Origin of the sequence: Alishewanella tabrizica, from assembly GCF_014652375.1 — a bacterium.
GTDB classification, from domain to species: Bacteria; Pseudomonadota; Gammaproteobacteria; order Enterobacterales; family Alteromonadaceae; genus Alishewanella; species Alishewanella tabrizica.
This window is the reverse complement of record NZ_BMYR01000003.1, coordinates 288,357-336,467: the sequence shown is the minus strand read 5'-3', so window position 1 is coordinate 336,467 and position 48,111 is coordinate 288,357. Positions and strand designations below refer to the sequence as shown.

Annotated in this window: 40 protein-coding genes (1 of these 40 cut by a window edge); 13 read left to right on the top strand and 27 right to left on the bottom strand. The window is 47.2% G+C overall.

The window, feature by feature from the left end; translation table 11 throughout:
• Positions 1-381 precede the first annotated feature (381 nt).
• Positions 382-1,890: a Na+/H+ antiporter NhaC family protein gene (locus IE070_RS05505; RefSeq protein WP_229796937.1), complete on the top strand. Its 1,509-nt coding sequence runs from the start codon at positions 382-384 to the stop codon at positions 1,888-1,890.
• An 80-nt stretch (positions 1,891-1,970) separates the two neighbouring features.
• On the opposite strand, the gene IE070_RS05500 is transcribed toward IE070_RS05505, so the two are convergent.
• Positions 1,971-2,615: a MarC family protein gene (locus IE070_RS05500; RefSeq protein ID WP_189481251.1), complete on the bottom strand. Its 645-nt coding sequence runs from the start codon at positions 2,613-2,615 to the stop codon at positions 1,971-1,973.
• Between the two features lie 205 nt (positions 2,616-2,820).
• Here IE070_RS05500 and IE070_RS05495 point away from each other — a divergent pair, with 205 nt between their 5' ends.
• Positions 2,821-3,906: a DUF3083 family protein gene (locus IE070_RS05495; RefSeq protein WP_189481249.1), complete on the top strand. Its 1,086-nt coding sequence runs from the start codon at positions 2,821-2,823 to the stop codon at positions 3,904-3,906.
• A 100-nt stretch (positions 3,907-4,006) separates the two neighbouring features.
• Here the strand turns inward: IE070_RS05495 and IE070_RS05490 are convergent, their stop codons facing one another.
• The 7 genes from IE070_RS05490 to IE070_RS05460 all read right to left on the bottom strand — a co-directional run bounded on the left by IE070_RS05490 (position 4,007) and on the right by IE070_RS05460 (position 14,267).
• A complete protein-coding gene (locus IE070_RS05490; RefSeq protein ID WP_189481248.1) occupies positions 4,007-4,183 on the bottom strand; it encodes a hypothetical protein in 177 nt (58 codons plus the stop codon).
• A gap of 143 nt (positions 4,184-4,326) precedes the next feature.
• On the bottom strand, positions 4,327-4,935 hold the full coding sequence (gene lepB, locus IE070_RS05485; protein WP_229796936.1) for a signal peptidase I: 609 nt from the start codon (positions 4,933-4,935) through the stop codon (positions 4,327-4,329).
• Positions 4,936-5,697: 762 nt separating this feature from the next.
• A complete protein-coding gene (locus IE070_RS05480; RefSeq protein WP_189481246.1) occupies positions 5,698-5,835 on the bottom strand; it encodes a hypothetical protein in 138 nt (45 codons plus the stop codon).
• A 434-nt stretch (positions 5,836-6,269) separates the two neighbouring features.
• Positions 6,270-10,184, bottom strand: a complete 3,915-nt coding sequence (locus IE070_RS05475) for an efflux RND transporter permease subunit (protein WP_189481244.1) — start codon at positions 10,182-10,184, stop codon at positions 6,270-6,272.
• A 3-nt stretch (positions 10,185-10,187) separates the two neighbouring features.
• On the bottom strand, positions 10,188-12,125 hold the full coding sequence (locus IE070_RS05470; RefSeq protein ID WP_189481242.1) for an efflux RND transporter periplasmic adaptor subunit: 1,938 nt from the start codon (positions 12,123-12,125) through the stop codon (positions 10,188-10,190).
• 71 nt (positions 12,126-12,196) lie between these two features.
• On the bottom strand, positions 12,197-12,628 hold the full coding sequence (locus IE070_RS05465; protein ID WP_189481240.1) for a hypothetical protein: 432 nt from the start codon (positions 12,626-12,628) through the stop codon (positions 12,197-12,199).
• Positions 12,629-12,704: 76 nt separating this feature from the next.
• Entirely contained in the window at positions 12,705-14,267 is a 1,563-nt protein-coding gene (locus IE070_RS05460; RefSeq protein WP_189481238.1) for an amidase, read from the bottom strand.
• A gap of 332 nt (positions 14,268-14,599) precedes the next feature.
• Here IE070_RS05460 and IE070_RS05455 point away from each other — a divergent pair, with 332 nt between their 5' ends.
• The gene (locus IE070_RS05455; RefSeq protein WP_189481235.1) at positions 14,600-16,300 is read left to right on the top strand and encodes a TIGR03545 family protein; all 1,701 of its coding nucleotides are present in this window, start codon (positions 14,600-14,602) and stop codon (positions 16,298-16,300) included.
• A 46-nt stretch (positions 16,301-16,346) separates the two neighbouring features.
• Here the strand turns inward: IE070_RS05455 and IE070_RS05450 are convergent, their stop codons facing one another.
• The 10 genes from IE070_RS05450 to IE070_RS05405 all read right to left on the bottom strand — a co-directional run bounded on the left by IE070_RS05450 (position 16,347) and on the right by IE070_RS05405 (position 27,114).
• Positions 16,347-17,501 (bottom strand): MFS transporter, encoded by a 1,155-nt coding sequence (locus IE070_RS05450; protein ID WP_189481233.1) that lies wholly within the window; start codon positions 17,499-17,501, stop codon positions 16,347-16,349.
• A 51-nt stretch (positions 17,502-17,552) separates the two neighbouring features.
• Entirely contained in the window at positions 17,553-17,930 is a 378-nt protein-coding gene (rraB, locus tag IE070_RS05445) for a ribonuclease E inhibitor RraB (protein ID WP_189481231.1), read from the bottom strand.
• A 4-nt stretch (positions 17,931-17,934) separates the two neighbouring features.
• Positions 17,935-18,678: a 1-acylglycerol-3-phosphate O-acyltransferase gene (locus IE070_RS05440; RefSeq protein ID WP_189481229.1), complete on the bottom strand. Its 744-nt coding sequence runs from the start codon at positions 18,676-18,678 to the stop codon at positions 17,935-17,937.
• Positions 18,679-18,817: 139 nt separating this feature from the next.
• Positions 18,818-21,097, bottom strand: a complete 2,280-nt coding sequence (parC, locus tag IE070_RS05435; RefSeq protein ID WP_189481227.1) for a DNA topoisomerase IV subunit A — start codon at positions 21,095-21,097, stop codon at positions 18,818-18,820.
• Positions 21,094-22,497 (bottom strand): tetratricopeptide repeat protein, encoded by a 1,404-nt coding sequence (locus IE070_RS05430; RefSeq protein ID WP_189481226.1) that lies wholly within the window; start codon positions 22,495-22,497, stop codon positions 21,094-21,096. Before IE070_RS05430 ends, parC begins: the two co-directional genes overlap by 4 nt.
• Positions 22,498-22,532: 35 nt before the next feature.
• Positions 22,533-24,425 carry a DNA topoisomerase IV subunit B gene (parE, locus tag IE070_RS05425; RefSeq protein WP_189481225.1) on the bottom strand — a complete coding sequence of 631 codons (1,893 nt, stop codon included), beginning with the start codon at positions 24,423-24,425 and terminating at the stop codon, positions 22,533-22,535.
• Positions 24,426-24,528: 103 nt separating this feature from the next.
• Positions 24,529-25,092 carry a YqiA/YcfP family alpha/beta fold hydrolase gene (locus IE070_RS05420; protein WP_189481224.1) on the bottom strand — a complete coding sequence of 188 codons (564 nt, stop codon included), beginning with the start codon at positions 25,090-25,092 and terminating at the stop codon, positions 24,529-24,531.
• 189 nt (positions 25,093-25,281) lie between these two features.
• Positions 25,282-26,049 (bottom strand): metallophosphoesterase, encoded by a 768-nt coding sequence (locus tag IE070_RS05415; protein WP_189481223.1) that lies wholly within the window; start codon positions 26,047-26,049, stop codon positions 25,282-25,284.
• Entirely contained in the window at positions 26,046-26,480 is a 435-nt protein-coding gene (locus tag IE070_RS05410; protein WP_189481222.1) for a DUF1249 domain-containing protein, read from the bottom strand. The genes IE070_RS05415 and IE070_RS05410 overlap by 4 nt, the downstream gene beginning before the upstream one ends.
• Positions 26,470-27,114, bottom strand: a complete 645-nt coding sequence (locus IE070_RS05405) for an NUDIX domain-containing protein (RefSeq protein WP_189481221.1) — start codon at positions 27,112-27,114, stop codon at positions 26,470-26,472. The genes IE070_RS05410 and IE070_RS05405 overlap by 11 nt, the downstream gene beginning before the upstream one ends.
• A gap of 117 nt (positions 27,115-27,231) precedes the next feature.
• On the opposite strand from IE070_RS05405, the gene tolC reads away from it, so the two are divergent.
• The 3 genes from tolC (at position 27,232) to IE070_RS05390 (ending at position 30,167) form a co-directional block, all read left to right on the top strand.
• On the top strand, positions 27,232-28,527 hold the full coding sequence (gene tolC, locus IE070_RS05400; protein ID WP_189481220.1) for an outer membrane channel protein TolC: 1,296 nt from the start codon (positions 27,232-27,234) through the stop codon (positions 28,525-28,527).
• Positions 28,528-28,656: 129 nt separating this feature from the next.
• Positions 28,657-29,583 carry an LpxL/LpxP family Kdo(2)-lipid IV(A) lauroyl/palmitoleoyl acyltransferase gene (gene lpxL / locus IE070_RS05395; RefSeq protein WP_189481219.1) on the top strand — a complete coding sequence of 309 codons (927 nt, stop codon included), beginning with the start codon at positions 28,657-28,659 and terminating at the stop codon, positions 29,581-29,583.
• Positions 29,584-29,600: 17 nt separating this feature from the next.
• On the top strand, positions 29,601-30,167 hold the full coding sequence (locus IE070_RS05390; protein ID WP_189481218.1) for a TcpQ domain-containing protein: 567 nt from the start codon (positions 29,601-29,603) through the stop codon (positions 30,165-30,167).
• A 36-nt stretch (positions 30,168-30,203) separates the two neighbouring features.
• On the opposite strand, the gene glnE is transcribed toward IE070_RS05390, so the two are convergent.
• Both glnE and IE070_RS05380 read right to left on the bottom strand, forming a co-directional pair.
• Entirely contained in the window at positions 30,204-33,032 is a 2,829-nt protein-coding gene (gene glnE, locus IE070_RS05385) for a bifunctional [glutamate--ammonia ligase]-adenylyl-L-tyrosine phosphorylase/[glutamate--ammonia-ligase] adenylyltransferase (RefSeq protein WP_189481217.1), read from the bottom strand.
• 10 nt (positions 33,033-33,042) lie between these two features.
• Positions 33,043-33,948: a CYTH domain-containing protein gene (locus IE070_RS05380; protein WP_189481216.1), complete on the bottom strand. Its 906-nt coding sequence runs from the start codon at positions 33,946-33,948 to the stop codon at positions 33,043-33,045.
• Between the two features lie 121 nt (positions 33,949-34,069).
• On the opposite strand from IE070_RS05380, the gene IE070_RS05375 reads away from it, so the two are divergent.
• On the top strand, positions 34,070-34,669 hold the full coding sequence (locus IE070_RS05375) for a TIGR04211 family SH3 domain-containing protein (protein ID WP_189481215.1): 600 nt from the start codon (positions 34,070-34,072) through the stop codon (positions 34,667-34,669).
• A gap of 9 nt (positions 34,670-34,678) precedes the next feature.
• Here IE070_RS05375 and IE070_RS05370 read toward each other — a convergent pair whose 3' ends face one another.
• A complete protein-coding gene (locus IE070_RS05370; protein ID WP_189481214.1) occupies positions 34,679-35,188 on the bottom strand; it encodes an Lrp/AsnC ligand binding domain-containing protein in 510 nt (169 codons plus the stop codon).
• A 134-nt stretch (positions 35,189-35,322) separates the two neighbouring features.
• Here IE070_RS05370 and putA point away from each other — a divergent pair, with 134 nt between their 5' ends.
• A complete protein-coding gene (gene putA, locus IE070_RS05365; RefSeq protein ID WP_189481213.1) occupies positions 35,323-39,099 on the top strand; it encodes a bifunctional proline dehydrogenase/L-glutamate gamma-semialdehyde dehydrogenase PutA in 3,777 nt (1,258 codons plus the stop codon).
• 182 nt (positions 39,100-39,281) lie between these two features.
• Positions 39,282-40,403, top strand: a complete 1,122-nt coding sequence (locus IE070_RS05360; RefSeq protein ID WP_189481212.1) for a cyclic di-GMP phosphodiesterase — start codon at positions 39,282-39,284, stop codon at positions 40,401-40,403.
• A 1-nt stretch (position 40,404) separates the two neighbouring features.
• Here IE070_RS05360 and IE070_RS05355 read toward each other — a convergent pair whose 3' ends face one another.
• Positions 40,405-41,109, bottom strand: coding sequence for a general secretion pathway protein GspB (locus IE070_RS05355; protein ID WP_189481211.1), 705 nt, complete (start codon positions 41,107-41,109; stop codon positions 40,405-40,407).
• Positions 41,110-41,115: 6 nt separating this feature from the next.
• Positions 41,116-42,042, bottom strand: a complete 927-nt coding sequence (locus IE070_RS05350) for an ExeA family protein (protein ID WP_189481210.1) — start codon at positions 42,040-42,042, stop codon at positions 41,116-41,118.
• 76 nt (positions 42,043-42,118) lie between these two features.
• On the opposite strand from IE070_RS05350, the gene IE070_RS05345 reads away from it, so the two are divergent.
• Positions 42,119-43,348, top strand: a complete 1,230-nt coding sequence (locus IE070_RS05345; RefSeq protein ID WP_189481287.1) for a multifunctional CCA addition/repair protein — start codon at positions 42,119-42,121, stop codon at positions 43,346-43,348.
• Between the two features lie 4 nt (positions 43,349-43,352).
• On the opposite strand, the gene IE070_RS05340 is transcribed toward IE070_RS05345, so the two are convergent.
• From IE070_RS05340 to folB, 3 genes are read right to left on the bottom strand one after another with little or no spacing between them, the layout of a single operon-like run.
• Entirely contained in the window at positions 43,353-44,165 is an 813-nt protein-coding gene (locus IE070_RS05340) for an undecaprenyl-diphosphate phosphatase (RefSeq protein ID WP_189481209.1), read from the bottom strand.
• Positions 44,162-44,656, bottom strand: a complete 495-nt coding sequence (gene folK / locus IE070_RS05335; protein ID WP_189481208.1) for a 2-amino-4-hydroxy-6-hydroxymethyldihydropteridine diphosphokinase — start codon at positions 44,654-44,656, stop codon at positions 44,162-44,164. Before folK ends, IE070_RS05340 begins: the two co-directional genes overlap by 4 nt.
• Positions 44,656-45,021 carry a dihydroneopterin aldolase gene (folB, locus tag IE070_RS05330; protein WP_189481207.1) on the bottom strand — a complete coding sequence of 122 codons (366 nt, stop codon included), beginning with the start codon at positions 45,019-45,021 and terminating at the stop codon, positions 44,656-44,658. The genes folK and folB overlap by 1 nt, the downstream gene beginning before the upstream one ends.
• 132 nt (positions 45,022-45,153) lie before the next feature.
• On the opposite strand from folB, the gene plsY reads away from it, so the two are divergent.
• A complete protein-coding gene (plsY, locus tag IE070_RS05325) occupies positions 45,154-45,759 on the top strand; it encodes a glycerol-3-phosphate 1-O-acyltransferase PlsY (protein ID WP_189481206.1) in 606 nt (201 codons plus the stop codon).
• Positions 45,760-45,766: 7 nt separating this feature from the next.
• Here plsY and tsaD read toward each other — a convergent pair whose 3' ends face one another.
• On the bottom strand, positions 45,767-46,780 hold the full coding sequence (gene tsaD, locus IE070_RS05320; protein WP_189481205.1) for a tRNA (adenosine(37)-N6)-threonylcarbamoyltransferase complex transferase subunit TsaD: 1,014 nt from the start codon (positions 46,778-46,780) through the stop codon (positions 45,767-45,769).
• A 299-nt stretch (positions 46,781-47,079) separates the two neighbouring features.
• Here tsaD and rpsU point away from each other — a divergent pair, with 299 nt between their 5' ends.
• Positions 47,080-47,295, top strand: a complete 216-nt coding sequence (gene rpsU / locus IE070_RS05315) for a 30S ribosomal protein S21 (RefSeq protein ID WP_189430033.1) — start codon at positions 47,080-47,082, stop codon at positions 47,293-47,295.
• 168 nt (positions 47,296-47,463) lie between these two features.
• Positions 47,464-48,111, top strand: the 5' end (the start) of a protein-coding gene (gene dnaG, locus IE070_RS05310; RefSeq protein ID WP_189481204.1) for a DNA primase. The gene runs 1,110 nt beyond the window's last position; 648 of the gene's 1,758 nt are visible here — the first part of the coding sequence; it begins with the start codon at positions 47,464-47,466; its stop codon lies beyond the right edge, outside the window.

Here is a 48,111-nt window from a genome sequence, read left to right as displayed (position 1 = left end):
TGCAGTCATTCACCGCCAAATTTGATCACTTTGTGCTTGCAATGGAGGGGGAGTCCATAGACGTTTGTTAGCGCTAAGTCGCGCGTGTTTTACCTGATCCGAGAAAGTCACAGCCTTTACGTATCGACACCCCGTCATTAGTCGGCTAATTACGGGTTTTTTGTTAATAAATTCAATTGTGAAAACGCGTTTTTTTGCTATGATGCAACCGTTTGCCTGAGTAAAGAACAGGCAAGCACTACGCCCGTTTTTTAGTATACCGCTTAGGTAACATAAAAGGCTTTTCGCGTAGACATTCACACCGTTGAGTTGTCAAATCTGCTGCAACGGTTTTGTTAACTTTTTGCCGGTTTACCGGACTTTTATACGAGAATAAAAACCATGTCAGCAGATGAAACCCTAGGGAGTTTGGCCGAGCCTGTTGCTGCGGCGGCCGAAGCGGCCGCGCTTGCTGCCCCCTCAGCACTTAGTTTAATCCCACCTTTAGTCGTACTTGTTTTTGCTATCTGGCTTAAAAGACCGATCTTGGCGCTGGTACTCGGCGCTGTTGCGGGATTACTGTTATTAAGCCCGAGCGAATCGCTAGGTAACTTTTCTGAAATCGCCGTAAATGTTATGCAGGACGAAACCATTGGCTGGTTAATTCTAGTTTGTGGTGGTTTTGGTGCCTTAATAGGTCTGTTAATTCACACGGGCGGAGCTGTTGCGTTTGGACGCTTTGGCGCTGAAAAAGCCAAAGGGCCACGCTCCTCCATGTTTATGACCTTTATAATGGGTTGTATCATCTTTGTTGATGATTACCTAAACGCCTTATCGGTAGGCGAGGCTATGAAACGGGTCACGGATAAGTTTAAAGTGTCTCGGCAGAAATTAGCCTATATCGTTGATTCTACCGCAGCCCCTATATGCGTATTAGTGCCTATTTCAACTTGGGCGGTATTTTTTGGTGGTTTGTTAGAAGATAACGATATTGCTGACAAAGGCAAAGGCGTCGCCGTGTATATCGAAGCGATCCCCTATATGCTTTATCCGATTTTAGCCGTTATTGTGGTAATGCTGGTTACGTTGAAATTACTACCCGATATTGGCCCGATGAAAAAAGCCGAGTTAGCAACTCAGCAAGGGAATCCTATCGAGTGTGAGCTGGCCGATCAACCCAGCGATGGTAAACGGATGTTGCATCACGCCTCTGAAGAAATGCCCTATCATACCAGCGACGATTATGCTGTAAGCTCGATAGAAGAAGAGTTTGAAAGCAGTAATAAGCAAGGTAAAGTGCATAACTTTATGGTGCCCATGCTGTCTCTGATCGTTTTTACGGTGTTATTAGGTGATTCACTTAGTGAGCCAGATGTATTAAAAGGCGTTATTGCGGCCTTAGTTTTCTCCATAATCTACTATGGTGTGCAAAAACTCATGTCATTATCTGAGATGATGGACGTGATGATGAATGGCTTTAAAACCATGTTACCGGCCATTAGTACGGTTATAGCTGCCTTTATTTTTAAGGATGTCTGCGATAAGTTGGGTTTACCCTTATTTATCATAGAAAATTTAGCACCTTATATGACGGCGCAAATGCTACCCGCATTGGTGTTTTTAGCAATGGCATTGCTGGCGTTTGCAACAGGTTCTAGCTGGGGTATTTTTGCCGTCTCTATTCCTATTGTAATGCCATTAGCTACCGCAGTAGACGCCAATATCCCACTGGTGATTGGTGCATTGTTATCAGCGAGTTCCTTTGGTAGCCAAGCCTGTTTTTACAGTGACTCTACCGTATTAGCAGCACAAGGAACGGGCTGTGATTTAATGAGTCATGCCTTAACGCAATTCCCGTATGCGCTTATCGCTGCCGTGATTGCGTTCTTTGGGTTTGTATTTATCGCCTAAGGCGCCATTATGTCATCAAGCTAACGGGGTTTAAGCCCCGTTAGCTGATTTAAAGAATGCCTCAATATGAGAACGTCTCTTTATAAACTGCGGTAAATATCCAACACCCCGTTTATCACAAACTGCACCGCGATCACCGATAAAATTAAGCCAAATAAGCGGGTAATAATTTCTTTACCCGTTTCGCCTAAATAACGCACCAAGACATGCGCATAAATCATCGCCAAGTAACAGGTAAAGGTGGTGATACCAATAGCCAAAAATACCGTAATAAAATGCCACAACGATTGTGCTTCACTCGTTAAAATCATCACCGTGGCAATAGCGCCTGGTCCGGCAATAAAAGGGATCGCTAACGGGATAATCGACACATCTTTGGCAATTTTCCCATCAGGATGGGGCTCTTTACCGGTTGCCTCCTCACCGTCATCTAAGCCTTTTTGCATCATGCTCATGGCGATACCAAATAAAATGAGTCCCCCTGCAATGCGGAACGCTTCTAAGGTGATGCCAAACACCTTAAAGATAAAACTTCCCAATAAGCCAAACACTAAAAAAATACCGGCAGACACCAGCGTGGACCGTTTCGCCGCACGTTTTCGCTGCTGCGTGGTCGCGTTAGGCAATAAAGATACAAAAATAAACGCCGTCGTCAGTGGGTTTACCACCACAAATAATGCCGTAATCGCAATCAGCCAATAATCAATTAGCAAGGTAACAGACATCTTTACTCCCTTTATTCCATGTTAAGACAGGCTATTCTACCGCTATTTTCACCATAAATACGCAGTGATCATAAACACAATAGCATCGTATCAAGAGTGCGATGTTAAAACCTTGACCCAAGATAAAAATTGTCGTAACCCGTACACTTTACCCGTCATAAATTTGCTACAATTGCTGACAATTTAATCATTTAAGGAATCTACTATGCCCGTAAGTTCGCAACATAAAGTGTATTTGCCCGCAGTGGCACGCGACAATCAATATGTGTTGGCTGAGTTTGTCCTCAGTGATGAGCTCGTCGCCCGCTTTCCTGCTGCATCAGACGCGCCTTATCAAGCCCTGTATCAAGACTTGGCGCAAAAGCTGTTTGAATTAACCGATCAATTTGGCCTGCGCAATGTGCATTTTATTGCTAATGGTAAAACACCCGTAGTGCGCTTTCACCAGGAAGCCTATGTATTACAAACCGCTGAGCAGATTTTGTTTTTCTACAATCCTAGCTATCATGAAGCGCATCATAGCTTTTTTGATGCCACAGTTCGGGCACGTAAAATCTCCTTACTCTTTTTAGCCACCGAGCAGCCACTGCGCTCTAATGCTGCCAGCTTCCATCAACAGGTGACGGCTTTACTTACCGAATTTAAAAATCGTTTAGCCTTGGCCGACTTACAGATTAAAGTACGAGATCACCAGCACCTTACTTATGATCTTTTTGCCAAAGCCAAAGGCAATAAAGAAAGCTACGGCTTTAAACTACGCTCAATTGATGCGCGCTATAAAGCTCGTAATTGCGAATTACCCAAGCACAGTGCGTTAACGTATGTGATTGTGAATTTGCCGCTAAGCCGCCGCTTAAAAGAACAGGTCGCGATTGATCTACAAAGCAATGCCCCTTACTTACCACTGTATCAACATGTCTATGATCAGTTTGTTAGCGCTTGCCAGCAGGAAAAGCTTAAACATTTAGCCGTATTGGCTAATGGTTTATTACCTTTAGTGCGCAATAGCCAATTCGATAAAAGCAGCCATGGCAAAGAACTGCAAATGCTTGGTTTTAATCACAGCATTGAAAGTGGCCAACTTATTAGCGATCTGCAAGGCGAAAAGCTGGTAGAAATGATGCAGCTGGTGATCTTTGCCACACCCGCAGATCAAACCGATATGGGCTATGGCCGTTTTATGAATGAAGTAGAAAGCGCGCTGCGCCGCTTTGCGAAATCCGTGAATCTGCAACCAGAGCGCGATGATTTAACGGTGCGTTTCCATCAGCATATTAGTTATCATAATTAACGACTGTGATAGCAGACTAGGCCGACATGTTAGCATGCCGGCCTATGCTTACAGCATCTCCTGCCGCCGCCACAGCCAATTACTATGGCGTCTTAGGTGGTTACTTGCCAAAATAATCTTTAAGTAATAGCGCTAAAAAATAGAACAAGGTCATAGTAGTAACACAAGCCACTTTTTCTTTTGTTGTTTTATATTTTCTTGAAAAAAGTAAAAAAAACACGGCAAAAAATAGAGCTGCAACAATATTTAAAATAATACTATTTAAACTGAGTGTCATAAACTTTCTCCACTGCCGGATATAAGTCGTGCTGAGCAAGTAATAAAGGCCTTTGCAGTTAATCTTTAAGATTAAATGCAAGCGACCACAAAGCAATAACCGTTGACTGTTAGCACAGGAAACCGGCTTTATCGTTGCATGGTTTACTGTCCTGCACCTTTGTGTTCTGCCGGAGCGACGAACTCGACAGTTAGATACCTTACCGTCATATCATCGCGTATCGCATACAGAAAATTTTCATACAGCACACTTTTTGGCACTGGACCATATTGTCTGGAATCTCGGCTTTGGTTAGTGTTATCCCCTAACACAAAATACTCATCCGCAGCGAGTTGCAGCTTACGGTACTCTCTTTGACACTGCGCAGCGTTTTCAAATCGAAAACCCACCCAATTATTTACCTGCTGATAGGCAATATCATTAACGTATACCAAACCGTCGCAGATGGTGATCTGATCTCCCGGTACGCCATGAATTCTCTTTATCATACTCTTACCATCAATTTCCGCTCTTACCATCACACCAGGCTGAAATGAAAGCGCAAAGTTCCGGCCAATAACCAGATCTCCTTTTGTTAGCAAAGGCCAGGCAGAACCTGAACCTAATATATTGCCAAGGACATAACCGATAGCCCCGGTAACCATGAAGGTAACCAGCAGCAGAATCGCAGAGATATAATAGCCAATACCAGCCAAAATATTTTTGCGTATGACAAAAATAACGCCCTGTCCGATAAGTAAAAATATTCCCAAGTAGAAGCAGGTTTGCAGGCTCTCGTAACTATCCCCCAGTTGAAATAGCCGCAGCGTAATAAGATACGAAATCCAGATAACCAGATTTACTAAGAAAAAGCACAATGGCTTGTTGGCCCAGTGCGACCTGTGCTCGGAAAACTGGCTTCTATACGGCGACAAGTTTATCGTCCTTAGTTCAATAAACGTTCAACTGATAACGACTGCACTCTTTCTTCAGCAATCATCGCTAATAACTTTACAAAAAAACCATAGAAAATCGGCAAGCAAGCTATTACAAAACCACTACCTATTGCATCCAACGAAGCCAGATGGCTTGCTAAGGCTATCGACCCAATCAACGATAAAAAAGCCCGGCCATTACAGCAGAGCGCCCAAATACAGAAAAAACTTGTATTGCTTGACGATACTGAACTTCGTTGCACGTCTTATCATTAGTTAACAATATAGAAAAAGCCTGCCTAACCCGTTTCAATAAGGTAGAAGCAAACATCATACTTATTGCCATTAGCACAACCCACAGAATAGAGAGTGCGTCTACGAAAACACTCACGTCACCGGAAAGTAATGTCGCATGCAGTGTAATTACTATAATTGCAAGGATTCCTAACCAAAACATTTAGCCTCCACATTTGCTTCTTGTAAGTTGATACAAAATACCGAAGCTTCTCACAGTTAAAAAACTAAAAATATGTACATTTCACAGTCATGCGGTCTATTTCAACAGTAACTAAGCCCGCTTATATTGAAGTCTTTAACTAACTACTTGCAGTGATAGCCAAAAGGAGACACAGCAGCGATACCAAGCTCACAGTTCCAATTAGCCAAAGCCTGAAACACATAAAACAGAATACTCAATGCAATAAAAATAAGAGCTACAATACCTAGAAATTTTTTCATAATGCCTCATGCGAATACCAATAACGTGTAAAAAGATAGTATTAGAAACGCTAATTAACAGGTGTTCGACTACTATTGTGAGTCTCGATAGAGCCTTGGTATGTTTACAAGTAAACAAATTTAACAATGAGATGTAAACTACATACTCATTTTTGTGAACGCAATAGATTGTTATATTCTATTTAGCTATAAAAATATGCATATTTTGGAATTGATTTTTTTTGGGGGGTAATAAATTCAATCACTTAGCCTTAGCGTAAAAGACCAAGAAATAAAATAACTAAAAACTGTTTGCTGAAAAAACCAACAGACTCTTGCTAATATTGCAGCATCAGCTAAAAAGTAAACAGGCACAAAGGAACCCTAACGGATTAAACCGCTGTTAGTTGGCGGTTACAGCGGTGACGCTTGTTAACGTACTCCTTACACCTTATTCAGTGCTGCAAGCGCCACTCCTCCCGGGCAGCATAGAGCACCGGTACCATAAAGACGCTCAGTAGCACAAACAGCATGCCGCCGAGCGTTGGTATTGCCATCGGGATCATCAGATCAGCTCCGCGGCCAGTGGCGCTGAGTACCGGTAAAAGTGCTAGTATCGTGGTGGCGGAGGTCATTAAACAGGGGCGAATGCGTTTGGCCGCTGCCGCACACACTAACTCGCGCACTTCAGCACGGCTGCTTGCTGGCCGGGCAGCAAATTGCTGTTTCAGGTAAGTCGCCATCACAATGCCATCGTCGATAGCAATACCGAATAAGGCTAAAAACCCGACCCAGACCGCGATACTCAGGTTATAACTTTGCAGATTAAACAACTCACGCAGATTGGCACCAAACCACTGGCTATTTAGAAAGTCCGGTTGTGCGAACGCATCCAGCGCAATAAAGCCGCCAGCCCAGGCAATGGCAATGCTGCTGAAAATCATCAGCGCGGTACTCACCTGTTTAAACTGTAAATACAGCAACATAAACACCAAGGTCAGCGCCAGCGGCACCAACCAGCTTAGTGTCGCCGCAGCACGTTGCTGTTGCTGGTAACTGCCGGCAAACTGATAACTGACGCCGGCCGGCAATGTCAGCTCACTGGAACTCAACAGTTGCTGCAAATAAGCCTCTACCTGTGCGACCGCTTCGACATCGGCGATACCCCGCGCTGCGCCAAAGGTAATGTAAGCGGTTAAAAAGCTGTTTTCCGAGCGGATCATCTGTGGGCCACGCTCGTAGCGGATCTCTGCCAGTTCAATTAACGGCACACTATAGCCGGCGGGCGTCGCCACTAGTACTTGTGCTATCGCCTCCACGCTATCGCGCTGTTCACGTTGATAACGCACCCGAATAGGATAACGCTCGCGCCCCTCAACGGTGCGACCGGCATCCATCCCCGCTAGGGCTGTACTTAAGCTTTGCTGCACCTGTTGCATACTTAGGCCATGCCGGGCGATTTGCTGTCGATTGGGCGTGACAATTAAATACGGCTGGCCTACCACCCGTTCGGCATTTACGGTGAGTGGCGAAATGGCCGGGGCGTCGCGCAATGCTGCCTCAAACGCCAGTGCAACCAGCTCCAGCGTGGCTAAATCTGGCGCCTGCAGTTTAACACCCATCGCCGCGCGCATGCCGGTTTGCAGCATCAGTAAACGGGTTTCTATCGGCTGCAGCTTAGGTGCCGAGGTTACGCCGGGCAACTGCGCCGCCTGCACGATTTCCTGCCAGATATCATCCGGACTTTTGATATGCTCACGCCACTGCCGGTAGGGCCGGCCACGCGGGTCAATAATCAGTTCACCCTGACTGTCGCGCACAAAACTATCAGTTTGCCGGTCATATTTAAAATACAGCCGCTTGCCCAGGGCATCGGTTTTATATTCGCTATGATATTGGATCAGCGTTTCAATCATCGATAACGGCGCCGGATCCAGCGCACTGTCGGCCCGACCAATTTTACCCACCACCGTTTTTACTTCCGGGATAGCAGCAATCGCCTGATCCTGCTGTTGTAAGATACTCAGTGCTTCACTGATAGCCGCATGCGGCATCACCGTCGGCATCAGTAAAAAAGCCCCTTCATCCAAGGCGGGCATAAATTCGCGACTTAACCCCGGAAAACGCTGTGCTAGGTGACTGTCGGCGTTAACACCCGGGATCACCTTGGCCGCTCCTAACCAAACCGACAGACCTGTTAACACCACCAGCAGCGGCAGCAACAAAAACGTCAGTTTAAAACGCAGACAAAGCCGCAACAGCGGCAGGTACACCTGCCAGAATAGCCAGAATACCAAGAGCACCAGCAATAATAAGCTACTGACGAAAAGCAGGTTATGCCAGAAGCCAGCACCCGGTCCCAGCGGTAGCCAGAGCTGGGATAGCCAAAACAATACCGTCAATAACAGCACTAGCATCAGCACACCATGGCCACGGCGTAGCAGCGTAGCGGGTATGGTTTGCAGGCGCGCAGGTAGCAGGTTATGGCATTTTTGCGCCAGCAGTGCCCTAAGCCGCGCCGGCTCTGCCGCAAAAAGCAAGTACAACACCACCGGCAGCAAGGTGACCGCCAGTAACACTGCGGCTAACAAAACAAAGGTTTTGGTATAGGCCAGCGGGCCAAATAATTTACCCTCGGCGCCCGTCATGGCAAACACGGGCAAAAAGCTAATCACGGTCGTACTGATGGCGGTGAGTAACGCAGGCCCGAGCTCGCGCCCAGCTTGCTGGATCGCCAAAGCCGCATTAAAACGCTGCCCCTGTTCCGACGCACCTTGCTCCGTCTGCAGCGACCTCTCTTCTTGCTGCAGTGCTCCGTCTTCTTGCTGCAGCGCAGCTTGCCGCTGTTGCAGCAGATTCTCGGTAAAAATAATGCCCAAATCGACAATGGTACCAATGGCAATCGCAATCCCGGCTAAGGCAACAATATTCGCCTCCACCTGAAAGTAACGCATCAGGATAAAGCTGACCAGCACGGTCACGGGCAGCATTAAACTCACTGCCAGTGCCGCCCTGAACTGCCACAACACCACCAGCACAACCAAGGTGGTCAGTAAAAGCTGTAACGCCAGCGTCGTCTCAAGGGTGGCGACCGTTTCATCAATCAGTAACGAACGATCATAGAACGGCACCAATTCGATCTTGCTAAGCGTTAGCCAGTCAGGCCAACTCTGCTGTGGATGTTGTTGTAACCATTCGCGCCAAGCCTGCTGTACGCTGTCGCTTTGCTCAGTAAACTCTACGCCGGGTAGCGGCAATTGCTGTAAGGCAGCAAAGTCACTGACTTGTTCTAAGCGGGTTTCTGCCCAGTTAATGACGGCTTTTGCCGGTAAACCGGCCCGTAGCTCACTGATGCGGGTTTGCACATTAGCAATGGCCTGTCTGGGGTTATAGCCCTCGCGCACCGTGACCACTGCACCCACCGCTTCCGCGCCAGCAACATCCAGCGCACCACGCCGCGGCGCCGGGCCAATGTTGACCTTAGCCACATCCTGCACCCGGATCGGCACATTGTCGGGTCCCAGCCTGACGACGGCTTGTTCCAGATCGGCCAGCTGTTTAACAAACCCCTGGCCGCGGATCAGATATTCAACACCATTGAGCTCACGGCTGCCGGCGCTGACATCTAGGTTCGACGCCATAACCGCTGCTGTAACCTGCTCCAGTGTCACCTCAAAAAGCCGCAGCAAATTCGCGTCAACTTCTACTTGATATTCCCGCTGATAGCCGCCGATCGCTGCCACTTCGCTGATACCTTCGGCCGTGAGCAAACCACTGCGTAAATACCAGTCTTGAATAGCTCGCAACTCATCCAACCGCCAGCCGCCAACAGGCTTGCCCTGCGGATCCTGCCCTTCCAGCGTGTACCAGAAAATTTGCCCCAGGCCGGTCGCATCCGGCCCCAGCGCCGGTTGTACACCGGGCGGTAAGGTATCAGCCGGTAAACTGGCTAGCTTTTCCAGAATGCGCGATCTGGCCCAGTAAAACTCGATATTGTCCTCAAAAATCAGCGCTATGCTGCTAAAGCCAAACATCGATAAGGAGCGCACATCTTTCACCCCCGGCACGCCCATCAGAGCGCTACTCAGTGGATAGGTCAGCTGATCTTCCACATCCTGCGGCGAACGGCCCGGCCAATCGGCAAATACAATTTGCTGGTTTTCACCCAGATTAGGGATAGCATCAACCGCCACCGGCTTAAGTGGCAGAGAGTGCTGCCAACCAAAGGGCGCGACGCCGATCCCAATGACCAGTAGGATGATGCAGGCAACAAACACCAGCAGCTTTTGCTGTAATAGCAGTGCAATAAAACGCGCGAAGCCCTGACTAGGCTCAGTTTGTCCCGGTTCCGGTTGCAAGGGAGTCGTCATACCTTAGCCCTCCGCCCCGAAACGGCGCACAATATCGCCACAGCGCAACATCATGGCGCCAAAATAGGGGTTGCGCAGCGCAGCCTCGCGTTGTAACCAACTGGCCCCTTCGCCATCGCGTGCCATCGGGCAATAGGCTTCATACCAGCCGTCAGCCAATACGCCCAACTCAGCAAAGCGCAATAAACCGAGGTTATGCCGGTAGAACAGTGCCCTCGCCTCTGCAAGCTCAGTCACTGCCTGAATATCTTCGGCGCCAGCCTTTAACGCACTGAGTACCCGGGGAAACCGATCTGGCCAGTCAACCGCCGCCACCGCTTGCTGCATAGACAAGGTTGCCTGCTGCCAGCCGGCCAGATCGTCAGCCACCAATGCCTCGTAAGCTTGCGCATACGCCTCCAGCAACACCCCTTGTGCTGCCGCAGGCACCACAAAGTCATCATGGTTTGGCACAACGTCGGCAGCGATCACTGCTGTATTTTGTTGTTGCGACGGAGTCGTCGCATTCGTATTGTGGTGATGTGCTGAGCCGATGCTTTCGGTGTGGCCTGAAGCAACAGCTGGGTTTAACATACTGGGCAGGCCGCGGATTTGCAGTTCGCTATCCAGTCGGAACGCGCCCTGCGTCACCACTAACTCACCCGCAGTGACGCCGGAGAGCAACTGATATTCCTCACCCAGACGCAGGCCAAGCTCGACCTGACGGGGTTCGTAGTTCGACTCTGCCGCATCAGGTTGGACATAAACTAGTGACTGTTTGCCGGTAAAGAGCACGGCAGATGCCGGCACTAACAATGTTTCGGCAACGTCAGCCTGAATACTGGCTTGTGCCAGCATACCCGGCTTTAATCTGCCATCCGAGTTCGCTAACAATACCCTTACCCTGGCGTTGCGATTGGCAATATTCAGTTGCGGCTCAATCAGTTCAATGCGACCACTCAGCGTCTCGCCCGGCAAGGCTTTCACACTCACCTCTACCTGCTGCCCGACTTTAAGCAAAGGTAATTGGGATTCAAAGGCGGCTAACTCCAGCCATAATGTATCTAGCGCCAGTACGGTAAATAACGGCTGGCCAGTGCTGACGTAAGCACCTTGGTTAACAAATTTTTCAGTGACAATACCACTGACTGGTGCACTGAGCGTCACCGTATCTTGTAACTGCTCACGCTGCAGGATCTGGTCAATTTGCGCGGCTGGCACCCCCAATAAACGTAAACGACGCCGGGCACCTTCCAGGGTACTGGCAGCAGGCAAACTGCTGCGCGCCGTTAACTGCTTGGCTTGCAGTAGCTCCTGCTGGATCACAATCAGCTCAGGGCTAAAAATTTCCAGCATCGGCTCACCGGCCTGTACCTGCTGCGCCGTGCGGTTAACATACGCCTGTTCGATGCGACCATTGGTCCAGGCGCTGATCGTTTGTACTCGGCTTTGATCGGCCACTAGCGTACCCGGTAAATTGAAGCGCTGAGTACTGGCAGCCTGCCGTACCGGCATCACTGCGGTTTGCAACAGAGCGGCGGCTCGGGGGCTTAAGCGCAGTTCTACCTGCTGTTCACTACCGGCAACATTATCTTCGGCGGCAACCGGGATCAGTGCCATACCACAGATCGGGCAGCGTTCGTTCGGATCACTAAACCGGATCTGTGGATGCATAGAACAGGTATATTGCTGTGTGGGTTGTAATGCTGCCAACGGATCCGCTTGTTCGCGACTTACCGCATTATTCTGTATCTGCACAGGGTTGTGGCCGTGCGCCTGCGCATTATTATGTCCATGATTGTGATCATGATCGTGACCATGCGGCTGTGCCGCGGCAGTTACTGCGACGCTAAGTGGTAACAACACTGCACAAAGCAAAGCAAACCTAGCAACATGCGGACGATAACACCAACTGCTCGCTGGCGTTGGCGCAGCGATAGAACCAGAAATAATATTACGCATAACACAGAAACCCTTTATACAAAACCCAAAAGACCGGCTGCAACACCGGAACGAGAGAGAAAAGTAAAGGGTTAAATTAACAGCAGATTTTTTGCTAAATACAGCGGAACAGCGGTTCGGGGTGGCGGTGTGGTTAAGGCAATAACCGGTATAGTGCTAGCAGGGATTATAGCGTCGGGCAAACTCGCCCAGCTCACTAATAGGCCAACCATGGCTAAGCTAATGGCGTCGGGGGTTGCAGCTTGATTATCACATCCACTGCAATGTTCTGTTATCAAAAGGTGTGTGAACTCCCCTTTTGACTCAACCTGATGCTCAAGTACAGTCGGCTGCTGGCTATGACAGGACGGTGTTGTCGTTGTTTGGCTGCTCTGCAGACTATCGATTGATGCAGGCGCAGCCTGCGCCAGATTTTGGCAAAGCAACAAGCACCAAGAAAATGCCAGGCTGATTAACAGCGGCACTGTCCAGATTTTTTGGCGCTTTACCAGAGTGCTTAACATCTAAGGTGTTTATTCCAAAATAAGAATTCAATAACACAATTATTATCGACTCTGGCGTTACACCAGAGTCAAGTTTTTATTCTACTGTCGCCTGTAGGTCCAAGGCTGCTTTAAATTCAGGACGCCGATACGCCGCTAGCTGTTGCTCCAGCAAGGCGGCAAGACGGATCAACTCGGGTTCTGACCAAGGCAAACCCACTACACTAATGCCAAGCGGTAACACCCCTGTTGCGCCTCCGGGCACCGTGATCGACGGATATCCCGCCACAGCAGCGGCAGTAGAGGTGCCGAAGTTAAATTGATCACCATTAACATGATCAATCGGCCAAGCAGGGCCATACGAAGGTAAAATTATAGCACTGTAGCCGTGCTGTAAATACTTATTTAATGCCCCCTCTGCTAAGGTGCGGCTTTGCGTTAACGCTTGTTGATAGTCAGCTTGCTGTGCGGTCACATCTACCGCAGCGGCTTGTACCAAATATTCTTGCCCATAAAAGGCTAACGCTGCAGTGCCTTGCTCTTGGTTAAAATCGACGATTTTCTGAATCGTATTAACAGACTCAGCCACCTGATAACGCGTTAACCATTGCTGTAAATCTCGCGCAAACTCGTAAATCAGTACTGAGAATTCCGCCTGATACAATTCTGCAGGTAAACTCCAGCTCTGTGTTTCAACAACCTCAATACCTGCAGCGCGTAACGCCATAGCTGTGTTGTCTAACATATTGACTAACGCCGGCTCACGCTCATCGTATGCCCGAACCAATAACACTTTTCCGCCATTAGCCGGTTGCAATGCCGCCGCCGTTAACGAGGCAGGAATTTGCTGGCGCGCTTGCGGGGTTAACATGGTTTCGAGCAATAACGCGGCATCATATACCCGCCGCGCCATGGGGCCGGCAATATCTTGCGCACTGGCAATAGGAATAATTCCCTCACCAGATACCGCACCTCGAGTAGGTTTAATGCCCACTATGCCATTAATTGCCGAAGGGCACATAATAGAGCCATCAGTCTCGGTGCCCACAGCCAATAGTGCGAAATCAGCGGCCACTGCAACACCTGATCCAGAGCTAGAGCCACAAGGCGTATGTGTGAGTAAATGAGGATTGCGTGTTTGTTCACCCAAGGCTGACCAACCACTGGCGGAGTTTTCGCCCCGAAAGTTAGCCCACTCGGATAAATTGGTTTTAGCTAGGATAATCGCACCGGCCGCACGTAATTGTTTTACCAGCTCGGCGTCTTCGGTAGTTAAATGCCCTTTTAATGCCAACGCCCCCGCCGTTGTTGGTAACTGATCTGCCGTAGCAATATTGGCTTTTAACACCACAGGTAAACCGTGCAAGGACGAGCGAATTTGCCCAGCTGCACGCTCTTTGTCCAGCATACGGGCTTGCACTAAGGCATCGTCATTCACATCCACTATTGCTCTGAGTTGATGCCCCTGCGTATTGTGCTTGGCAATTTGCGTTAAGTAATGGTTTACCAATTGCTCACTGGTTAGTTCGCCCCCTGCCAGTGCTTGTTGCGCACTACGGGCATCAATCCAGGCTAACTCTCTGGCAACCGTAGGTTCGGTAACGGTTTTTGGCTGGCACCCGACTAAAAATACCCCTAAACACAACCCAATTATTCGCATGCCTATTCTATCCTTTATCACATTTAATACTGTGCGTTTAGCATAATCATTACGCGCTGACGTTACATGCGGTTTCACCGCACACAGCCGTTATTGGTCGCAACGGCCGTTAATTGGAACTTAATCAGGCTCTGTCAGCCAAATAGCTTAGTATGCGATAGCGCTTTGCTTTACACTCTTAAGCGATTGCAAAACGAAAAACGTGCTAGTCACTCGGGTTTTGCTTCGCTAGACATAGGATGATAATAAACTTTTCCACATACCGTCCTGTGAGCGGTCATCGATAAACCTTAATACGCCTTGGGCGACGCCTTTTTAGATAAGGATATTTTATGAAAAAACTTCTCTGGCTTATTCCGGTTAGCCTCATAACACTGCTACTGATTAGCTGGTTACTGGCCAATACGCTGATCAAAAAGGTCATGATTAGTGAGCTAGAAAACATTACCGGCGCAGAAGTGAACATCGATAGTGTCTCGTTACGATTATTGCCTGTATCACTACAAATTAATACACTGCAATTAACCGATCCTGCAAAGCCTGACTATAACAGCCTAAGTTTTGCCATGGCTTACGCGCAGGTTGATCCTTGGCCAGCCTTAAAAGGATATTATATTGTTGAAACGCTTGAGATCTCTGAACTGGCTTATGGCAGTAAACGGCAACAACCTGGTCAGGTATATCGTGTACCACAACCGAACGACAATGCACTCGATCTCGCCTCGTTGCTGCAAGTCGATATTCCAACTGCCGATGCCATTCTTGCCCGTGCCAATTTGCAAACGCTGCAACAAGGCGAGCGCTTAAAACACTTTGTTAGCGAGCAACAGCAACAGTTTAGTGCGTTGCGCCAACAATTGCCAACTGCCGAAACACTCGCTGAATTTCAAACTAATATAAAAACCTTAACCGAAGGTCGAATCAATGATGCTAACGACTTAGCGGCGAAAACCCAACAACTTAACGCGCTGCAACAACAACTTCGGACTGAGCGCGACAAACTGCGTGAATTACAGCAAGGTTTTGTGCAGAGTCGCACAGCACTAAGCGAACACGTCGCGGCCGTGCGCAACGCAGCGTCAGCAGATTGGCAACAATTACAACAGTTAGCCAATATTCAAGATGGCGGTCTGGCCCCTATTTTTCAAATCCTGTTAGGCGATATTTGGGCGCGGGAAATTCAAAAATTGGAAGCGCTCTATCAATTAGCCAAACCCTATCTACAACAAGAAGGCGAGCCAGCACCGGCCAAGCCACTGGATCCTAACCAACCTTATCCCGACTTTTGGGTGAAAAACGCCAAGCTGCATTTGCTATTAGCGGGCACCGAAAGCACGATTACCATGCAAGATATTACCACTCAGCATCAATTGATTAATAACGCTGCGACGCGGTTTGCGCTGGATGTTGCCGGCTTACCCAAGCTCAATACCTTTACGCTAAACGGCGACTTTGCAATTTTAGAACAGATGATCACCAATCTTAGCTGGCAGTTAGACGGAATGGCATTAGATAAACTCACCATTGGCCGCGAGCAACAAGCCCTTACGCTATTAGCAGGCTTATTTAGTGCCAATGGTTCTTTAACACTCACTGACGATCAGTTAAAACAGCAAGCCAAAGTGCTGTTAAAAAATGCCAACTTTGAGAAAACCGGCAATCGGTACCTCGATCCGCTGGTCAACCTGCTAAATCAGCAAAGCCAGATCCCGTTTGATGTGTTAGCAGAGGGCGTCATTAGCAATCCTAAGGTGACAATACGCTCTTCCCTAGATCGGATGCTGGGCGATGCCTTGCTGGGTGAAGCGAAGCAAAAAATAGCAACATTGCAACGCCAACTCCGCACCGAGTTAGATAACCGCTTAGCGCAACAACTGGGTCCGCAACAAGAATGGCTAACGTTGTTACAACAGCAAGAGACAGATAGTAAGGCTCTTGAAGCCAAACTGGAAGAATTGGTTAACGCCAAAATGGGCAACCTACAAGATCAGGTGAGAGACCGCTTACTTAACCGGCTTGGAGGCGGCGAATAACGCCTAAAGGCCAGTGTCCGGCGACATGGCGCCATAAATAATTATCTTATGGCGCCTGCTGCACTCGAGGTAAAAACAGTGCCAACATGCCTAGCAATGGAAACCATGCGCAAAACTTGAACATTTGGGTGATGCTAGTCGCATCGGCCAGTGCGCCTAATCCTGCTGCTGCAATACCACTAATGCCAAACATCAGGCCATAAAAAACACCTGAAATCATCCCAATTTTGCTGGGAACCAAGTCTTGTGCAAACACGATAATTGCCGAGAAGGCAGACGATAAAACGATACCAATCAGTACGGTTAGCACAGCCGTCCAATATAAATTGGCATAGGGTAAGAGTAATGCCAGCGGCGCGGCACCTAAAATAGACACCCAAATGACCTGCTTACGACCAATACGGTCACCAATTGGTCCACCAATCAAGGTTCCTATTGCCACAGCCGCCAGAAATAAGAATAAAAATAGCTGCGAATGAGCTATCGATACCTGAAACTTTTCGATGAGATAAAACGTGTAGTAGTTACTTAGGCCTGCCATATACACGTATTTTGAAAATACGAGTAACGCCAGGACCAGCAAGGCTTGGCGTATTTGTTTTGTCGATAATCCACTGTTGCCCTGCGCATTTTTGCGCACATGCCCCATCGCTTGACGACTAACCACCCAACGACGCACGCGCAGTAGCACGATAATGCCAACGATAGCAAACAGACAAAACCAGGCGATACTGCCTTGACCACGCGGTATGATAATCAGCGCGGCAAGTAAAGGCCCTAATGCTGAGCCCGCATTGCCACCCACTTGAAAACAAGACTGCGCCAAACCAAAACGGCCGCCAGATGCCATCCTCGCCACGCGAGACGCTTCTGGATGAAAGGTGGAAGAACCTAAACCAATGAGCGCTGAAGCTAACAGTAATAACGGAAAGCTGTTGACGATGGCAAGCAGCAGTAACCCCAGTAAGGTAAACCCCATCCCCATTGGCAATAATGCTGGTTTCGGGTATTTGTCGGTATAAAACCCTACGGCAGGTTGTAATAACGACGCGGTTAACTGGAATACCAGCGTGATCAGACCCAGCTGCGTAAAACTTAACGCATACTGTATTTTTAACAGCGGATAGATTGCCGGTAACACGGCTTGGATCAGATCATTTAGCAGGTGCACAAAACTGATGGCACCCACTATCGGCAACATGAATAAGGCCGGTGCGGCGCCAATCGCTCCGGCTTGAGTCGGCTTAATCGGTTACTCTTCGGCGTCGTCTTCTTCCCAATCTTCGCCGTCTTCGTCGCCTTCAAAATAGGTCCCCCAGCCATCGTATTCTACGTGATGCTTTTTGGCTAAGGCTTCCAATTTAATGGCATCGGCCGTAATGGCAACGCCATCTAGCGATTGTTCACAGATGGCATCAAACACCCAAGCATTCGCACCATCTTCAAATTCCACCTCTTCGGCATCGGTAACTTCATAACCTAATTTAAACAGCTCTACAGCCAGTTTTTCTAGTTTATTAAAGTCTTTGTCGTAAAAGTGGTGTTCAATCGTATAAAGTGCATCCGGATCGCTGCCATCTTCTAATAAGGCCGAGATGGTTTCGTCAGTAAATTCTTTCCAGTTTTCCATAGTATCACTCTGTTGGCTGTGTTTGTTGCGCAGTGTAGTCGTTACCTAGCTCGGCATCAAGACGTTGTATTTGCTCAGCCATTTGCTGGCGAATATTTTTCGCAAACTGCCGCAAGTTGTCCTCTTTGGACAAGGCCACCGGCGCCTGCATCTGAATAATCACTTTGCCGTTATTCCATCGATTTAACTTGAACTGTTGATGTGTGCTACTCATACACACGGGAATTAACGGCACATTAGCTTCAATGGCAATATGAAAAGCACCCATTTTAAAAGGCAGTAGCCCACGACCATAGCTACGCGTTCCTTCAGGAAACATCCATACTGATATTTTATCGTTGGCAATACGTTCAGCTGCCGCTAGCATGGTGTTTAGGGCTTTAGTTTTATCGTCACGATCAATAAGCAAGTTACCGCTTAACCAATATAACTGGCCAAAAAAAGGAATGTATTTCAGGCTTTTTTTACCAATCGTTACAGTACGAGGTAATACTGAGCCACTGAGCGTAAATAAATCTAGATTATTTTGATGATTGGCAATAAACACATAGGGCTCACCATGAATAATAGCGGGATCGCGACGGATCTCTACCTCAATGCCCAATATCCGCGATACGCTGCCATACCATTTGCTAAACAGCGGTACATTGTTGGGATGAAACGGACGGAATAAACAGACCAGCAATCCCGCGACAGTACTGAAAATAAAAAAAACCACTAATAAGATTAAACGCAAAACCGCTATCACAAACCGCCCCTTGCAAGCTTGGGTGGACTCAGTATTTTAACCGCACACGCGTTGTGAAACGGGCTAAACCCTGCTGAGCCGACATCATAAAAGAAACCCACCTATTGGTGGGTTTGCTAACCAAGGTATTAGTATAGCGCTATTCTGAAACAGGGCTGGTTTGATCACTGTGCCCATTAACAATAATTTCGTCAATGCGTTGCAAGCCACGCGGCAGCTTGTTCCCGCGTCGGCCACGTTCACCTTGATAATGCTGCAAATCGGCCATTTTTAAACTGAGTTTACGCTTGCCTGCAACAAGCGTAACATGGCCATCCTGCGGTATCACGGCTAACAAACAGACATACTCTTCACGGCTTGCCGCCCGCGCTCCAAGAATAGACATCAGTTTATTGCCTTTGCCTTTGCTGAGTTTTGGCAGCTCGGCCACAGGGAACATTAACATCCGCCCTTCATTAGAGATACATAATAACCAGTCGGTCTCAGGCGTAGGAACCGGCACAGGTGGCAGCACTTTGGCGCCTACCGGTAAGCTTAACAGTGCCTTACCAGCTTTGTTACGGCTGAGTAAATCGTTAAACTCGGTGACAAAACCGTAACCAGCATCAGAAGCCAGTAGCAGGGTTTGTTGTTCATCCGCCATCAAAACGTGCTCAACGGTTTCACCGGCTACAATAGTGAAACGACCACTTAATGGCTCACCTTGGCCTCGCGCAGAAGGGAGCTCATGCGCTTCAGTAGCATAACATCGCCCAGAGGAATCCAGAAACACCGCCTGCTGATTAGAACGACCTTTTGCCAACGCTTTAAAGGCATCGCCCGCTTTATAACTTAACGAATTACCATCAACATCATGCCCTTTAGCACAACGCACCCAGCCTTTCTCAGACAATACAACACTGACCGCTTCACTCGGTAATAACTCTTTCTCAGTCAGTGCTTTGGCTTCTTCACGTTGTACAATAGGACTTCTGCGATCATCACCGTATTTTTGCGCATCGGCCACTAATTCATCGCGGATCAGCTTAGTGAGTTTTTTCTCAGAGCCTAAAATGGCTTGTAATTTATCGCGTTCTTTACTTAATTCGTCTTGCTCACCACGGATCTTGGTTTCTTCTAGTTTGGCTAAATGCCGTAATTTTAATTCTAAAATGGCTTCAGCTTGGCGCTCGGTGATCCCAAAAAACGCCATCAACTCCGGTTTAGGTTCATCAAAAGTACGAATGATCCGAATAACATCGTCGATGTTCAAAAAGGCAATTAATAAGCCTTCTAATACATGCAAACGATCGAGCACTTTATCTAACCGATACTGCAAGCGACGGCGCACCGTGTCGCGGCGGAAGCTTAACCACTCCGTTAATATTTCCAGTAAATTGCGCACACGTGGACGATGATCCATCCCTAGAATATTTAGGTTTACCCGGTAGCTTTTCTCTAAATCGGTTGTCGCAAACAAATGTTGCATTAATTGTTCTACATCAATTCGATTTGAACGCGGCACAATCACGATACGGGTAGGGTTTTCATGATCAGACTCATCACGCAAATCGGTGACCATAGGCAATTTTTTAGCCTGCATTTGTGCAGCAATTTGCTCCAGCACTTTGGCACCAGAAGTTTGATGCGGTAGCGCGGTGATAACAATGTCACCCTCTTCTTGTTGGTATACCGCCCGCATTTTTATGCTACCACGCCCCGTGTTATACACCGCGGCGATGTCGGCAGCCGATGAGATAATTTCAGCATCGGTAGGGTAATCCGGTCCTTGCACATGGTGTAGTAGGTCGGCCACGGTGGCGTGCGGATTATCTAATAGTGCCGTACACGCATTAACAACTTCACGCACGTTATGGGGTGGAATATCGGTGGCCATCCCCACGGCAATCCCAGTGATACCATTTAACAAAATATGCGGTAAACGGGCGGGCAGCACTTTAGGTTCCTCTAAGGTGCCATCAAAGTTTGGTACCCAATCTGTGGTGCCTGATCCTAACTCTGATAACAACACCTCACTAAAACGCGATAGTTTAGCTTCGGTATAACGCATTGCCGCAAAGGATTTCGGATCATCTGGTGCACCCCAGTTTCCCTGACCATCGACCAGAGGATAGCGGTAAGAGAAAGGCTGTGCCATAAGCACCATGGCTTCATAACAGGCAGAGTCACCATGGGGATGAAACTTACCTAACACATCACCCACAGTACGCGCTGATTTTTTAAACTTGGCTAAATGCGACAAGCCCAGCTCTGACATCGCATAAATAATGCGCCGCTGTACCGGTTTTAACCCATCCCCAATGTGAGGCAGTGCCCGGTCCATAATCACGTACATGGAATAATTTAAATACGCGTCTTCGGTAAAGCGGCGCAATGGCAGTTGTTCGGTGCCATCCGCCAAAAGTACGGTCTCTGTCATGCCTTATCCTGTTGTTGCGAAGTGGGTACAAGCGATTGGGCGCGTTTCTTCGCCGAAAAAATTGTCAGCGCGATGAAGACGATAATCCCTAAAACCAATATAAAACCCAACCACATCCCCTGAATTTGTTTTTTATGCGCACTTTCCACTGCGCGTAACACGTTTAATTGATTCTCTTGTTCCACCAAACTTTGCCGCACCGCATCACGCTCAGCGTCAAAGGTCATGCGCATTTTTTCCAGCTCAAGCTCATTTTCTTTATCACGTAACTGCTGAAATGCCCGCACAAAATCCATTAGGTGTGTATATGCGCGCTCATATTGCCCTTGCTCAGCCAATAATTCGGCTTTGAGCAATCGCAGCGCCAGCAACATATTGCCAGATTCATTGTCTTTAAGTTTTTGGAAAAACTCTTCGGCTAATAGTAATTGCTGAACCGCTTGCGCATTTTGTTGTAGCTTTTGAAAAATTAGCGCCTTTTCATAGTGATGGCCTGCTAAATAATAATCAGATTGAATAACGGCTAAATAGTCTTCAGCTTTTTGCATGTAATTTAGCGCCACTTGCGGCCGATCCATTTCATTGCTGGTAATCGCCAAACCACTGTACGCATAATACAAGTTAAGCACATCTTGCTCCGCCAACGCCGACTGCAACATGCGATCAAAATTTTGCATCGCCAGTTCATAGTTTTCTAAATAACTATAATTTCTGGCTAAATTGTACAACACCGAGATGCGATTTTTTTGCCAACCCAAGGCTTCATATATCGCCAATGCTTGTTCTAAAAATACTTGGGCTTCTTGTTCATAGGCTAAAGCAGAATACATCAAGCCAAGCTGGGCATTAACATCAGCCAGTAGCTCTTGATCCTGCAGCTGTTCGGCCAAGGTGTAGGCCTGCTTTAACGTTTCCAAAGCCTGTTGATCGCGATTTTGCAGCGAATCTATCGCTGCAATATTGACCATACCGCGAACCTGTAAGGGTTGATTGGCAATGTCAATCGCCAAGGCCAGCCCCTGCTGATACCAGCCTAACGCTTCGGTTAAGGCCAATTGCATTTCGCGAGCATAGCCAAACTCAAACAAGAGTTCTGCTTTTAAAGCCGCAGCATTATCACCAACCAAGGATAATCCTTGCTGTGCTAGCGCTTGCTGCTCTTGAAAACGCCCCAAATAACTTAACATCGCAGCTTGTTGATTCAACCAATACGCTTGCACCTCTGGTGCCAAATCAGCAAATTGCGCCTGATTCTCTGCCATTAACGCTAACATTTGCTCGGGGGCTTGATGCTTCTTTGCGGCAACCTGCTGCAGCCACTCTGGGGTATTCGGTGGCACAGTGGCAGCCTGACAGCAACTACTTAGCACCCATAGTAGTAATATCAGCAGTTTGTACATGCAACCTCCTGTAATAACGTGAAACACGCGACACTTTAAGCGATAATGGCACGATCACCTTTTAATTCCAGCCAATCACGCCGATCTGTCGCGCGCTTTTTGGCCAACAACATATCCATTAACTCCATGGTTTGGGCAACATCATCAATGGTTAATTGCACCAGACGACGGGTATTGGGATCCATGGTGGTTTCACGCAATTGCAGAGGGTTCATTTCGCCCAGCCCTTTAAAGCGTTGTACGTTTACTTTACCCCGCTTCTTTTCGGCCTCTATACGATCGAGAATACCATTTTTCTCTTCTTCATCAAGGGCATAATAAACATCTTTGCCAATATCGATACGGTATAACGGCGGCATGGCGACATACACATGCCCTTGCTCCACTAAATGGCGGAAATGCCGCATAAAGAGTGCACAGAGCAAGGTTGCGATGTGCAAGCCGTCTGAATCGGCGTCGGCCAGAATACACACCTTGCCATATCGTAGACCTGACAAATCACTGGAATCAGGATCGATACCAATTGCCACCGAAATATCATGCACCTCTTGTGAGGCTAAAATTTGTCCTGATTCAACTTCCCAGGTATTTAAAATTTTTCCACGTAACGGCATTACCGCTTGAAACTCACGATCGCGTGCTTGTTTAGCCGAGCCACCTGCTGAGTCACCTTCCACCAAAAACAACTCGGTACGCGCTAAATCTTGCGCAGAACAGTCGGCTAATTTACCCGGTAACGCTGGCCCAGAGGTGATCTTCTTCCGCACCACTTTTTTTGCGGCTTTCAAACGTTTTTGCGCATTATTAATGCAAAAATCGGCCAGGGCGACCGCAATATCAGTATGTTCGTTCAGCCATAAACTAAAGGCATCTTTAACAATACCACTGACAAAGGCTGCTGATTGACGTGACGATAAACGCTCTTTCGTCTGGCCAGCAAATTGAGGATCTTGCATTTTCAACGACAGCACATAGGCACAGCGATCCCATATATCTTCAGCCGACAATTTTATGCCACGAGGTAACAGATTTCTAAATTCACAAAAATCACGCATTGCCTCTAAGAGTCCCTGACGCAAGCCATTAACATGGGTACCGCCTTGCGCAGTAGGAATGAGATTGACGTAACTTTCAGTCACTAATTCTCCGCCTTCGGGCAACCATAGCAAAGCCCATTCCACCGCTTCAATACTGGCTGAAAACTGCCCAACAAAAGGCTGCTCAGGTAAAGCGATTAATTGTTGCACCGCTTCCGCCAGATAATCTTTAATGCCGGCTTCGTAACACCATTGGTATTGTTGTTGATTGACTTTGTCATCAAACTTTACTGTCAAACCAGGGCAAAGCACCGCTTTGGCTTTTAACACATGCACCAAGCGGCTTACTGAGAATTTTGGTGAATCGAAATATGATGGCGTTGGCCAAAAGCGCACTCGCGTGCCGGTATTGCGTTTACCTACCGTGCCGGTAACCACCAGATCGGACACTTTATTGCCGTGTTCAAAAGCAATTTCATACACTTGCCCATCTCGTCGAATACTGACATCTACCCGGCTGGATAATGCGTTTACCACGGAAATACCTACGCCGTGCAAACCACCTGAGAATTGATAATTTTTATTGGAAAACTTTCCGCCCGCGTGCAGGCGACACATAATCAATTCTACTCCCGAAACGCCCTCTTCCGGGTGAATATCAACGGGCATCCCACGGCCATTATCAATAACTTCAATGGACTGATCATCATGCAAAATCACCTGTACCAGATCAGCGTGTCCAGCCAGTGCTTCATCCACACTGTTATCGATAACTTCCTGCGCTAAATGGTTGGGCCGTGTGGTATCGGTATACATTCCAGGACGGCGTTGTACCGGCTCTAAACCGGTAAGTACCTCGATCGATTCGGCATTATAGAGTTGTTCAGTCATACGAAAATATTGCTTCCTGTTTGGCTGGGCATCGTTCGCAATGTCATGTGCCAGATTGAATCATAAGTTAACCACTTTATCGTAAGATAAGGGCGTGGCATAGCTAAGTATGTAGACAAAATTCAGCTATTTGCGGCAAATAGTGCTCAAATCCGACAAAACTATGATCACCGCCCGGTATCACCTGTATTTGTGCACCATGATAATACTGTACAGCTTGTCGATAATCTAATACCTCATCCCCAGTTTGCAGTAACACAAGATAGCGTGAAGGATCGCGTAATTGGGTTGGCATCAGGTGTTCCAACTGTTGCATATGTGCAGGCTGTACCTGGTAACGTTGCTGTAATACCGGATGATGGTATTCCCCGACATAGTTTGCTAGTACCTTGTGGGGGGCAACGGCGGGATTAATTAAACAGGCTCGACAACCCAATCGCTCGGCGAGTACTGTGGCTAAAAACCCGCCTAGCGAACTCCCTATAATGGCGTGTGGCGGTGCATCTAAGGCGTGCTCCAAGGCGGCCATCGCCTCGTCAGGGGTATAGGGGAGATCTAATGCACGCAGCCGTATCGACGGATGCTGCTTAAAAAAGGCCTGCGTCAGTAAGGCTTTTTCGGAACGACTAGAACTGGCAAAGCCATGTAAATAAAGTACTTCTTGCATAAAACGCTCTACATGCTCTTGTATTATAATGCCGTATTCTATCCTAAAAAACGGTTAGGCGTTACGTTAAGCCCACCCTGAATTACACCTGTGCGTTTAGTGCCCCCCCACTATTCTAAAGGCAACATGCTAAAGGCAGCATACTAGAGGCCTGAGCTATTTTAGCTTACCCATCAACGCACTACACGCTTACTGACTCTGCGCGAAGTGACGAAACGACCAACTGACCTCTCCATCGGCAGAAAATAGCCACTCGCACCATTGTGCCCCAGCATTAACGGTTTGCCAGTCGTCAGTGGCTAAAAACTGGACTGAACTGGCAGGGCAGCCTACGATTTTTCGACCAGCATAAGACGTATGATACGCTAGATGAGCATGGCCATGCCCTATGCCTTTGATCCGCGTTTCTGTATCAACCAGCGCCCAAAATGCACTGCGATCAATTAACCCATGCTTATCAATAAAACAGCCTAACGGCTGGGGATGATGATGCATAAACAACCAAAAATAAGCCTGAGTGCTCTGCGCGAATTGTTGCTGTAACGCCACCTGTTTATGCAAGGCAAAACTACCAGAGGGTGTAGCACCTTTGCTGTTAAGCAAAAACACCTGCCAAGGCGCTAACACTAACGCTTCGCATAATTGCAGCGTGGTGCGCGCAGCCAACGCCTGAAGTTCATCAATATCATCATGATTACCAGGCAATAACAACACAGGACACGTCAGTGGGGCCAAGATATCGGCTAATAATTGATAACTCGCGCAGCTATGATCTTGCGTAAGATCGCCGGTTAACACTACGGCATCAGGCAATGAGTGCTGTAAATGCGTGACAACTTGCTGCAAATGCACCGCAGGCTGGCACCCTTGATAGACGCCATCTATCTCAGCGAGCAGATGGCAATCGGTGATTTGTACTATACGATAACAAGGCTGTTCAGGCAGGATCACCTTCATAATACAACGGGCTCCGCACAATACCCTTGGCGCGAACAGAGATTTAACCAATCACGCAATAACAAATTAATTTGCCGTTTTTCATCGGGCTGTGACATCGTATTATTGGGATAAGGATACACCCCAATAAAGCGCCATTGTTGTTGTGCCCGCACCACTTCGGCTAATCGCGCATCATGATACAATTGCACATCAAAACTGGGCTGAAAAAAGTGCTGTTGGCCACTGCTTAATTCAATTTTTACGCGCGTGGTAAACGGCGCCGCTTCAAGAATCGTCACACGGTAAATATCATGCGCAGTTAATTGTATTAAGGCACTGGCTCCCACTGTCGTACTACTCGGTAACAAATGGTACAAGGCCGCATAATTACGTTCGCATAAACTTAAAAAATCCGGCAATTTGGGTATGTAAGGCGCTTTACGCAACATGCTCTCCCCAACGCTGTTGTACCTGAGATAAATTTAATGCCAACCATTGTAGTGCAATAACGGTCGCGGCGTTGTCAATTTGTTGTGCAGCCAATAGCTGCATGGCTGTTTGCCGTGACATGACATGCATTTTTATATCCTCATGCTCGCTGGCTAAGCCAAAGATCCCCCCTGTTGCCGGTTCGGTTAAGCGCCCAAGATATAAGCTGATTCGCTCTGTGCTACCGCCTGGACTTGAAAAGTAACTTAGCATTGGCCATAGCTCAGATAAGTGTAAACCGGCTTCTTCTTGCGCTTCACGAATGGCGGTGTCTTCGGCACTTTGTCCGGCGTCAATCACCCCAGCAATGGCTTCCAGTAACCAAGGGCTTTGACCATGGGTAACCGCCCCTACACGAAATTGCTCAACTAATACCACCTCGTCGGTGTGTGGATTATAAGGTAAGACAACGGCAGCTTGACCGCGCTCAAACACTTCCCTTACCATGGGCTTGCTCCAGCTCCCATCAAAGCACTTATGGCGAAGCTGCCAACGCTCGATCCGAAAGAAACCCTGAAAAACCGTGGTTTTATCGATAATATCCAGATCATTGGCTTGAAAAGATGGATAATGGTCTACCTTGAATTGCGACATCAGCGCCCTCACATTTTGTTACACTCTTCAGGGTAACTTTACGGTTTAATCGTTACCTAGTTTACTTTAACAGGTTATCATTTGGGCAGTTTCCTTATTCAGCCAGGATTTATTACTATGAAAAAAACCTTATTGAGCACCTTAATGCTCTCGTCCTTAAGTTTGTTCAGCTTAAATTTGCAGGCTGAAGATTTACAAACCATCTATCAATTAGCTACCCAAAAAGATCCTATCGTCCAACGTGCCGCGGCAAATCGTGATGCCGCTAGCGCCCGTATAGACGTTTCAAAAGCAAGTTTACTGCCAAGCGTGACCTTTGGCGCCGATGTTAGCCGTGCCAGTCGTGACAATCTGCGCTTTAGCGGTGCAAATTCTGTTGGCGCTGGCGTACAAGCTCGTCAATCATTGTTCAATTGGTCGAATTGGCAAAATTTAACCCGCGCTGAAAAAGTGGCGCTGCAAAGCCAAACGATTTATGACGTTGAAGTGCAAGATCTGATTTTACGCGTTACCACGGCCTATTTTAACGTATTACGCGCTAGCGACAACCTCACCTTTGTGGCCGCTGAAAAACGTTCAGTTGAACGGCAATTAGAGCAAACTAAGCAACGTTTTGCCGTTGGTTTAACTGCCATCACCGATGTACATGAAGCACAAGCCCAATTTGACAGCGTAGTGGCGCGGGAAATTCGTAGCGAAAATGATTTAGAAAATGCCCGTGAAGCACTGCGCGAAATCACCGGTATTTACCATGCTGAAGTAGCGCAATTGAATACCGACAAGTTTTCAGCCTCACGTCCTGTGCCAGAGGCCGCTACAGAGTGGTTAAGTATTGCTGAACAGAATAATTTGGTATTAAAAGCGCAGCGTATTGCCCTGGATGTCTCATCGTTAGATATTGATCTGGCAAAATCAGGTCACTTACCGACACTGGATGCTACGGCAAACCTAGGTGTAGATAAAGTATCTGGCTTTGACCGCGCCGACTCCAGCTCCATTGGCATAAACCTATCTGTACCCATTTACAGTGGCGGCGGCATTGAAGCCAGTGTGCGTGTGGCGCAAGCAAATTACGTTGAAGTAAGCCAGGCATTGGAGCAAAGCCATCGCTCTGTGGTTAGACAAATTCGCAGCTCGTTTAATAATGTGAATTCACAAATGTCGCAAATTCGCGCGTTAGAGCAAGCTGTTATTTCAGCGCAAAGCGCCTTACAAGCTACCGAAGCTGGATTTGAAGTCGGCACTCGTACCATCGTTGATGTATTACTCAGCACGCGGAACTTGTTTGATGCACAGCGTAATTTATCAGGCGCACGCTATGATTACATTATTGCGCAGCTGCAATTAAAACAAGCGGCAGGTAATTTGTCAGAAACCGATCTGCTGGCCATCAATAGCGCGCTCACCAACTAATCTCGACGAGGTATATCGTGCTACGGTATACCTCTATTTGCGTCAGTGGTTTAACCACTAAGCCAAATCACTTTCCTCCGCGCGTTTTTTCGTTACAATACCTGCACGTGTATTTTTGGGTGTTTTACTGTGGTTACTGCTCCCCGTTTTAGTTGGCGTTTTTTATTACCTCAATATTGGCTGTTATGGCTTGGGGCGGCATTATTGTATCTGATCAGTTGGCTGCCTTATCGGGTATTGATGGGCCTGGGGGCAAAATTAGGCCACGTATTATTTAAAACGCTCAAGTCTCGTCAAAAAGTTGCCAGACGTAATTTGCTGTTATGCTTTCCGGAAAAAAGTGCCGCAGAACGAGAAGATTTGCTTTGGCAAAATGCTGCTGAAACGGGCAAAGCCATGTTTGAAACGGTCATTGCTTGGTGGTGGCCAACTTGGCGAGTACGTCGTTTAGCCCACTTTAAAGGCCATGAACACTTACAAAACGCTATTGCTGAAGGCAAAGGGGTATTGTTACTGGCCGCACATTTTTTGCACTTAGAAGCAGCTGGTCGCGTGTTTGGATTAACCCATCCCAGCGTGGGATTTTACCGACCAAATAATAATCCCTTACTGGATTACCTGCAGTATCGCGGGCGCATTCGTAGTAACAAATATATGATCGGCAAACGCGATGTCAAAGGCCTGATCAACGCGTTAAACCAGCAAGAGGTCTGTTTTTATTTGCCTGATCAGGATTATGGCCGCAACAAAGCCGAATTTGTGCCTTTTTTTGCCGTGGCCGAAACAGCTACCACCACGGGTACCCTATTGTTCGCGAATGCGGCAAACTGTGTGGTGGTGCCTATATTCACGTCAAGACTCCCTAATTATCAAGGCTATCAAGTCGAGATTTTACCGCCCTTTACTCACTTTCCGAGTGGTGATAACGCAGCAGATGTGACCCGAATAAATCAATGGGTTGAGCAAGCGGTATTAAAACATCCAGAACAATATATGTGGTTACATCGCCGCTTTAAAACGCGGCCCGATCCCGACGCCCCCTCGCTGTATAATTAACAAAGCAGGAGCCCATAATGAAAACACTGATAAACCTAATATTGCTCGTCGTGGTCATCGTTGTGGTTATTTTATTGATAAAAAAACCTGATTTCTTGATTAATCCCGAGAAAACGAACGCAGCGGCCGAGGGCTTTAGCCGTTTTTATGCTAATTTTCGTAGCAGTGTTCAGCAGGGCGGTAGCAAAAGTAATAACATCGTGAATTTACGTGATACGAGTGAAGAACTGATTATTATGCTGCGGCGGCGGGAGCAACAAGTGTCACCGGCAAATCCAGCTTGGCGAGGCGAAGTGGTTCGTCGCCGCTTTCAGGAGGGCGTGACCCTTAAAACGGCGCTGGAGGAGTATGCACAACAAGAACAGATGCAGCTTTTTTGGACGTTACCGCGCGATTATGTTATCAAACAGTTTTTCGAAACCAATGGCACTTTACTCGACAGCTTGCAACAAATGGCTATTACAGTTGCCCCAGACTTCACAAAACCGGTAAAAGGCTTTTTTTGTCCTAAATCACGGGCATTAGTGATTACCGATTTAGACGATCCGTTTTTAAAGCAACATTGTCTTGTTACGGGGAGTTAAGCGCAAAACGCACGCTACCTCCCAAGCATTTTGGTTTTACATGCTAAACCACTGCGTCCAACACTTTTGCACCTGTTGTTGCAGGTGCGGTAAGCGTGTATCAACGAGCATCGTAGCTGGCGCTAGCGTTTGACGATGTCCAACACCCCGTAATACCTGATACGCCTCGATTAAGGCGTTGGCCTCTGCATCCTGCAGCAACCCACATGCCGTTGCCGCCTCTAAGATACGAATATTATCCGTAAACTGAAATAATCCCGGGTGTTGCTGGCTAAACGCTAATACTAAATACTGGCTAATAAATTCCAAATCAACGATCCCGCCTACGCGATGCTTGACATCATCTGAGCTTACACCATGATGTTGGCGCAATTTTTCACGCATCTGTAGTACATCGGTTTTTAACTTGTTGAGTTCCCGTGGTAGCGTTAACACCTGTTGCCGAATGGCCGCAAACGTAGCAAATAGCGCGGGGGAGCCAACTATCATTCTTGCTCTGACTAACGCTTGATGCTCCCAGGTCCAAGCCTCTTGTAGCAAATATTGTTGATAGGTTGCGATATGAATTGCTAACAAACCTGAATTACCCGAAGGACGCAACCGCGTATCCATTTCATACAAAACACCGCTATTGGTTCGGGTAGTACTTAAGTGCAAAATGCGCTGCACTAGCTTCAGGTAAAACTGCATAGAATCAATACTACGCTCCCCCGAGGTGGCAGCTTGGCTTTGGCACTCATGCACAAAGACTAAATCTAAATCAGAGCCGTATCCCAGCTCTAGGCCACCTAACTTGCCATAACCTATCACGGCAAACGCTTTATGCTGATCGGTAGTGCCTGCAGGCAATCCATAACGCGCGGTCATTTGCTGCCATGACAAATTTACCAGTTGCTCCACAATCACTTCGGCTAACCACGTTAAATGATCGCTTACTTTCATAAGCGGTAGCACGCCGCTGATATCAGCTGCAGCAATCCGTAATTGCTGTGCTTGTTTAAACTGCCTTAAGGTTTCCATCAGTAACTCAAGATCATCTTCCGGCACACGCATTAAATACAAACGTAACCGATCACGATAATCATCAATCGTCGCAACCTGATATAACTGCGCAGGATCAATTAACTCATCGAGCAACATAGGGTAACGGGCTAATTGCTCTGCAACCCAACCACTTTGTGAGCATAACAACACTAATTGCTGTAATGCTGGCGGATTTTCAAACAGTAATTCTAAATAGGCGGTACGTGTCACAATTTGCTTAAACACGCCCAAAATACGCGTTAATACGGTTGCTGAGGCTTGTTGCTGTTGTAAATAATGCAACAATTGTGGCACTAATTTGGCGAGATATTCGCGTCCACGAGGCCCCACCGAACGCCGTTGGCAATCTTGCTTAAACAGGAGTAGTTGCGCAAGTAATGCCTCGGCATCGACCGCGCTTAACCAATCGATATGCTCGGCAAGTTCCGTAATGGGTAAGTCACTGTCCCACAGTAATTTGCCTAAGCCTAATTCTTGCGGTTCAATATGATCTTCAGGCTCAATCACCAACTTAAACTGCTGATGAATACGGTTCATAGCCGATTCAATCGCCGATAATAATAATGGCCAGTCCGGATATCCCAAACTGACTAACAATTGCTGTTGGCCTTGCTGATCGGCAGGTAAGGTTTGGGTTTGCTTATCATCAATCCCTTGTAGTGCCTGTTCTACTTGGCGCAGCCATAAATAATCGGCTTGTAACTGTTGCACTTGGACAGTTGCTAATAAGCCATGCTCACTTAACTGTGGTAACGCCTTTAGAATAGCGGGTTCTTGTAATTGCGGGATGCGGCCACCACGAATTAATTGCAACGTTTGTACAATAAATTCCACTTCACGAATGCCACCCGCCCCTAATTTAATGTTGTCTCGGCGATTACGACGACGATTTTCTTGCTCAATCAATTGCTTCATACGGCGCAACGATTCAATCGCAGAGAAATCAATATAACGCCGGTAAATAAATGGCTTTAACAGCGATTGTAAGGCGGGAGCATGGATCTGATCGGGATTAAGCACACGGGCTTTTAGCATGGCATAACGCTCCCACTCCCGCCCTTGTTCTTGATAGTAATCTTCAAACGCTGCAAAACTGAGCACCAAAGGGCCGCTATCGCCAAATGGCCGCAAGCGCATATCCACCCGATAACAAAAGCCATCCGCAGTGACCTGATGCAACGCTGCAATCAGTTTTTGACCCACTTTGGTAAAGAATTGCTGATGTTCGACCGTTTTACGACCGCCTACGGTGTCGCCATTGGCCGGATAGGTAAAAATTAAATCGATATCAGATGAAAAGTTTAACTCGCCGCCGCCTAATTTTCCCATACCTAGCAACAACAGAGGCATTGGCTGACCGTGTTCATCTAATGGTGTACCGCTAAGCTGCACTTGTTGCTGATAAGCCCATTGATATGCGCTATTTATCAGCACGTTGGCTAAGCGTGAAACAGCCTCTAAACTCTGCTCAATAGACTGTAGTTTGAAAATATCTGCCGCTAAAATTTGCGCTAACTTGGCATTGCGATAGCGCCTTAATAATGAAAAGGCGACACTTTCTGTGAGGGCCGCATCTGATACCAAGGGATCATTAAAGCCTTGATCCAACGTGGTCGATAGCCACTGATTATCGCAAAACTGTGCGATCAAGTCGGGCTGTTGCTGCAAGGTACGACCGATAAAACTGCTCGCCTGTAACAGCAAACGCAATTGCTGTTGTGCATGCGGTTCGAGCCCAGCCGCCACAGCACTAAAACTGGCCTGCCAATAGGCAGTCTCCACGGCAGAGGCATTCGCGGGAGCTGGGGTATTCTCGGTCATGAGAGCGTCCTTATACTGATTTTAATAATAATTTTGAAAGCATTAACAACAACTGATGATAAACCGTGTTATTAAACACTAAGCCACCCTCCTCTGCCAATTTGCGGGCGAGGGATCTGGCTTCGCTTGCTAACAATTGCTGCCCGTCATCTTGCAAAATTCGCGCAAGCTGCTGTAACGCCTGCTCAGCTAACAGTAACAGCTCTGGCGCACCTTCTTGTAAAAAGCAGGTTTCTATCTGTTGTAAATACCGCACATGCTGGAGCAACTCTCCTGACTCGCCCAATGGTTCAGGTCGCGGGGTGGTGATATTTTGAAATAGCTGATAGCCCCTTGCCGCTTTACTCAACCAGCCTGTGCGCATAGGCAATGCTTTTAGTAGAAACTCGGCTAAATTAAACACCTGCTCTGCTTCACCCTCTATTAATTCAATTTCAATTTCAGAAATGGCTTGGCGCCTAACCCCGGCGCGAACTTCACCGTGATCGTACACCACTTCCAATACCGCATCGGGTAAGGTCAATAACCAGCGTTGACGAGTAAAATCCGTTCGAAATAATTCTATTAACTGCTGCTGTAATGCAGTCACATCAGTATCTTTAGGCCAAATCTCTTTTGGAAACGCCGCCAATTGTGGCACTTCATCATTGCACGGCACATTGTATTCAGGACGAATTTGTAGCGCGCCGTGCTGCTGGCCTGACAATTTGATCGTTTGCTCAAAACGCCCTTGTTTTTGCCGTGTACGCAGCCCCATATCATGCTGGCGAAACCATTTATCCGCAGTATCAAAATACGCATTAAGTAACGTATGGGAGGCTTGGCCAGTAGGTGTTGCATAAACTTGCAATAATTCAGCTAACTGCGTAACGTCTGCCGCCCCAATTAAATACTTCAATTCCAGCTCTAAGCTCATGTTCATTTCTCCGACTGGCCGGCCAACATCTGGCTATTAGCCCTTGTCAATTGCCACACAACTCCCTATCATCGCCAATAAAGCTTTAGAGCGTGTTTTTAAATTAACTCTCAGGATACCTATGTTTAGCTTATTTCGCAGCTCTGTTCGTCCGTTATTTTTCGTCAGTCTTATGCTGTTCTGGTTACCCGCACAGAGCCAAACCGAACAAACACCCGCGTTCATCAGTGATGCCTTAGTGGTCTATTTACATTCTGGACCAGGTAATCAGTATCGTATTATTGGCACCTTAGCGGCGGGTAGTAGTGTCGTTCGGTTAAGCGAACAAGATGGCTATGCCCAAATTCAATACGACTCAGACAAGACAGGCTGGGTATTAAAGGAGCAATTAAGCTTTACCCCAGGCTTAAATGCACAGTTAAGCGAGTTACAAGCCACGTTTACAGAACAAAGCAGCAGATTAGCGGAGTTGGAGCAAAGCACCAATCAGTTACAAACTGATTTGAATCGAGTGACGTTAGAGCGCGATCAGGCTCAGCAAGAACTCGCTAAACTAAGCCTAAGTGCTGAGCGCTTAACTCGTGAGCTCGCGCAAACTCAAGCCACGTTTTGGCAACAACCGATGGTTTTAGGGGGCGCCATTTTAGTGTTTGGTCTACTTTTTGGTTTAATGCTGCCAAAATTGATCCCGCATCGGCGCAATAGTGATCGTTGGATGTAATACACCCTATCAATTAGGCGGGGTGCTGGCATCAGCATGGTATTTTAGTGGCAGCCCCCTGTCGTTTTTAACTTGTTCAATCACCACATAAGTGTGGGTTTGTGCTACCCCAGGCAAATCGACAATTTGGGCCAAAATACCACGATACGCTTCCATGTTGGGCAAGCGCAGTTTCAGTAAATAATCAAAACCACCCGCAACCATATGGCATTCAGCAACTTGGGGGATCATCACCACCGCTTCTCTAAACTTATCGAAAACATCACTGGTTGTTCTATCCAACGTTACTTGGATAAAAGCGGCGGTGCCATACCCCAATTTGCCACTGTTTAAACGAGCGCCATACCCTTCAATAAAACCCTCTTTTTCCAGTCGCTTTACCCTATCAATACAGGGGCTGGCACTTAAATTAACTTTTTTTGCCAAATCAACATTGGCAATTCGCCCTTCTTTTTGCAACGTATCAAGAATACTAATGTCAATACGGTCTAGTGCTTTGGCTTTTACGCTTTGGTTCATGGCAGCATTTTTTCGGGTTTTAGTTAATTTATACCCGATTATATACGGTTAAATTGGAAAAATAACCACCCTATACTGTAGGGTTTTCACTAAAATGCCGCAGCAAACTACAGCCTCAATTCAGGATACCTTTTATGCTGTTTAATGGTTCATTGGTCACCACCGATCCGCTTCGTCAAACTATCCGCAATCATTACCGTATCGATGAAGATCAGGTACTGGATTTTTTATTGCCTTTGGCTGAAGTGGATGCAAAAACCCGTAGCCGTGCTTGGGAAAGAGCCCGACAATTAGTGCTCTATATTCGGCAGGCACAAGTGGGTAAAGGGGGTGTAGATGCGCTATTAAATGAGTTTTCATTGTCGACAGAAGAAGGCTTAGTACTCATGTGCTTAGCCGAAGCGCTATTACGAGTACCTGATACCACCACCGCTGATCGATTAATTCGCGATAAACTATCACAAGGCGACTGGAGTGCCCATTTGGGTAACAGCAGTTCCGTATTTGTAAATATGTCGAGCTGGGGATTATTACTCACTGGCAAATTAGTGAATTACTCTGACGATGAGAAAAAACAACAATTTGGTTTGCTAAAACGCACCTGTGGTCGTTTGGGCGAGCCGGTGATCCGCCAAGCAGTTCGTTATGCGATGCAAATTATGGGGTCACAATTTGTTCTTGGCACGACTATCGACAAAGCGCTGGACCGTGCTACCGAGATGGAAGCCAAAGGCTTTAGTTATTCTTACGATATGCTGGGCGAAGGCGCTCGTACTATGGCCGACGCCGATCGTTACTTTGACGCCTATATGCGGGCCATTCACGCTATTGGGACTGCCGCAAAAGGCCGTGGCCCTATCAAGAGCCCGGGTATTTCGGTGAAATTGTCAGCCATTCACCCTCGCTATGAATTTAGTCACTTAGATCGCGTGCATGCCGAATTAGTCCCGCGGTTAAAACAATTAGCACTCGCGGCAAAGTCCTACAATATTGGTTTTACCGTAGACGCAGAAGAAGCAGATCGCTTGGATATGTCATTAGACATTATTGCTACCGTATTTAGCGATCCTGAATTAGATGGCTGGGAAGGATTTGGCTTGGCCGTACAAGCGTATCAAAAACGTGGTATCCATGTCATTGAATGGCTGCGCGAATTAACCGTCAAAGTCGGCCGTAAAATGATGGTGCGTTTGGTAAAAGGGGCTTACTGGGATACTGAAATTAAAGTGTCGCAAGTAGAAGGCTTAGACGATTTTCCGGTATTTAGCCGCAAACCGGCTACAGATGTGTCTTATCAAGCCTGCGCTAAAAAGATGTTAAGCTACCGTGACAGCATTTATCCACAATTTGCCACGCACAATGCTTATACGGTTGCGACCATTATCGAAATGGCAGGCGATTTAACTGGCTTTGAATTCCAACGCTTACATGGCATGGGCGATGCGCTTTACGATTTAGTCGTTGCCAATGAAAAGATTCCGTGCCGGATCTACGCTCCCGTTGGCGAGCATGCCGATTTACTGGCCTATCTGGTACGTCGATTGTTAGAAAATGGGGCAAATAGCTCCTTTGTAAACAATATTATCGACGAGAGCATCCCTGTAGAATCCTTACTGCAAGATCCGGTAGAGCAAGTAAAAGGCTGGCAGAAAAAGCGTAATCAGTCTATCCCGTTGCCGGCTAACCTCTACGGCAGCAGTCGCTTAAACTCGCGCGGTTTAGATTTAACCGATATTAATTACCTAACCCCGTTGCAACAGCAAATGTCGCAATTTGCCAAGGCACTTAGCACGCAAACTGCCCCAGCCGATAGCGTATCCGTAGTCAACCCAGCTAATCTGCAAGAGGTGATTGGCTATTTACAGTACGCCGATGCGGCAGCGATGCAACTATTGCTTAGCCAAGCCGAACACGCTTTTGCTAGCTGGTCTAAGACCAGCGTCCAAGAACGCGCTACTCTGCTTCGTCGTTTAGCGGATGCCATGGAGCAACACCGCGATGAATTACTGACCTTATGCGTAAAAGAAGCCGGCAAGGTGCTGTCTGATGCCGTGGCGGAAGTTAGAGAAGCTATCGATTTTTGTCGTTACTACGCACATCAAGCAGAATTGCTGTTCGCACAACCGCAGCAGGCCCGGGGCGTATTCTTATGTATCAGCCCTTGGAACTTCCCCTTAGCCATTTTTATTGGCCAAGTTGCTGCGGCCATCGTTGCTGGCAATACGGTATTGGCAAAACCCGCAGAGCAAACCAGTCTGATTGCCGTACGTACACTAGAATTGTTATCGGCATGCGGTATGCCAGAGCATGTGGTGCAATTAGTTATTGCTCCGGGTCGTGAAGTTGGTGAGCATATTGTCCCTGATTCACGCATTCAGGGCGTGATGTTTACGGGCTCTACCGAGACCGGTTGTTGGATCGCGCGAAAACTGGCAGAACGCGGTGGCGAACCCGTACCACTTATTGCCGAAACCGGTGGCCAAAACTGTATGATTGTTGATTCAACCGCGCTGCCTGAGCAAGTTGTTGATGATGTTATCTCCTCTGGTTTCCAAAGTGCAGGCCAACGCTGTTCGGCCTTACGTGTCTTGTTTTTACAAGACGATGTGGCCGACAAAATTATTACCATGATCAAAGGCGCGATGGCTGAATTACATGTGGGCGATCCCGCTTGGTTAAGCACCGATCTTGGCCCAGTGATTGATCACAAAGCGCACGAGCGTTTAACACAACACATTCAGTACTTAAAAGACAAAGCCACACTCCACTATGCGTGTAAGGTGCCTAGTGAAGGCAAGCACTTCTTTTTTGCACCACACCTGTTTGAAATTAGCGATTTAACCGTACTAGAGCGCGAAGTATTTGGCCCCGTTGTACATATTATCCGTTTTAAAGCAGATGAGATTGACAAGGTCATTGCGCAAATTAATGCTACCGGCTATGGCCTAACAATGGGTATTCACAGCCGTATTGAGCAACTTACCCGTAAAATTACCCGTGATATCAAAGCTGGTAATATTTACGTTAATCGCAATATGATTGGCGCCGTGGTTGGCGTCCAACCTTTCGGCGGTCGTGGCTTATCCGGTACAGGCCCAAAAGCAGGTGGTCCACTGTATTTACAACGCTTGGTAAAGGACAATCTCAGCGTCGATTGCCCAGCACTAGACAGCGCCAAAAAGGCCCGTTTATTAGCCGAAACAACCAGCAGCGCAGTGGCTTACGCCATGCCAGCCGCGGCAGCTGCGCAACAAAAATGGGCATTAATCCCTATTCATCAACGGACCTCGGTATTACGACAGTTTTTAGCCACACTGGCATCAAATAATGTGGTAAGTCGGCAAGAGCCCGATTTAGAACAGGTGCTTAGCATGGCTCGCAGTAAATTACAGCGAGTAGAACTTGAGCTGTTAAGACCAATTAATTTACCGGGGCCTACGGGTGAAAGTAATACCCTTACGCTGGATCCACGCGGTGTTTTGGCATTATTACGTGATGACACCAGCCACTTTAGTCATTGGTTGTTAAGTATTATTACGGCACTGGCAGCGGGTAATGCAGTGATCACTGCAGTTGAAGAAGCTGATCTGGCAGAAGCTGAAGCCTGTATCAAGGCGTTAGTAGCTGCCGGTATGCCGCAACATTTATTGGCGGTTGTGCGTTTAGATTGTGTCACAACGCTGCTCGCACATACCGAGTTAGCGGGTGCCATCATTGAAGTAAGCAGTGCCTTAAAACCCCTCGCTGCAGAATTAGTTGCTGCGCGCGAAGGCGCTATTTTACCCTTGATTACAGCGCCTGCTGATGAACGTATGCTGCATCGTTTAGTGACAGAAAAAACCATCACCATTAATACCACCGCAGCCGGAGGCAATGCATCACTCATGACGATGGCCGATAATGTGGGCTAATGGCTCGTAATATGCGATGCCGGCTTAAGCATATAAGTCGCGTTATCGTTACGACATAAAACACAAATATATGTTAATTTAGCGTAAAAAGGCCCACATCTATGTGGGCTTTTGCTATATTATTTGCCACATGCCCATTATTAGGGCGTCGTTGCATATTGCTACAGGACGTAATACTCATTATGCCGTATCAAAAAGTGTCTATTGATCAACTTCAGCCTGGCAGCTATGTGGTGCAGGTGCTGGAGCAAACTGGCGAGTTAGAAATTAAACATGCTGGTTGGGTACGCAGTCGTGAAGCCATCAGTGCATTAAAAAATCAAGGCGTACGCGCTGTAGCAATTGATCCTGCAAAACAGCTTGTTAGCAGCGTTGCAGCCAAGACGGTGACAACAGAACCCGAGCCAGCCGCCTTTCGCGCTATTTTTGCCGATGAACAACCCAGAGCAGAACGCTGTTTAGAGCAAGGTAAAAAACTGCAACAGCAGGTGCTAGATGCGGCAGCCAAAGCGGAGCCTATCGATTTAAGTTTGGTACATGAAGTGAGTGCGGGTTTCTCCGACGCCGTAAGCCGTAATCCAGATGTGTTACTTTGCTTATCTCGTATCGCCACTCAAAGTGATCTGTTACTGCAGCACAGTATCAATTGCGCCGTGTATATGGCAGCATTTGCCCGCTTTTTAAATTACCCTAAACACAAAGTACAAGCGTTAATTACCGCGTCGTTATTGCATGATGTGGGTAAAGCGCAAAACCCCACCCTATTAACCCAACCTGATGCCGACGCTATTAGTACCAGTTTAGCGGTGTTACAGCAAAGTAGCGCCCTTGCTGGAGACATCTCGCTGTGGATCAGCCAACATTGTGCATATTTAGATGGCAGTGGTTCGCCACCAATACAACAGCAGCAAATTGATATGGGCAGCAGAATGCTGAACATAGTGAATTTATATGAGCAATTGAGCGCGCCTCAGCAAGGCTATGTCAATCCATTAATTGTGGTACGCCAACTGCTAGCTAAGGCTCCCCAGCAATTAGATAATGATTTGCTACAGCTGTTTATTAAGTGTGTTGGCATTTACCCACCTGGCACTGTGGTAAAACTATCGACGGGTAAGTTAGCCTTGGTACTAGAGAACAATGCGAAAAAACCCACTGCTCCTAAAGTAAAAGTGTTTTACCATAGCGTGCACCATCATCATATTCCACCCAAGGTATTAGATTTAGCACGCCAACAAGAAGAACAGATTGAGGCCTGTATCGATCTTAAAAAATATGGGCTAGAAGTACGCAATTATTTGTAAATCACCACTCACTTAATGCGCGCATACTAAACAATTGCTGACCGAATTCGAGTAACACGTATTGGGGTGTAATCTCGCGCAAACGCACGTCTGCCGTGATCCATTGCCCCTCTTGTAACGATTTACCATTTACTTTTACCCAACGTTGCGCCGGTTGGGTGGCATATACATGGGCTTCAAACCGTAACTTAGGCAATTGCCGTTGCAACGTAATATCTAAGGTTCCGATGTCTTGCGCTGGCGCACTATGGGTGGTTATTGGATTAGCTGGTCGTTCATTTCTATCCGCTGATTGCGCTAACGCGCTTGCAAAACGCTGACGCAATTCGGCTGAAATTTCTGGCTCAGGCTCGGGTTCTGCTTTGGGCGTGTTGGTGGTAACCGTCACCACCGTTTGCTCGGGAGGTAAGGTTTCTGTTACGGGCGGCTCGACCGGTTTTACTACAGCAGCCAACTCCGGCAGTTTTGGTGGATTTAACGTGCTGGCAATGGCCGAGGGCGAAGCAGGTTTGGGCTCAGCTACGGGTTGCGGTGCCGCGATCACTGGTGCAGCAACCTGCTGCTGCAAAAGTAAAAAATAGCCTGCTGCAAAACCAATCCCAATCGCTAAAAGCAACGCAAGCGCGATGGCGACATTTCGCCAAAAATGCGATGGCGCTGGGGCAACTGGCTGCTGTTGTTTTAACGCCTCCATTAAAATGGACATAAAATATTACTCTCCGCGAAATAAAGGCAGTAACTGCATAGCTAATAGAAACCCCAATAGTATACCGAATAGCGCTAACAGCGGCCATAACCAGCCTGGTAATGTTCGTGGGGCATGCTGAGCAACTGGCGGTAAAATCTCTGCGGCGGCGCGCTGCACTTCAATAGCCTCAACTAAGGGCTGTTGTTTACTGTAGGCCGCTAATAACGCTCTATCGGCTAATAAATTCAGTAATCGCGGGATCCCGCCACTGAGTTCAAACAGTTTTTTGACGGCTTTAGCACTAAACACCGGCCGTTGGCATCCGGCTACCTGTAAACGAAAACGCACATAATGCTGTACTTCGGCATAATTTAGCGGCAATAAATGATATCGAGCGGTGATACGTTGTGCCAGTTGCCGCAAATCGTTACGTTGCAATAACTGCTGTAACTCAGGTTGCCCAATGAGAATCACCTGTAACAGTTTTTTTGTGTTGGTCTCTAAATTGGTGAGTAACCGCAGTTGCTCCAATACCGCTGGCTGCAAGTGCTGTGCTTCATCAATAATCAAAATGGTTTTTTTGCCCGCATCATGATTTTTTTGCAATCGCTGCGTAATTTTATCACTCAGTAACTTTAAACTGGCATCGGTTTTTTTATAGCGGATCTTTAACTCATCACAGATAGCCGCCAAGAGCTCAAGCTCTGACAACGTCGGATTTAAGATAAAGGCAACTTCCGTTTGCGCATCTAACTCTTGTAGCAAGGTGCGTGATACCGTGGTTTTACCGGTACCCACCTCCCCTGTTAATAATACAAACCCCCCTGCATCTCCTAAACCATAACGCAAATGGGCTAATGCCTCAGTATGCCGCGGGCTTAAGTACATAAAGTCGGGGTTCGGCGCTATGGAAAATGGCGGGCTGGTTAAACCAAAAAATCCGGTATACATCGCTATCCTGTTTCTCAGCACTGCAATTTATGGCAAGAAGGGTATAATGGCAAAAAATACGCAATCAGGAAAGCATGTGCAGATATATCTTGTAGGCGGAGCGGTCCGCGACGAATTATTACAGGTGCCTTTTCACGAGAAAGATTGGGTGGTCGTGGGCGCTAGCCCTGAAGATATGCTTGCACAAGGCTATTTACAAGTTGGAAAGGACTTCCCTGTTTTTTTACACCCCAACACCAAAGAAGAATATGCGTTGGCCCGAACGGAGCGTAAAAATGGCAAAGGCTATACAGGGTTTAGCGTGTATGCCGCAGCCGATGTGACACTGGAGCAAGATTTAGCCCGCCGCGATCTAACCATCAACGCCATTGCTAAACGCGCTGATGGTCAACTGATCGATCCTTATGGTGGACAGCAAGATATTGCGCAACGTCAGCTACGCCATGTTTCAGCAGCCTTTGTCGAGGATCCCCTTAGAGTACTGCGCGTTGCTCGCTTTTATGCGCGCTATGCCCATTTGGGTTTTCAGGTGGCGCCTGAGACATTTCAGTTAATGCATCAACTAAGTGTGAGTGGCGAGCTTACTACGCTAAGCCCTGAACGGGTTTGGGTAGAAACGGCGAAAGCGCTAACGACTCAAAGCCCAGCAGCCTATTTTGCGCTACTACAGCAATGTGGGGCGTTAACGGCATTGATGCCGGAGTTAGCGGCACTTTGGGGCGTACCGCAACCCGCAAAATGGCATCCAGAAATTGATACCGGTATTCATACCTTGCTGGTGTTAGCGCAGGCCGCAAAACTGTCAGATAAACTAGAAGTGCGTTTCGCCAGCCTCGTACATGATTTGGGTAAAGGGATAACACCCAATGAGCTATTACCTTCCCATCATGGTCATGAGCATACGGGCTTGCCGTTGATAAACCAACTCTGTGATCGGTTACGGGTACCTAATCAATGTCGAGAGCTGGCCTTACTGGTGTGCGAATATCATCAACTTATTCACCGGGCAAAAGAGCTTAAAGCCAGCACTGTACTGGCATTCTTTAATGCAATTGATTTGTGGCGCAAGCCCGGACGACTTGATGATATTTTGCTGTGTTGTATTGCTGATTTACGCGGGCGCACCGGCTTTGAACAGGCTGTGTATCCGCAAGCGTCATACTTACATCAGTTAGCTGATGCCGCATTAGCGGTAAGCGCTAAAACGCTGATAGCACAGGGCATTGCAGGGCCTGCGATTAAAGATGCCTTGCAAGAGGCCAGATTAATAGCAATTAAAACTACTAAGCTGGCCAACATGGCTTAATTTTTTATACTGCTGACCAGCTAAGAAAAATAATTAAACCAACACCCAACAACAGCCGGTAGATTACGAAGGGTAACATACCCATCCGGCTGATAATTTTCAGGAAAAAATGGATACAAATTAATGCACTGAAAAATGCCAGAACGGTACCTAACAAAATACTTGAAACATCATACTGTTGCGGTTCAGCCAATAATTTACTGCCTTGATAACCACCACTAAGCACAATAATAGGGATCGATAACAAAAAGGAAAAGCGTGCAGCGCTAACTTTATCCAAACCTATTAACATCGCCGCGGTCATAGTGATGCCTGAGCGAGAGGTGCCGGGTATAATCGACAGTGCCTGAGCTGCACCAATAAATAACGCTTGCTTCCAGCTTAACTTATCCATGGCCTGCTGTTGCTTAGCCGTCGCATCAGCCCACCACAATGCCAAACCAAACACTATAGTAGTGCATGCAATAACCCAGGGCGAGCGCAGTAGCGTCTCAACCAGGTCCATTTTGGCGGCCACTAGGCCCGCCAACCCCGCGGGGATGGTGGCTAAAATGACCCACCAGGCTAATTTACTGTCGGTGCTGTGTTGCCCGCCCAAGCTTTTAATCCAACCAACAGTAAGATTACTAATATCTTGTCGAAAATACAGCATTACCGCCAATAATGTTCCAACATGCACGGCGACATCAAACGCAATACCTTGATCCTGCCAGCCTAAAACCGCTGAGGGTAAAATAAGATGTGCTGATGACGATACAGGTAAAAACTCTGTTAATCCTTGGATTAACGCTAAAATAATGACTTCAATAGTACTCAAGAACCTTCACTCCATGAAAAAGCCACTGGCCAAATTTTTTGTATTTTCGGATACGCTTGCCAAAGTTCGGCATAAGATTGCTGCGTAACAGGATGGATTAACTGTGGCGCGATCTCTGCTAAAGGCTGTAAGACGAACGCATTTTCAGTAATTTCTGCTCGCGGCAGTTGTACAGGATCGTCACAGATGCAATCGTCATATAAAAGTAAATCAAGATCTAAGGTGCGATTCGAAAACTTTTCAGAGCCGCGCACTCGCCCAAATTGATCTTCAATTTGCCTAAGGATACTGACACAATCGTCTAGGCTCAGAGTTGTTTCTACCCCAACAACCATATTATAAAAGGCATAGCCGCTGAATCCTACCGATTCGCTTTCATATACCGAGGACAATGTAAGCGCGCCAAAATGCTGCACGAGCATTTTTACGCCACCGCGAACATTCACGTCTCTCTCAATATTAGAACCCACACTGATATAAATAACCGCCATTAGGCACGTTCTCCCTTGGCGTAACGGGTAATTTGCACACCTACTGTAGCGGCTTGCGCTACGGCACCAGGCTTAGAGACGGTAATCTCGACGCGATTTGTCGCAAATTCCGTTAATAATAATTGCGCCACGCGCTCGGCGACGGTTTCAATTAATTCAATAGGTTGTGCTGTTATAAATTGGATAACGCGCTCAGATATTACCGCGTAGTCTAGGGTTAATCGGATATCATCCTGTTCAGCGGCAGCGCGTTGATCGGTCGCTAAACTGATATCGAGTACCAATCGCTGTTTAATGGTTTTTTCCCAGTCATACACGCCAATCACGGTATCAACCTGTAGTTGCTTGATAAAAACGATGTCCATCCAGTTAATTCCGCATTGCGTTATTTTTCGTTTCAGGTAGGCTGGCTAAGTATCAAAATACAAAACTGTTTTTGTTACCACACTAAATTTGCTGCAATAGTATCGTAAAAATGGGTGCTGAGGAACCACGGAATGACCTTGCTGATCCTGATAATGATGGTTATCGCTTACCTGCTCGGGTCTATTTCCTCTGCCGTACTGGTTTGTCAGCTTTTTCGCCTTCCCGATCCGCGTTTTCATGGCTCAGGCAACCCTGGTACAACAAATGTGTTACGTCTGGGCGGTAAACTGCCAGCCATAATGGTATTACTGTTTGATATTCTTAAAGGTACCATCCCTGTCTGGGGTTCATACTTTTTAAAAATAGAGCCTTTATGGTTGGGCGTTATTGGCATTTGCGCGTGTCTAGGACATATTTACCCGCTGTTTTTTGGTTTTAAAGGGGGTAAAGCTGTCGCAACTGCTTTTGGCGCTATGATGCCTATCGGCTTAGATCTTGCCGGCTTACTGATTGGTACGTGGCTAATAGTGGTGCTGATAACCGGTTATTCTTCTCTAGGCGCCTTATTAACCGTTGCTTTAGCCCCACTTTTTACCTGGTGGATAAAACCCCTCTACACCCTTCCCGTATTTATGCTGAGCCTATTAATTATTATTCGGCATCGCGAAAACATTTTACGTTTATACCGGCGCCAAGAAAGTAAGATTTGGGATAAATCTAAACGCGTCAGAGAGTAAAAAATAGTTAAATCGGGCTTAAGCGATCAAGTGGCCAGCGCGGCGTTACACCAATGGTTAAATCTTGCTGTTGGCCCGCGGCTAAACGCTGATAGCCAGCAAAAGCAATCATCGCACCGTTGTCTGTACAAAACGCTTTGCGTGGATAAAACACCTTGCCGCCCATCGCCCCTAGCATAATGCCGAGTTGTGTCCGAAGCTCTTCGTTGGCACTGACTCCACCGGCAATTACTAGACGTTTATAGCCCGTTTGCTGTAATGCCCTTCGACATTTGATTAACAACGTATCCACTACCGCTTGTTGAAACGACGCCGCAATATCTGCCTGAACTTGTGCCGTATTTCCTTCTTTTTGAATCACTAATGACGCTGCCGTTTTTAAGCCACTGAAACTAAAATCTAATCCGGGGCGATCGGTCATTGGCCTTGGAAACGTATATTTTTTGGGATCACCAAGCGTAGCGAGTTTGGCCAGCAAAGGCCCGCCTGGATACTCTAAACCCATCAACTTTGCGGTTTTATCAAAAGCTTCGCCCGCCGCATCATCAATCGATTCACCTAAAAGGGTATAGCTGCCAATTCCTTCTACCGCCACCAATTGAGTATGCCCACCTGATACTAGCAAAGCTAAAAAAGGGAATGCTGGTGCATCTTCCTCTAACATAGGCGCTAACAAATGGCCTTCCATATGATGAACAGCCAACGCAGGTTTTTGCCAGGCAAAGGCTAAACTACGCCCCAGTGTAGCCCCAACCAGTAAGGCACCGGCTAAGCCTGGCCCAGCCGTGTAGGCAACGCCATCGATATCCGCTGCGGTTAAGCCGGCTTCTGCTAGCGCTTGTTTAATTAACGGTAACGTTTTGCGCACATGATCGCGCGATGCCAGCTCTGGCACCACACCACCATAATCGGCATGCAATGGAATTTGGCTATATAAGACATGACTTAACAGTCCTTGCTCGCCATCGTAAATGGCAATACCCGTCTCATCACAAGACGTTTCTATACCTAAAACTCGCATTATCTTGGCCTCTGCTACCGCATAGTGGGCAATTTACGGTTTTGAAACACACACTTTTGTTTGTCCCAAAATCGCTTTCACTAAAAATAGGCTAAATAAACCTGCACGCATGGCGCTTTTTGGTTATCATATTCGCCCTGAAAACGCGCATTGTAGCGGCTTGCCCACCCCATAGCCAGAGGATCTGATTTAAGATCACTTAAGCGCTTTACTTTGGTGGTGCTTTTTGCGTAAAATACCGCACCATTTTTAATCGTATTGGTTAACGATAACCAGTTTTGGCCTGAGGTGAGAATTTAATGCCTGTAGTTAAAGTAAAAGAAAACGAACCCTTTGACGTAGCTTTACGTCGTTTCAAGCGCTCATGCGAAAAAGCCGGCGTATTAGCTGACGTTCGCGCTAAAGAGTTCTATGAAAAACCAACGTGGATTCGTAAACGCAAGAAAGCTGCTGCGGTAAAACGCCATGCGAAGAAGCTGTCTCGCGAAAATGCACGTCGTATCCGCCTGTACTAATCTACAGCGCTAGGATGCCGGCATAGGGTTTTAGCCGCAGTTTTTAACGTAAGCGGCCATAGCAAATTAACTTCGTTACATTTGCGACCCTACAAAATGCTTTATCTGCACACCGTGTTCCTGTAACACGGTTTGTCTTTTTCTGAAGCCTGAATAAAAAGGACAAGTGTGGCAGGACAAATACCCCGTCAATTTATCGATGATCTGCTTGCACGTACTGACATCGTAGAGCTGATTGACAAACGTGTCCCCCTTAAAAAGGCGGGTGCACGGAATTATAGTGCCTGTTGTCCCTTTCATAACGAAAAAAGCCCGTCATTTACGGTTAGCCCGGATAAACAATTTTACCATTGCTTTGGTTGCGGTGCGCATGGCAACGCCATCACCTTTATGATGGAGTTTGAACAATTAGAATTTGTTGAAGCCATTGAAGAGCTCGCAAAAGATTTACACTTAGAGGTTCCTCGCGAAAAAGGCTCACAAGCAAATCGCCCCGCGCCACAAGCCGATGATTATGCTCTGATGCAACAAGCGGCTGACTTTTACCAACGCCAGTTACAACACGATGCCAAAGCGCCAGAGGTGCAAGCGTATTTACAAAAACGCGGGCTTAGTGCGCAAACGATTAATGACTTTCAGCTTGGCTATGCACCAGAAAGCTGGGATGGGTTAATGAAGGCGCTGGGGGGCTACTCGGGTAAATTACAACGTGATCAGCTATACGAGTTAAAACTAACCAGCCGAAATGAAAAAGGCCGTGAGTTTGATTTTTTTCGCGATCGCTTGATGTTTCCAATCCGCGATAAGCGTGGGCGG

Excerpts from the sequence above, each read along its gene's own strand:
- IE070_RS05505 (WP_229796937.1), top strand. The coding sequence starts at position 382 with ATGTCAGCAGATGAAACCCTAGGGAGTTTGGCCGAGCCTGTTGCTGCG.
- IE070_RS05500 (WP_189481251.1), bottom strand. The coding sequence starts at position 2,615 with ATGTCTGTTACCTTGCTAATTGATTATTGGCTGATTGCGATTACGGCA.
- IE070_RS05495 (WP_189481249.1), top strand. The coding sequence starts at position 2,821 with ATGCCCGTAAGTTCGCAACATAAAGTGTATTTGCCCGCAGTGGCACGC.
- IE070_RS05490 (WP_189481248.1), bottom strand. The coding sequence starts at position 4,183 with ATGACACTCAGTTTAAATAGTATTATTTTAAATATTGTTGCAGCTCTA.
- IE070_RS05480 (WP_189481246.1), bottom strand. The coding sequence starts at position 5,835 with ATGAAAAAATTTCTAGGTATTGTAGCTCTTATTTTTATTGCATTGAGT.
- IE070_RS05475 (WP_189481244.1), bottom strand. The coding sequence starts at position 10,184 with ATGACGACTCCCTTGCAACCGGAACCGGGACAAACTGAGCCTAGTCAG.
- IE070_RS05470 (WP_189481242.1), bottom strand. The coding sequence starts at position 12,125 with ATGCGTAATATTATTTCTGGTTCTATCGCTGCGCCAACGCCAGCGAGC.
- IE070_RS05465 (WP_189481240.1), bottom strand. The coding sequence starts at position 12,628 with ATGTTAAGCACTCTGGTAAAGCGCCAAAAAATCTGGACAGTGCCGCTG.
- IE070_RS05460 (WP_189481238.1), bottom strand. The coding sequence starts at position 14,267 with ATGCGAATAATTGGGTTGTGTTTAGGGGTATTTTTAGTCGGGTGCCAG.
- IE070_RS05455 (WP_189481235.1), top strand. The coding sequence starts at position 14,600 with ATGAAAAAACTTCTCTGGCTTATTCCGGTTAGCCTCATAACACTGCTA.
- IE070_RS05450 (WP_189481233.1), bottom strand. The coding sequence starts at position 17,501 with ATGTTGCCGATAGTGGGTGCCATCAGTTTTGTGCACCTGCTAAATGAT.
- rraB (WP_189481231.1), bottom strand. The coding sequence starts at position 17,930 with ATGGAAAACTGGAAAGAATTTACTGACGAAACCATCTCGGCCTTATTA.
- parC (WP_189481227.1), bottom strand. The coding sequence starts at position 21,097 with ATGACAGAGACCGTACTTTTGGCGGATGGCACCGAACAACTGCCATTG.
- IE070_RS05430 (WP_189481226.1), bottom strand. The coding sequence starts at position 22,497 with ATGTACAAACTGCTGATATTACTACTATGGGTGCTAAGTAGTTGCTGT.
- parE (WP_189481225.1), bottom strand. The coding sequence starts at position 24,425 with ATGACTGAACAACTCTATAATGCCGAATCGATCGAGGTACTTACCGGT.
- IE070_RS05420 (WP_189481224.1), bottom strand. The coding sequence starts at position 25,092 with ATGCAAGAAGTACTTTATTTACATGGCTTTGCCAGTTCTAGTCGTTCC.
- IE070_RS05415 (WP_189481223.1), bottom strand. The coding sequence starts at position 26,049 with ATGAAGGTGATCCTGCCTGAACAGCCTTGTTATCGTATAGTACAAATC.
- IE070_RS05410 (WP_189481222.1), bottom strand. The coding sequence starts at position 26,480 with ATGTTGCGTAAAGCGCCTTACATACCCAAATTGCCGGATTTTTTAAGT.
- IE070_RS05405 (WP_189481221.1), bottom strand. The coding sequence starts at position 27,114 with ATGTCGCAATTCAAGGTAGACCATTATCCATCTTTTCAAGCCAATGAT.
- tolC (WP_189481220.1), top strand. The coding sequence starts at position 27,232 with ATGAAAAAAACCTTATTGAGCACCTTAATGCTCTCGTCCTTAAGTTTG.
- IE070_RS05390 (WP_189481218.1), top strand. The coding sequence starts at position 29,601 with ATGAAAACACTGATAAACCTAATATTGCTCGTCGTGGTCATCGTTGTG.
- glnE (WP_189481217.1), bottom strand. The coding sequence starts at position 33,032 with ATGACCGAGAATACCCCAGCTCCCGCGAATGCCTCTGCCGTGGAGACT.
- IE070_RS05380 (WP_189481216.1), bottom strand. The coding sequence starts at position 33,948 with ATGAGCTTAGAGCTGGAATTGAAGTATTTAATTGGGGCGGCAGACGTT.
- IE070_RS05375 (WP_189481215.1), top strand. The coding sequence starts at position 34,070 with ATGTTTAGCTTATTTCGCAGCTCTGTTCGTCCGTTATTTTTCGTCAGT.
- IE070_RS05370 (WP_189481214.1), bottom strand. The coding sequence starts at position 35,188 with ATGAACCAAAGCGTAAAAGCCAAAGCACTAGACCGTATTGACATTAGT.
- putA (WP_189481213.1), top strand. The coding sequence starts at position 35,323 with ATGCTGTTTAATGGTTCATTGGTCACCACCGATCCGCTTCGTCAAACT.
- IE070_RS05360 (WP_189481212.1), top strand. The coding sequence starts at position 39,282 with ATGCCGTATCAAAAAGTGTCTATTGATCAACTTCAGCCTGGCAGCTAT.
- IE070_RS05355 (WP_189481211.1), bottom strand. The coding sequence starts at position 41,109 with ATGTCCATTTTAATGGAGGCGTTAAAACAACAGCAGCCAGTTGCCCCA.
- IE070_RS05350 (WP_189481210.1), bottom strand. The coding sequence starts at position 42,042 with ATGTATACCGGATTTTTTGGTTTAACCAGCCCGCCATTTTCCATAGCG.
- folK (WP_189481208.1), bottom strand. The coding sequence starts at position 44,656 with ATGGCGGTTATTTATATCAGTGTGGGTTCTAATATTGAGAGAGACGTG.
- folB (WP_189481207.1), bottom strand. The coding sequence starts at position 45,021 with ATGGACATCGTTTTTATCAAGCAACTACAGGTTGATACCGTGATTGGC.
- plsY (WP_189481206.1), top strand. The coding sequence starts at position 45,154 with ATGACCTTGCTGATCCTGATAATGATGGTTATCGCTTACCTGCTCGGG.
- tsaD (WP_189481205.1), bottom strand. The coding sequence starts at position 46,780 with ATGCGAGTTTTAGGTATAGAAACGTCTTGTGATGAGACGGGTATTGCC.
- rpsU (WP_189430033.1), top strand. The coding sequence starts at position 47,080 with ATGCCTGTAGTTAAAGTAAAAGAAAACGAACCCTTTGACGTAGCTTTA.